The organism is Rhodococcus sp. ZPP, from assembly GCF_017656075.1.
GTDB classification, from domain to species: Bacteria; Actinomycetota; Actinomycetes; order Mycobacteriales; family Mycobacteriaceae; genus Rhodococcus_F; species Rhodococcus_F oxybenzonivorans.
Genome location: NZ_CP058639.1, coordinates 746,346 through 804,016, shown reverse-complemented (window position 1 = coordinate 804,016; position 57,671 = coordinate 746,346). Strand labels below are relative to the sequence as shown.

General features: G+C 67.0%; 49 protein-coding genes and 2 pseudogenes (2 of these 51 cut by a window edge). 16 read left to right on the top strand and 35 right to left on the bottom strand.

Annotation, left to right across the window (positions count from 1 at the left end; genetic code table 11):
- From HYG77_RS34975 to HYG77_RS34890, 18 genes are all read right to left on the bottom strand, one after another.
- Window positions 1–336, bottom strand: the start of a protein-coding gene (locus tag HYG77_RS34975) for an SDR family oxidoreductase (protein WP_208964135.1). Its footprint begins 429 nt before the window's first position; the window shows 336 of its 765 coding nt (coding positions 1–336); its start codon is at window positions 334–336; the stop codon falls past the left edge of the window.
- 116 nt (window positions 337–452) lie between these two features.
- Complete coding sequence (locus HYG77_RS34970; RefSeq protein WP_208964134.1) at window positions 453–1,364, bottom strand: alpha/beta hydrolase; 912 nt, start codon at window positions 1,362–1,364, stop codon at window positions 453–455.
- A 472-nt stretch (window positions 1,365–1,836) separates the two neighbouring features.
- Window positions 1,837–2,805 carry a zinc-binding dehydrogenase gene (locus HYG77_RS34965; protein ID WP_208964133.1) on the bottom strand — a complete coding sequence of 323 codons (969 nt, stop codon included), beginning with the start codon at window positions 2,803–2,805 and terminating at the stop codon, window positions 1,837–1,839.
- 85 nt (window positions 2,806–2,890) lie between these two features.
- The gene (locus HYG77_RS34960; protein ID WP_208964132.1) at window positions 2,891–4,546 is read right to left on the bottom strand and encodes an NAD(P)/FAD-dependent oxidoreductase; all 1,656 of its coding nucleotides are present in this window, start codon (window positions 4,544–4,546) and stop codon (window positions 2,891–2,893) included.
- Between the two features lie 249 nt (window positions 4,547–4,795).
- Window positions 4,796–5,641 (bottom strand): TIGR03084 family metal-binding protein, encoded by an 846-nt coding sequence (locus tag HYG77_RS34955; RefSeq protein ID WP_244461506.1) that lies wholly within the window; start codon window positions 5,639–5,641, stop codon window positions 4,796–4,798.
- Window positions 5,638–6,483: an SDR family oxidoreductase gene (locus tag HYG77_RS34950; RefSeq protein ID WP_208964130.1), complete on the bottom strand. Its 846-nt coding sequence runs from the start codon at window positions 6,481–6,483 to the stop codon at window positions 5,638–5,640. Before HYG77_RS34950 ends, HYG77_RS34955 begins: the two co-directional genes overlap by 4 nt.
- A gap of 156 nt (window positions 6,484–6,639) precedes the next feature.
- On the bottom strand, window positions 6,640–7,560 hold the full coding sequence (locus HYG77_RS34945) for a LysR family transcriptional regulator (protein ID WP_208964129.1): 921 nt from the start codon (window positions 7,558–7,560) through the stop codon (window positions 6,640–6,642).
- Window positions 7,561–7,635: 75 nt separating this feature from the next.
- Entirely contained in the window at window positions 7,636–8,334 is a 699-nt protein-coding gene (locus HYG77_RS34940; protein WP_208964128.1) for a TetR/AcrR family transcriptional regulator, read from the bottom strand.
- A 102-nt stretch (window positions 8,335–8,436) separates the two neighbouring features.
- On the bottom strand, window positions 8,437–9,996 hold the full coding sequence (locus HYG77_RS34935) for a long-chain fatty acid--CoA ligase (protein ID WP_208964127.1): 1,560 nt from the start codon (window positions 9,994–9,996) through the stop codon (window positions 8,437–8,439).
- A gap of 53 nt (window positions 9,997–10,049) precedes the next feature.
- Window positions 10,050–10,835, bottom strand: coding sequence for an enoyl-CoA hydratase-related protein (locus tag HYG77_RS34930; protein WP_208964126.1), 786 nt, complete (start codon window positions 10,833–10,835; stop codon window positions 10,050–10,052).
- Window positions 10,832–11,998, bottom strand: coding sequence for an acyl-CoA dehydrogenase family protein (locus tag HYG77_RS34925; protein WP_208964125.1), 1,167 nt, complete (start codon window positions 11,996–11,998; stop codon window positions 10,832–10,834). The genes HYG77_RS34930 and HYG77_RS34925 overlap by 4 nt, the downstream gene beginning before the upstream one ends.
- 372 nt (window positions 11,999–12,370) lie before the next feature.
- Entirely contained in the window at window positions 12,371–13,588 is a 1,218-nt protein-coding gene (locus tag HYG77_RS34920; protein WP_208964124.1) for an acetyl-CoA C-acetyltransferase, read from the bottom strand.
- 144 nt (window positions 13,589–13,732) lie between these two features.
- Window positions 13,733–14,470 carry an SDR family oxidoreductase gene (locus HYG77_RS34915; RefSeq protein ID WP_208964123.1) on the bottom strand — a complete coding sequence of 246 codons (738 nt, stop codon included), beginning with the start codon at window positions 14,468–14,470 and terminating at the stop codon, window positions 13,733–13,735.
- 5 nt (window positions 14,471–14,475) lie between these two features.
- On the bottom strand, window positions 14,476–15,498 hold the full coding sequence (locus HYG77_RS34910; protein WP_208964122.1) for a phosphotransferase family protein: 1,023 nt from the start codon (window positions 15,496–15,498) through the stop codon (window positions 14,476–14,478).
- The gene (locus tag HYG77_RS34905) at window positions 15,495–16,706 is read right to left on the bottom strand and encodes an acyl-CoA dehydrogenase family protein (RefSeq protein WP_159928515.1); all 1,212 of its coding nucleotides are present in this window, start codon (window positions 16,704–16,706) and stop codon (window positions 15,495–15,497) included. Before HYG77_RS34905 ends, HYG77_RS34910 begins: the two co-directional genes overlap by 4 nt.
- Window positions 16,707–16,818: 112 nt before the next feature.
- Window positions 16,819–18,630 (bottom strand): acyclic terpene utilization AtuA family protein, encoded by a 1,812-nt coding sequence (locus HYG77_RS34900; protein ID WP_159928517.1) that lies wholly within the window; start codon window positions 18,628–18,630, stop codon window positions 16,819–16,821.
- Window positions 18,627–20,639 (bottom strand): biotin carboxylase N-terminal domain-containing protein, encoded by a 2,013-nt coding sequence (locus HYG77_RS34895; RefSeq protein WP_208964121.1) that lies wholly within the window; start codon window positions 20,637–20,639, stop codon window positions 18,627–18,629. The genes HYG77_RS34900 and HYG77_RS34895 overlap by 4 nt, the downstream gene beginning before the upstream one ends.
- Window positions 20,640–20,646: 7 nt before the next feature.
- The gene (locus HYG77_RS34890) at window positions 20,647–22,245 is read right to left on the bottom strand and encodes a carboxyl transferase domain-containing protein (protein WP_208964120.1); all 1,599 of its coding nucleotides are present in this window, start codon (window positions 22,243–22,245) and stop codon (window positions 20,647–20,649) included.
- Between the two features lie 1,053 nt (window positions 22,246–23,298).
- Here HYG77_RS34890 and HYG77_RS34885 point away from each other — a divergent pair.
- The 4 genes from HYG77_RS34885 to HYG77_RS34870 all read left to right on the top strand — a co-directional run bounded on the left by HYG77_RS34885 (window position 23,299) and on the right by HYG77_RS34870 (window position 28,645).
- A complete protein-coding gene (locus HYG77_RS34885) occupies window positions 23,299–24,333 on the top strand; it encodes a porin PorA family protein (protein ID WP_244461505.1) in 1,035 nt (344 codons plus the stop codon).
- 77 nt (window positions 24,334–24,410) lie between these two features.
- Window positions 24,411–24,656: a DUF3263 domain-containing protein gene (locus HYG77_RS34880; protein WP_208964119.1), complete on the top strand. Its 246-nt coding sequence runs from the start codon at window positions 24,411–24,413 to the stop codon at window positions 24,654–24,656.
- A gap of 838 nt (window positions 24,657–25,494) precedes the next feature.
- A complete protein-coding gene (locus tag HYG77_RS34875) occupies window positions 25,495–26,625 on the top strand; it encodes a citrate synthase 2 (RefSeq protein WP_208964286.1) in 1,131 nt (376 codons plus the stop codon).
- Window positions 26,626–27,472: 847 nt separating this feature from the next.
- Window positions 27,473–28,645 (top strand): ATP-binding protein, encoded by a 1,173-nt coding sequence (locus tag HYG77_RS34870; protein WP_208964118.1) that lies wholly within the window; start codon window positions 27,473–27,475, stop codon window positions 28,643–28,645.
- Between the two features lie 196 nt (window positions 28,646–28,841).
- On the opposite strand, the pseudogene HYG77_RS34865 reads toward HYG77_RS34870, so the two are convergent.
- The 5 genes and pseudogenes from HYG77_RS34865 to HYG77_RS34845 form a co-directional block, all read right to left on the bottom strand.
- Window positions 28,842–29,640, bottom strand: a pseudogene (locus tag HYG77_RS34865) (hypothetical protein).
- A complete protein-coding gene (locus tag HYG77_RS34860; protein ID WP_208964117.1) occupies window positions 29,640–31,592 on the bottom strand; it encodes a hypothetical protein in 1,953 nt (650 codons plus the stop codon). Before HYG77_RS34860 ends, HYG77_RS34865 begins: the two are co-directional and overlap by 1 nt.
- Window positions 31,589–31,933 (bottom strand): hypothetical protein, encoded by a 345-nt coding sequence (locus tag HYG77_RS34855; protein ID WP_208964116.1) that lies wholly within the window; start codon window positions 31,931–31,933, stop codon window positions 31,589–31,591. Before HYG77_RS34855 ends, HYG77_RS34860 begins: the two co-directional genes overlap by 4 nt.
- 238 nt (window positions 31,934–32,171) lie before the next feature.
- Window positions 32,172–32,357: a hypothetical protein gene (locus HYG77_RS34850; RefSeq protein WP_159927832.1), complete on the bottom strand. Its 186-nt coding sequence runs from the start codon at window positions 32,355–32,357 to the stop codon at window positions 32,172–32,174.
- A gap of 108 nt (window positions 32,358–32,465) precedes the next feature.
- Window positions 32,466–32,693, bottom strand: a complete 228-nt coding sequence (locus HYG77_RS34845; protein ID WP_208964115.1) for a hypothetical protein — start codon at window positions 32,691–32,693, stop codon at window positions 32,466–32,468.
- 267 nt (window positions 32,694–32,960) lie between these two features.
- Between HYG77_RS34845 and HYG77_RS34840 the strand changes: the two genes are divergently transcribed.
- Window positions 32,961–33,905 (top strand): phospholipase D family protein, encoded by a 945-nt coding sequence (locus HYG77_RS34840; protein ID WP_208964114.1) that lies wholly within the window; start codon window positions 32,961–32,963, stop codon window positions 33,903–33,905.
- 696 nt (window positions 33,906–34,601) lie between these two features.
- On the opposite strand, the gene HYG77_RS34835 is transcribed toward HYG77_RS34840, so the two are convergent.
- The 7 genes and pseudogenes from HYG77_RS34835 to HYG77_RS34805 form a co-directional block, all read right to left on the bottom strand.
- The gene (locus tag HYG77_RS34835; protein WP_208964113.1) at window positions 34,602–35,279 is read right to left on the bottom strand and encodes a response regulator; all 678 of its coding nucleotides are present in this window, start codon (window positions 35,277–35,279) and stop codon (window positions 34,602–34,604) included.
- On the bottom strand, window positions 35,276–37,804 hold the full coding sequence (locus tag HYG77_RS34830) for a sensor histidine kinase KdpD (protein ID WP_244461535.1): 2,529 nt from the start codon (window positions 37,802–37,804) through the stop codon (window positions 35,276–35,278). The genes HYG77_RS34835 and HYG77_RS34830 overlap by 4 nt, the downstream gene beginning before the upstream one ends.
- 40 nt (window positions 37,805–37,844) lie before the next feature.
- Complete coding sequence (locus HYG77_RS34825) at window positions 37,845–38,495, bottom strand: potassium-transporting ATPase subunit C (RefSeq protein WP_208964111.1); 651 nt, start codon at window positions 38,493–38,495, stop codon at window positions 37,845–37,847.
- A 5-nt stretch (window positions 38,496–38,500) separates the two neighbouring features.
- Window positions 38,501–40,597: a potassium-transporting ATPase subunit KdpB gene (gene kdpB / locus HYG77_RS34820; RefSeq protein WP_208964110.1), complete on the bottom strand. Its 2,097-nt coding sequence runs from the start codon at window positions 40,595–40,597 to the stop codon at window positions 38,501–38,503.
- On the bottom strand, window positions 40,594–42,279 hold the full coding sequence (kdpA, locus tag HYG77_RS34815; RefSeq protein ID WP_208964109.1) for a potassium-transporting ATPase subunit KdpA: 1,686 nt from the start codon (window positions 42,277–42,279) through the stop codon (window positions 40,594–40,596). Before kdpA ends, kdpB begins: the two co-directional genes overlap by 4 nt.
- Complete coding sequence (gene kdpF, locus HYG77_RS34810; RefSeq protein WP_208964108.1) at window positions 42,279–42,377, bottom strand: K(+)-transporting ATPase subunit F; 99 nt, start codon at window positions 42,375–42,377, stop codon at window positions 42,279–42,281. Before kdpF ends, kdpA begins: the two co-directional genes overlap by 1 nt.
- A 368-nt stretch (window positions 42,378–42,745) precedes the next feature.
- Window positions 42,746–42,998, bottom strand: a pseudogene (locus HYG77_RS34805) (MerR family transcriptional regulator); the annotation flags it as partial.
- 57 nt (window positions 42,999–43,055) lie between these two features.
- Between HYG77_RS34805 and HYG77_RS34800 the strand changes: the two are divergent.
- The gene (locus tag HYG77_RS34800) at window positions 43,056–43,337 is read left to right on the top strand and encodes a hypothetical protein (protein WP_208964107.1); all 282 of its coding nucleotides are present in this window, start codon (window positions 43,056–43,058) and stop codon (window positions 43,335–43,337) included.
- A 149-nt stretch (window positions 43,338–43,486) separates the two neighbouring features.
- On the opposite strand, the gene HYG77_RS40800 is transcribed toward HYG77_RS34800, so the two are convergent.
- A complete protein-coding gene (locus HYG77_RS40800; RefSeq protein ID WP_280123337.1) occupies window positions 43,487–43,618 on the bottom strand; it encodes a hypothetical protein in 132 nt (43 codons plus the stop codon).
- Between HYG77_RS40800 and HYG77_RS34795 the strand changes: the two genes are divergently transcribed.
- The gene (locus tag HYG77_RS34795; protein WP_208964106.1) at window positions 43,617–44,051 is read left to right on the top strand and encodes a DUF6653 family protein; all 435 of its coding nucleotides are present in this window, start codon (window positions 43,617–43,619) and stop codon (window positions 44,049–44,051) included. The genes HYG77_RS40800 and HYG77_RS34795 overlap by 2 nt on opposite strands.
- Window positions 44,052–44,346: 295 nt before the next feature.
- Here the strand turns inward: HYG77_RS34795 and HYG77_RS34790 are convergent, their stop codons facing one another.
- A complete protein-coding gene (locus HYG77_RS34790) occupies window positions 44,347–44,550 on the bottom strand; it encodes a cold-shock protein (protein WP_073365012.1) in 204 nt (67 codons plus the stop codon).
- Window positions 44,551–44,959: 409 nt separating this feature from the next.
- Here HYG77_RS34790 and HYG77_RS34785 point away from each other — a divergent pair, with 409 nt between their 5' ends.
- From HYG77_RS34785 to HYG77_RS34765, 5 genes are all read left to right on the top strand, one after another.
- On the top strand, window positions 44,960–46,336 hold the full coding sequence (locus HYG77_RS34785) for a potassium transporter TrkG (RefSeq protein WP_208964105.1): 1,377 nt from the start codon (window positions 44,960–44,962) through the stop codon (window positions 46,334–46,336).
- Window positions 46,329–46,994 (top strand): TrkA family potassium uptake protein, encoded by a 666-nt coding sequence (locus tag HYG77_RS34780; protein WP_244461504.1) that lies wholly within the window; start codon window positions 46,329–46,331, stop codon window positions 46,992–46,994. Before HYG77_RS34785 ends, HYG77_RS34780 begins: the two co-directional genes overlap by 8 nt.
- Window positions 46,995–47,150: 156 nt before the next feature.
- A complete protein-coding gene (locus HYG77_RS34775) occupies window positions 47,151–48,218 on the top strand; it encodes a potassium channel family protein (RefSeq protein ID WP_208964104.1) in 1,068 nt (355 codons plus the stop codon).
- Window positions 48,219–48,410: 192 nt separating this feature from the next.
- Entirely contained in the window at window positions 48,411–49,427 is a 1,017-nt protein-coding gene (locus HYG77_RS34770) for a magnesium and cobalt transport protein CorA (protein WP_208964103.1), read from the top strand.
- 9 nt (window positions 49,428–49,436) lie between these two features.
- Window positions 49,437–49,655, top strand: a complete 219-nt coding sequence (locus tag HYG77_RS34765) for a DUF2182 domain-containing protein (protein ID WP_208964102.1) — start codon at window positions 49,437–49,439, stop codon at window positions 49,653–49,655.
- 349 nt (window positions 49,656–50,004) lie between these two features.
- Here the strand turns inward: HYG77_RS34765 and HYG77_RS34760 are convergent, their stop codons facing one another.
- Window positions 50,005–50,712 (bottom strand): anti-sigma factor, encoded by a 708-nt coding sequence (locus HYG77_RS34760; protein WP_208964101.1) that lies wholly within the window; start codon window positions 50,710–50,712, stop codon window positions 50,005–50,007.
- 338 nt (window positions 50,713–51,050) lie between these two features.
- Window positions 51,051–51,725 (bottom strand): fasciclin domain-containing protein, encoded by a 675-nt coding sequence (locus HYG77_RS34755; RefSeq protein WP_208964284.1) that lies wholly within the window; start codon window positions 51,723–51,725, stop codon window positions 51,051–51,053.
- A gap of 270 nt (window positions 51,726–51,995) precedes the next feature.
- On the opposite strand from HYG77_RS34755, the gene HYG77_RS34750 reads away from it, so the two are divergent.
- Window positions 51,996–53,576: a molybdopterin-dependent oxidoreductase gene (locus HYG77_RS34750; RefSeq protein WP_208964100.1), complete on the top strand. Its 1,581-nt coding sequence runs from the start codon at window positions 51,996–51,998 to the stop codon at window positions 53,574–53,576.
- Window positions 53,577–53,650: 74 nt separating this feature from the next.
- On the opposite strand, the gene HYG77_RS34745 is transcribed toward HYG77_RS34750, so the two are convergent.
- Window positions 53,651–55,078, bottom strand: coding sequence for an MFS transporter (locus tag HYG77_RS34745; protein ID WP_208964099.1), 1,428 nt, complete (start codon window positions 55,076–55,078; stop codon window positions 53,651–53,653).
- A gap of 579 nt (window positions 55,079–55,657) precedes the next feature.
- On the opposite strand from HYG77_RS34745, the gene HYG77_RS34740 reads away from it, so the two are divergent.
- The 3 genes in view from HYG77_RS34740 to HYG77_RS34730 are tightly spaced (at most 38 nt apart) and all read left to right on the top strand, a layout consistent with a single transcriptional unit that may run on beyond the window.
- On the top strand, window positions 55,658–55,864 hold the full coding sequence (locus HYG77_RS34740) for a heavy metal-associated domain-containing protein (protein ID WP_159924667.1): 207 nt from the start codon (window positions 55,658–55,660) through the stop codon (window positions 55,862–55,864).
- A gap of 38 nt (window positions 55,865–55,902) precedes the next feature.
- Complete coding sequence (locus HYG77_RS34735; RefSeq protein ID WP_208964098.1) at window positions 55,903–56,850, top strand: hypothetical protein; 948 nt, start codon at window positions 55,903–55,905, stop codon at window positions 56,848–56,850.
- Between the two features lie 28 nt (window positions 56,851–56,878).
- Window positions 56,879–57,671: the start of a heavy metal translocating P-type ATPase gene (locus HYG77_RS34730; RefSeq protein WP_208964097.1), read on the top strand. 1,466 nt of this gene lie beyond the right edge of the window; only the first 793 of its 2,259 coding nucleotides appear in the window; it begins with the start codon at window positions 56,879–56,881; its stop codon lies off the right edge, out of view.

The following is a 57,671-nucleotide window of genomic DNA, read 5'->3' as shown; positions in this document are numbered from 1 at the left end:
ATCGAATGTCTTCGAGAATCGCCCGTGGTCCTGTTCTGCCAGCCTGCCATGGGCAGGATTCGTGCCGGCGTTGTTCACCAGAATGTCGAGACCACCGAATTGATCGACGACGTTGTCGATGCACCGCCGGGCACCGTCTTCGTCGAGGGCATGCACGCCTACTCCGATTGCCGTCCCCCCGACCTGTGTGGCAGCCGCCTCAGCGGATTGCGCCGAGCGGGAGGTGAGGATGACGTCGGCACCGGCGGCAGCGAAAGCCTGCGCGGTGGCCAAGCCGATGCCGCGGGAGGCGCCGACAACGAGCGCAGTGCGCCCCTTCAGATCGCAATTACTCATCGGACGAGCTCCTGTTTCAACTGTTGACCCATGAGGTGGACTGCGCGGGACGAGGGTCCGGAATGTTTCCGGACCCTCGCCGACGTGGCCAGTTGTTCACCCGGGAAGTGAGGCGGTCACAGACCGAGGTGCTTGCGCAGGAAGGCGCCGGCGGCAGAGATTGCGGCGTCGGCTTCCGGCGATCGTCCGGCCATGAACGGGAAGACGTGCTGCATTCCCGGCGTGGTCTCGAGGGTCACGTCGACGCCTGCTGTGCGTGCCAGCTCCGCGAAGCGCTCGGCGTTGTCCTGGAGAGTTTCATAGGTGCTCGCGGTCAGGTACATAGGCGGCAGCCCGGTGGGGTCGGCGTAGAGGGGGTTGGTCAGCGGATCAGTCGGTGAGCCGGTTTCGCCGAGGAACATCTGAGACATCATTTCTACGACCGGCCGCTGGACGAGCGCGTCGGTTTCCGCGTTCGTCTCGAGGGTCTTTCCGTTGTGTTCCATGTCGTACCAGGGCGAGAAGCCGACGATCGCCGCCGGAACTTGTTCGCCGGTATCGCGCAGCACCAGCGCAAGGGTGGTGGCGAGATTGCCGCCCGCAGAGTCTCCCGCTGTGGCGATGCGTTTCGGGTCGATGCCCTGGTCGCGCAGCCAGCGGTGGGCTGCCTGCGCGTCGTCGAGTTGCGCGGGGTACGGGTGCTCGGGGGCGAGGCGATAGTTCAGGTTCAGCACCTTCACGCCGGCGGCCTTGGCGAGGTGACCGGCGAGTTTGCGATGGCTGTGCATCGACATGACGGAACATCCGCCGCCGTGGGTGTAGATGATCGCAGCATCGTCGGGTGCGCCCTCGGGAATGATCCACATCGCCTCGACACCGTTGGCGTCGACATCGCGATACGTGACACCTTCGGGTTCGGTCGCCAGGAGGTGTGCCTGTTCGTACATATCCCGCATGGTGGCCAGGTCCATGGCGGGATTGGCGGCGGCCCGATTGCCCCAGCTTTCGTAGAGTTCACGCAGTGCGTCGGTGCGCGCGTCGTTCGTCATCGTGTTTCTCCTGATGTATTGACGGGTTGATCGGTGCGCCGGTGTGGCGTAGAGCGAAGGTGGTGAGGGTGCGGCCGTCGTCGTTGTGAGGTGGACACCGGATCCCTATATGGCGGTGCCCGGACGAGGGCGAGCACGGTGTCATGCTGCGAAATTCGGTGTCGGCGAACCTCCGGTGCAGCTTCTTGCCAGCGGTGAGCAGGGTGTGTTCGGCGGGCCGTGATCTGCTCGGTCCGGGCTTGCTCGTCTCGGTGGCCTCGATCCGCCGCCACCCGCGCGGCGGGTGCGGGCGACGCGTCGATCCGTGCGGCGGTGTTCTCACTGCACGCACCCCGTTTATGGGGGTTGCCCGCGGTGGAGGGGCAGGCATTGTGCGCGTGAGCCCTCCTCCGCGTGGGGCGGATCGTCGATCCCGGGAGCACTGCGGCCTCCGGAACCGCTACAGATCAGGGGTCCCCCGATCTGCCGAGATTCAATCGCCGATGGTGGCTACCAGACGGTGGCCCTTCACGCCGCGGGCGACTTCGTCCAAACCGGCGGGGATGTCGTCGAATCCGATCGTCCTGGTGGCGATCGTGAGACCACCGGATGCGATGTACTTGATCACCTCGACGGTGTCCGCGGGCGTGCCACCCACCGAGCCGACGAGTTGCAGGTCTTTCATTGCCAGCAGATAGGTGTTGATCGTCGACTCCTGCTGTCCGACACCGACCTGGACGATGCGGCCACCGTGCCGGACTGCCTCGATGGCACCGGCCGTGGTCGTTCCGAATCCGGCGAAGTCCACGATCAGATCGAGTTCGAACGGGGCGAGTTCGGTGACGTCGTTGACGACGTGCTTGACTCCGCGTTCGAGGCCCGCGGCGTGCACGTCGGTGTTGATCTCGGCAGCGTAGACCTCGGCGCCGGCGAGAACGGCCATGCGCGCCCCGGTCAGGCCGAGTCCACCGAGGCCGATGATGCCGACCTTCATGCCCGGTTGCAGACCGCCGCGGACGAAGACGCCGTGGTAGGAGGTCATGCCCGCATCGGTCGCTGCGGCAGCCTGGACGAAGGGGACTTCGTCGGGGATCGGGATGAGCTCGCTCGCCGGAGCGAGGTGCTTCTGTGCGTACGCGCCGTGGCGGCCGATGCCGATGGTCTTCTGGCCGATGACGCCGCTCGTGCCGTCTCCCATCGCGCTGATCGCTACGCGGTCGCCGATCGCAGCCGTTGTCACCCCCTCGCCGATCGCGGACACGACACCGGACGCCTCGTGCCCCAGGATGATCGGGGTGAATCCGAGGACTTCGGTCAGGGTGCCGTCGGTGATGCCGACATCGCTGTGGCACAGGCCGGCGGCTTTGAGATCGACGACGACTTCACCGGGTGCAGGGGTGGGGTCCGGCACGTCGACGAGTTCGAGCTGAGTGCCGGGACCGTGGAACATCCATGCTTTCATGGCGGTCTTCCTTCATGTGTTGAGGCGTGCGGTCGAGTACTCGGGATGGACGATTTCTGGTGCAGCCATTCCCGGCCACTGTGGGTTATCGAGTGGCGACGGCGGGGGTGTGGATTTCGAATCCGGAGTAGCCGTCCGCGGCGGCCTGTTCGCACATGTCCATGTACTTGTCGGCGCCACCGAAAAAGACGTTGATGACGGGGGCCTTGCCTTCGACGTTGGTGCCGGTGAACCAGGAGTGCACGTCCTTGCCGGCGACGAGCAGGGTCTGTTCGGCGATCGCCGTGATCTGTTCGGTCCAGGCGTCCTCGGCCTGTTCGGTCGCTTCCATCAGTGCACCGCCTGTGGCGTTGATGTGGGTGATGGCCTCGGCGATCCAGTCGGCGGTGTTCTGTGCGCACGGGGGGATGTTGGTGAACGGGCTCTGGGGGCCGGTGATCATGAACATGTTCGGGAAGCCGTGGGTTCCGATACCCAGATGTGTCCGCGGGCCAGGGGCCCACTTGTCGGCGAGGGTTTCCCCGTTGCGGCCGACGATGTTCATCCGGGTCAGCGCGCCGGTGGAGGCGTCGAAGCCGGTGGCGAAGACGAGTACGTCGACCTCGTATTCGGTGCCGTCGGCCAACCGGACACCGTGTGCGGTGATCTCGGCGATCTCGTTGCCGGACGCGTCGATCAGGTCGACATCCTCACGGTTGAACGTCTCGTAGTAGCCCGAGCCTGACGGTGGTCGCTTGGCGCCGAAGGGGTAGCGCGGAGTCAGCTTTTCGGCGACGGCCGGATCGGTCACGGCGGCGCGGATCTTGTCGCGCACGAACTCGGCGGCCGAATCGTTGGCGGCGGTGTCGAACAGCAGATCGTCGAAGCTGAACAGGAACGGGAATCCGCCGTACTCCCACGCCTTTTCGTAGATTCGGGTGCGCTCCTGCTCGTCCATTGAGCCGGCGAGCAGGTTTGCATTCTCGAACGGGAACGAGAACCAGTGCCGGCGCACCTTGGCCCACACCTCGTCGTAGCGCGCCTTGATCTCGTCCATCTCCTGCTGGGAGACCTCCCGGTTGCGGGCCGGGATAACGTAGTTCGGGGTGCGCTGGAACACGGTCAGGTGCTCGGACTGTTCTGCGAGCAGGGGAATGGCCTGCACGCCGGTCGAACCGGTACCGATGATCCCGACCCGCTTGCCGGCCAGGTCCACGCCCTCCGCGGGCCAGTACGCGGTGTGCAACCACTGGCCCTCGAACGATTCGATACCGCGGAAGTCCGGCAGATTCGGGGCCGACAGGATCCCCACGGCAGTGACCAGGTACGTCGCCGAGGCGCGCTCACCAGTGTCGGTGCGCACCTGCCAGCGACCGGAGGCTTCGTCGAATTCCGCCGTCTCGACCCGAGTTGCGAACCGGTAGTGGCGGCGCAGATCGAACTTGTCGGCCACGTACCCGAAGTAGGACTGCATTTCCGGTTGGGTGGGGTAACGCTCCTTCCAGGTCCACTCCTGCAGCATCTGGGGGTCGAACGAGTAGCAGTAGTAGTAGCCCTCGCAGTCGGTGCGCGCCCCGGGGTAATGGTTCCAGTACCAGGTTCCTCCCACATCCGGGGCGGCCTCGTACGCCTGCACCGTCAATCCCATCTCCTGCAGCCGGTGCACCATGTACAGGCCGCCGAATCCGGCGCCGACCACCACCGCGTCGACTTCCCGAACGGACTGCGGTGCGGTGGTCCCGCTCGCTGCTGATGTGGACATCATTCCTCCAAATGGCCTCGAATGTGATTGCCATCACCGTCGCAGTTTTATGACATCTATGTCAACGAAATAGGTGCGGTCTCGTGATACTTATCCGATATCACAGCAGCTCATTAGCAGGAATAGAAACATGACATGGCCATCAAACTCGCGGAATCGTCGTGGACGCACGACAGATACGCCGTCCGGGGCTCTTCCTCCGACGGCACTACACCAGGAGGGTGCCCGTGGCTGCACCCGGGGAGCAGGTCAGTCCTGCGGGTTCTGCGGGTTCTGCGCTGCGCTCGAGACCAGTGGTGTCCGCCGGGTGAACTGACCGGACGCCCGGCCAGGTCCGGGCGGACCGGCGTAGGCCTGCCCGACCGTCATCCACTCCCCCGCGATCGGGCCGGAGGTGACCAGGGTGGTGTCGGCTACGTGACGGCGGCGGGTGAGCACCAGGCAGAAGTCCTCGATCGGCCCACTGACCGAGTCCTCGAGGCCGTCGTCGCCGAACTCCCATGTCCCTCCTGAGGGCAGGGACAGGCGTACCCGTACACCGGTGTCGGGCACCGGCATTGCACGATTGACGAAACTGAACGGGAACGCCAGGCACGCGATCCGTGCGATGTGCTCCATCCGGGACGTCACCGGGCGGATGGCCCCGACGGTGTCGGCGACGTCCTGACCGTGCGCCCAGGTCTCCATCAGCCGGGCGGTGACCATGGACGCCACGCTCATCGAAGGCCCATACCAGGGGTGGCGGGTGCCGGCCGGAGTGGAGCGGAACGCGTTCAGGAGCGAGCGGCGACCTTGCCGCCACGTGTCGAGGAGTTGTGCCGAGGTCAGCGCCAGCAGGGGTTCGAGGACCGCGATGCTGTACGCGTCCGGATCCCGATCGGCGCGGCGGCGCTGTTGGGCGAATGCCTCCGGGTCGGTCAGTGACATCTGCGCGGCGGCGTCGAAGAAGGCGAGGTGGGCGATCTGATGGCGGCTGGTCCATCCCTCCGCGGGGGTGGGCCGGTTCCAGTCGTCGTTGTCGAAGACTGTCACGATGTGGTCGAGAGCGGTCTGCTCGTCGTGGAGGTCGGTGATGAGGCTCGCGAGTTGGTTCACGATCGGGGTCCTGTCGTTTCGTTGATCTTCGGTGCGATTGGTCGGGCGGCGCCGGAGAGCGCCGCGTTGTCGATCTTGTGCTGCAGGCGGCGCATGCCCTTCAGCCATCGATCGGGTTCGGTGGCCCGTGTGGCGAAGTACTGCGCCACTTGCGGGTGCGGGAGGATGTAGAAGCGGTCGTCGCCGAGGGCGTCGATCACTTCGTCGGCAACCTGTTCGGCTTCGAGTACGCCCTGGCTGAACACGACGTCCCCGACCTCGTTGGTGGGGAGCATGCGGGTTCGAACACCTTGCGGGCACAGGCATTGGACCGTGATTCCGCGGTCGCCGTAGGTGGCCGAGACCCATTCCGCGTGAGCGACGGCTGCGTGTTTGGTCACCGAGTACGGTCCGGAACCGAGCATGGTGAGCAGACCCGCTGCCGAGGCGGTGACGACGAGTCGCCCTTGTCCCCGTTCCAACCAGTCGGGCAGCAGTTCTCGCATGGCGCGCACGTGGGCCATCACGTTGACGTTCCACGAGCGTTCCCAGTCCGCTTCTGCGTCGTGCGCACCGGTCTCGATGCCCGCGTTGGCGAAGTAGATGTCGATCGAACCGATCGCCTGCCGTGCCTGCGAGATCAGTTCGTGCACGGCGTCCTCGGCTGCCGCGTCGCCCGGAAGGGCATATCCGCCGATCTCGTCGGCGACGGCCGTACACGCGGTGGCATCGCGGTCGTTGACGGCGACCCGCGCGCCCGCGCGGGCCAGTCGGTGTGCCAGGGCGCGGCCGATGCCGTTGCCGGCGCCGGTGACGACGACCCCCGCTCCGTGAAGCCAGGACGGGTCGTTGCTCGGATTCATCGGTTTCGGAACCTCTCGATTGGTGAAGTCACGCGCGCAGAGGGGCGCGCGGGCTATGGTCGGACGGGAGCCGACCTTTCAATTTGACAGGTTTGTCAAGTAGATCGTCAAGGGGAGGGCTGCACGTGGGTCACGTGGTCCGGTGGGACCGGGATGTCAGACGCTGCTGGCGTTCGGCAGCAGGGCGATGTTCTCTGCGGCCGCTGCGAGTGCGGTGTCGAGGAAGGCCCGGATCTCAGGTCGGGTGTTCCCGCGCCGGTACGCGACCCCGATGATCGACGGGCTGGCGTCGGGTAGCTCGATGGCACGAATCAACGGTGAGGGCGCCAACCGGGCCATCGCGGCACAGCCGGTGACGACGACCTGGGCGGTTTCCAATGCCAGTTGGATGCCCTGCACGGTCGACACCGGCGGGATTGCCTGGTCGACCAGGGAGCGCCCGCGCTCGGGGTCGAGCTGCCAGAAGCTCGCGAACGAATCGGGCGCGTCGAGGGCCAGCATCGGATAGTCGGTGATGTCGTCGACGGACAGGTGCTGCTCGGCCGCGAGTTCGTGCGTACTCGGCACGAAGAGTGCACGCGGCTCCGCCGCGATGGGCACGACATCGACGTCGTCGTGCTCGATCGGGCAACGCACGAGTGCCAGGTCGATGACTCCGCTCGTGACCAGGTCGACTTGGTCGGCGAAGCTGGTGTCGCGCAGTTTTACGGTGATCTCGGGGTGCTGGGTGCGGAATGCATCGAGGATGGGGCGGGTGAGCTCGCCGGCCGACAACGGGCCTGCCACGGCCCCGATCCGCAGGTCCGGGCCGGTGTCTCGATCCCTGACCTGCATGGCGGTTTTCGCGTCCTCGACCTGGGAGATGATCTCGCGGGAACGGCCGACCAGTTCCCGGCCCGCGTCGGTGAGGACCACTCCCCGGCTGGACCGGGTGAAGAGCGCGACTCCCAGCTCGCGTTCGAGCCGAAGCAATGCTTGTGAGAGAGGTGGCTGCGCCATGTAGAGCCGGCGGGCGGCGCCGCGCACGCTGCCTTCTTCCGCGACGGCGACCAGATACTGCAGCTGTCGCAGGTCCATCGCGCCTCCGTCTGCACCTCGGTCATGCGGGGTAGAGCACTACTTGGGCAATTCCGCGGTTGGCCTCGAGCCAGGTCACTCGTCGGCGAGGGTTCCTACCGCGTTGGACCACAGGGTGGTCAGGGTGTGAACGGCGACGTCCTCGTCGTAGGACTCGCCCTGCAGGAACGACCCTCGGGCGACCTGCTCGATCATTCCGCCGAGAATTTGCGCGACGACGTGCGGATCGAGATCGGGGTCGAGGCGACCCTCCTTCTGCTGGTGGCGGACGCCGTGTTCGATCCGACCGCGGAACAGGGCGCGGATCCCCCTCAGCAACTCCTGCGTGTAGGAGTCGTAGGGGGCGACCTCCTCGATCACTCCCATGATCCGGGCGTTGCGCGAATAGGCCTGCAGGTAGCGGCGGTTGGCGGCCTCCAGGCGAGCCCTCGGGCTGGATCCGGCGTCGCCCCCCACTGCGGAGGCTTCGAACATCTCCCCGGTGACCTGCTTGAGTACCTCCCGGAAGAGTTCCTCTTTGGATTCGAAGTACGTGTAGAAGCTGCCGTAGGCGACCTCGGCCTTGCGGGTGATGTCGGCGACCCGGGCCTCGTTGAGACCGACCTCCTCGAAGACGTCCCGACCTGCTTGGACGAGCGCGGACCTGGTCCTCTTGCCGCGAGCAGACAGGGACTGCACCGACCCCACCGCCTTGGGGGCGGCGCCGTTGCTCTTGGTGCCGGCCGGCGCGGCACCCTCGGCACCCGAAGGTGTCGCTCGTGTGGGTTGTGCCATTGCCTGCCTCCTTTCGAGACCGTACTGACGTTCCTCGATGATATGACATCTCAGTCAACTATGACTTCGGTGTCCGGACCCGGTCGCCGATGTTCTGATCGATCAGCGGTGCACGCTGGCGGCCACTCCCGTGATGCGTTCCCTCAGCTTGCGCTTGAGGATCTTTCCGGTCGCGGTGTAGGGCAGCTCCTCGACGAACACCACCCGCCGCGGGCACTTGAAATGTGCGATCCGGGCACGCGCGTAGTCGATCAGTTCGGTTTCGTCGATGCTGTCACCCTCGGACACCACCACCGCGACGACCGTCTCCCCCCACTTCTCATCCGGGACACCGATCACGGCGACCTCCGACACCGCGGGGTGACGGTAGAGGACCTGTTCCACCTCGATCGGGTAGACATTCTCTCCCCCGGAGATGATCATGTCCTTCTTCCGGTCCACCAAGGTGATGAAACCCTCGGCATCGGCTCGTCCGAGGTCACCGGTGTGGAACCAGCCGCCCCGGGTGGCTTCGGCCGTCTCCGCGGGTCTGCCCCAGTACCCGGCGAAGATGTTCGGTCCGCGCAGCACCAGTTCGCCGACCTCACCGACCTCGACATCGTGATCGTCGTAATCGACGATTCGGACGTCGACGTGCATGAACGGTCTGCCCACCGAGCCGGCGTGCGAGACCACTGATTCCTCGTCGAGCAACAAGGTGTTCGGTGATGCCTCGGTCATCCCGAAGCCTTCCAGGAACATCCAGCCGCGCTGCTGATAGAACTCGATCACCGGAAGCGGGCAGGGGGCGCCGCCGCACAGCACATACTGCATCGACGAGACGTCATAGGAGTCGAAGTCCGGCACCTTCGACAGCGCCGCCCACATCGCCGGAACCATGAACTGGGTGGTGGTGCGGTACCGCTGGATCAGTGCCAGGGTCCGGTCGGGATCGAACGCGCGCACCGTGATCACGGTGCCACCGGCGTAGAGGATGGGCAGCACGGACAATCCGAGCGCACCGATGTGGAACATCGGCGCCACCGCGATGGTGACGGTCCCGTTCGTCAGCCCGCTCCCGACGGTCGCCATGTTGAACGCATTCCACTGCATGTTCGCGTGGGTGAGCATCGCCCCCTTGGGGGTGCCGGTGGTACCGGAGGTGTACATGATCACGCAGGTGTCGTCCTCGCGGACGAGCGGGTCGGGGCCTCGCCGTCCCGCCGCGGTGAGCAAGTCGTCGAACGTCGAGACGGGCAGGCCGCCGACCGGGGCGCCGGCGGTTTCGACCACGATCCGTCGGACGCCGTGCCCGCCCCGCTCCACCGCGCCGGTGGCGAGGTCACGGAATCTGTTCGACACCGCGAGCACGGTGGCGCCCGAGTCGGCGAGGATGTAGCGAACCTCCTCTGCGCCGAGCCGGAAATTGACCGGGACCACGATCGCGCCGAGATTCGCCGCGCCGAAGAGCACGCGAACGAACTCGATGGAGTTCTCCATCAGGATCGCGACACGGTCCCCGCGGCGGACACCGAGTTCGTGCAGTGCGGCCGCCGTGGCCGACACGTCACGCTCGAGATCCGTATAGGACACCGCCCGGCCGCTGTCGCCGTCGATCAATGCCGTCGCGTTCGGTCGGCGATGCGCGCGTCGAACGATCCAATCCCCGATTCCGCCTTGCATGTGTTCTCTCCTAGCGTCTTGGTTTCGTTGCCCGATCGCGGCGAGGTGCCGACTCAGCAGTGGGGTACCCATGCCGGTCGACGTCGTTCGGCGAATGACCGAATACCTTCTCTGCCTTCCTCGGAGTTGAAGTATTGCGCCGAAAGATCTTGCATTGCAGAGAGTTCCACGGCGATCGAGGGGGCCTCGGAGCGAAGCAGTCGCTTGGTTCCGGCCCACGCCTTCGGTCCGCTCAGTACCAGGGTCTCGACGAGGTGACCGATCTCGTCGTCGAGATCGTCGACCGGGACCACTGCGCTGAGCAAGCCGATGCTTGCCGCGTGATGTGCATCGAATGTCTCGGCGGACAGGAACAGACGGTAGAGCGCATGGGGCACAACTCGATGTCGGAGCGGGACCGAGATGACCGCGGGAACGACGCCGATCCGCACCTCGGTGAAGGCGAAGCTGACGGTGTCCACCGCCACCGCGAAATCGCAGGCAGCGACCAGTCCGGTGCCGCCGGCGCGGGCCGGGCCGGCAAGACGGGCGACCACCGGTTTCGGTGAGGTCCACAACAACTCCAGCACCGCGGAGAAGTCGCGTGCAGCCGCATCGCGGCGCTCGGGTGCTTCCTTCAGATCCGCACCGGCGCAGAAGACCGGTCCGGTGTGGGTCAACACCACCGCCCGGACGTTGTCGTCGCGCACCGCGGTGGTCAGCTCGGCGAGCAGGTGGGCGCACAGGTTCGCGGACAACGCGTTGCGGTTGCCCGGGGAATCGAGGGTCACGGTGGCCACCCCACCGGCCACGTCGCTGATCACCAGTGGCCGCTGGCCGACCGTCTCCGCCGCCGTCATCGACTTGCCCGGGGTACGTCGAGCAACCGCTTGGCGATGATCTCGTTCATGATCTCGTTCGTTCCACCACCGATACCGAGGATGCGGGAATCGCGGTAGTGGCGTTCTACCTCGCTCTCGCGCATGTAACCCATACCGCCGTGGATCTGCACCGCTTCATTGACCACGAAGTCGCAGGCTGCGACGGCGGTGTTCTTGGCCATCGCGACCTCGGCGTCAACCTTCTCCCCGGCCGCCCAACGAGCGGTTACATCACGCACGTAGGTGCGTGCCACCAGCGTCTGCCGCTGCATCTCCGCGAGCTTGTGACGGATCACCTGCCGCTGCGCGAGAGGCACACCGAAGGTCGTGCGGACCGTCGCGTACTCCTTACCCAGGGCGAGAGAGCGTTCGGCGGTCGCGACGGCCTGCACCGCGAGGGTGAGCCGCTCGGACTCGAAACGTTGCATGATTTGCCGGAATCCGGTGTTCTCCTCGCCGATGAGGTTGCGGACGGGCACCCGCACCTCGTCGAAATGCAACTCGGCGGTGTCCGAGCACAACCAGCCCATCTTCTTCAGCCTCGACGCGACGGTGAATCCGGGACGGTTGGACTCGACGACCAACAGGGAGACCCCGCGATGGCCGGCTCCGCCGGTCCGCGCAGCGACGGTGACGAAGTCGGCGCGGGTCCCCGAGGTGATGAACGTCTTTCCACCCGTGATCACGTACTCGTCACCATCGCGCACCGCGCGGGTGGTGATGGACCCGACATCCGAGCCGGTCCCGGGCTCGGTCACACCCAGGGACGCGATCTTGGTGCCGGTGACGGCGGGACGGACGAACTCGTCGAGTTGCCACGGATCTCCGGCGGCGGCGATGTGAGATGCGCCGATGGTGTGGGAAAACAGCGCGGAGGTGACTCCGGTGCTGCCACCGGCGAGGATGATCTCCTCGTTGGCGACCATCAAATCGATGAAGTCACCTTCACCGCCGGCCTTCTCGGGGAAGTCGAGGCCGAGAAGCCCGAGTGCACCGGCCTTCTCGTGCAGCGATCGGGGCATCTCGCCCGCGTCTTCCCACGCCGGCAGGTTCGGCACTACTTCGCGAAGGGTGAAGCCGCGCACGGCCTCACGGAGGGCTCGACGCTCGTCGGTGTTCCAAAGGTCGTTCGCGGAGGTCATCGGGGTCTCCAGGGGGTCGGTAGGACTGTCAGGATTTCAAGATGCGCGGCGCCGGTACCGGCCCGGATCCATCCATTACCGGGGGCTGGCCACGCTGCACCGCGCGGTGAGCCATCGGCGGTAGTAAAGCTGCGCCGTTCCGGTGCGCGTCGTCGGGGAAGTCGGCTCCGCACTAGTGGAATCTCTTCCATTACAGCTCGTGCTTGACATATTTGTCAAGTAAATATGGGCGCTATTTCAGCAGATCGATCGGCATTTTGCCCACAATATGAGCCTCGGCAGCGACCGATAGTTGACATACCGATCTGTAAGACACGGGTTTGCGGCGCGGATATCGGCGCTATCGGTCGGCGCCGGCGCCGACTGTGCGCGTCAGCTCAGCCGTTCGAGGACCATGGCCATGCCCATACCGCCGCCGACGCACATGGTTTCGACGCCGAACTGCTTGTCGCTGGACTGCAGGTTGTTGAGCAGGGTCGCGGTGATCCGGGCACCGGTCATGCCGAACGGGTGACCGAGAGCGATCGCACCGCCGGAGACGTTCAGCTTGTCCTCGTCGATGCCGAGTTCGCGCGCCGACCCGAGGACCTGCACCGCGAACGCCTCGTTGATCTCGAACAGGTCGATGTCGGAGATACCCATCCCGGCGATGGCCAGGGCCCGCTTGGTGGCCTCGATCGGGCCCAGCCCCATGATCTCCGGCGAAAGCCCGGACACCCCGGTGGACACGATCCGGGCCAGCGGGGTCAGCCCCAGCTCCTTGGCCTTGGTGTCGGACATGATCACCAGGGCGGCGGCGCCGTCGTTGAGCGGGCACGCGTTACCGGCGGTCACGGTGCCGTCCGGCCGGAACACCGGCTTCAGCTGCGACACGGCCTCGTAGGTGGTGCCGGCGCGGGGGCCGTCGTCCTTCGACACCACGGTGCCATCGGGCAGCGTCACCGGGGTGATCTCCCGCTCGAAGAAACCACTGTTGATGGCTTCCTCGGCCCGGTTCTGCGAGCGCACCGCCCACCGGTCCTGCTCCTCGCGGGTGATGCCGGTGATCTGGGCGACGTTCTCGGCGGTCTGGCCCATCGCGATGTAGGTGTCCGGAACCAGGCCCTCCTCGCGGGGGTCGACCCACTGCTGCCCGCCCTGGGCGAGCTTCTCGGTGCGGGCCTGGGCGTCGGCGTAGAGCGGATTCTGGGTATCGGGCAGCGAGTCGGAGCTGCCCGCGGTGAACCGGGACACCGTCTCGACACCGGCGGAAATGAACACCTCACCCTCACCGGCCTTGATCGCGTGCAGCGCCATCCGGGTGGTCTGCAAAGACGAGGAACAGTAGCGGGTGATGGTGGTGCCGGGAATGAAGTCGTAGCCCAACTGCACGGCGACGTTGCGGCCCATGTTGAAGCCCTGCTCACCGCCGGGCAGCCCGCAACCCAAAATCAGGTCGTTGATGTCGGTGGGATCGAGGGCGGGCACCTTGTCCAGTGCCGCCTGCACCATCTGCGCGGCCAGGTCGTCCGGGCGCATGCTCTTGAGCGATCCCTTCATGGCGCGACCGATCGGGGAACGGGCGATGGAAACGATGACGGCTTCAACCATGGTTTACTCCTGCGTCGGTAGAGCCGAGACGGCTCTGGGATCCGGGGATGGCCCGTATGGTGTGCTCTGTAGCGGCACATTTCTTTCGCACTTCGTATCGCCGGGCCGGCTCGCACCGGCCGTGCCCGTGTTGCCGCGGCCGTGTCAGGCGCAGTAGCCGGTCGTCGCGGCGCGGCCGACGACGAGCTTGGAGACCATCGCACGCGAGGACAGCCGCAACAGCGCGTCGACGAGTTCGACGAGGTCGTCGACCTGGATCATCGATTCGGGCGGTATCTTGTCGTGAATCCAGGTGGTCATGTCGGTGTCGACAAACGCCGGTGCGATGGCCGTGGCGGTGATTCCGTTGCCCGCCTCTTCGGCGTTGAGGGTTTCGATCATGGAGATCAGGGCGGCTTTCGTTGCCCCGTACATCGCCAGGCCCGCCTCGGCGTAGACCCCGGTGATCGACGCCAGCGCAACTACCTTGGCGCCGCGCTCGGGATCGGCGGTTGCCGCGGCGCGCAGCAGTGGCAGCGCCCGCTGCACCAGGGTCAACGGTGCCCGCAGGTTGATGTCGATGGTCTTGTCGAACCGTCGCATCGAGTACTCGGCGATTGTTCCGCTGGCCCCGAATCCTGCATTGAGTACCAATGCGTTGAGGGTGCCGAATTGGTCGGCGTGCAGGTCGATCATTTTGTGCACGGTGTGTTGGTCTGCCATGTCGCCGGCAACGACGACCACGTCCTCGGCGCCCAGTCGCAGGAGATCTTCGGCGACGGCGGCGAGTCGGTGGGAATCCCGCGCGCTGATCGTGAGTGCGTATCCCTGCTCGGCGAGCCGGGTGGCGATGCCCAATCCGATGCCGCGGGTGGCGCCGGTGACCAGGGCGGTTTTGCTCATCGGTTTCATCCTTTCAACGCTCGCAGCCCTGCCGTGATGAAGTCCGGGACCGACTCGCCGGCTCTGTCGAAGCCGTCTCCGACGGTCGCGCCGACGAGGTAGCGGTGATTGATACCTTCGGCGATGACGGCGAGTTTGAAGTTCGCCAGGGCCAGGTAGAAGTTCCAGTTCTTCAGTTCCCGGCCCGAGGTGGTCGTGTACCAGTGTGCGAGGTCGTCGACCGAGGGCAGGCGTTCGCTGGTCCATGCCGCGGGTTCGCCGATGACCAGGTCGAACGCCGGATTGCGGTAGACGCACATCAAGGCGACGTCGGTGAGCGGATCACCGAGTGCGGACATTTCCCAGTCGACGACGGCGGCCACCCGGCTCGTCTGGCCGGGCGCCAGGATGGTGTTGTCGATCCGGTAGTCGCCGTGCACGATCGACGCCTCCGAGTGCGCGGGAATCGACTCGGCGAGTGCGGCGTGCAGTCGGTCGAGATCGGCGGAGTCTGCGGTCTTGACTCGGGCCCATTGCTTGGCCCACAGGGCGACTTGACGGGTCACGTACCCGTCCGGCCGGCCGAACGAGGCGAGTCCGGCGGCCTGGTAGTCCACGTTGTGCAGGGCGCCGAGGACGCGGACCAGTTCCCGGGTGCAGTCGTGAATGTCCTGGTCGGTGAGGTCGGCCAGGTCGGTTTTGGTCCGGATGACGCGTCCGCTGACGTGTTCGACGACGGTGAACGACGCGCCCATCACGGAGTCGTCTTCACAGAGGGCGACGGTGCGCGCGACGGGGACTGCGGTGTCTTGCAGGGCGGAGGTGATCCGGTACTCCCGGGCCACATCGTGGGCGGTGGGGGTCAGTCCCGCGGTGGGCGGTCGGCGCAGCACCCATCGGGAGGTGTGGTCGGAGATGGCGTAGGTGAGGTTGGATTTTCCGCCGGAGATCAGCTCGGCCCGCAGCGGGCCGTCCAGTTCCACGCCGGAATCGGCCAGAAACCTTTCAAGCGCAATCAGATCCAGGCCTCGATGCTCGGTCACGGTCATGGGCGGGCCTCCCGTGCTGCCTTCTTCGCCGCACCGATGACCCGTTTGGCGAGGGACCACCGGTGCACCTCGGAGGCTCCGTCGTAGATGCGGAAGCCGCGTACCTCGCGGGAGAGCCGGGCGAGGGGAAGGTCCCCGGACACGCCCAGTCCCCCGCACATCTGCACGGACCTGTCGACGATGCGGAAGACAGCCTCCGCGGCAAACGTTTTGGCGATCGACGTCGCGTTGCTCGCGTGCCCGCCCTGGTCGAGTTCCCAGCACGCCTGGGTCAGCAGCGCCCGGGTGGCGGCGATGTCGATTTCGTTGTCGGCGACCATCTGCTGGATCATGCCGAGGTCGCCGAGTTTGCCACCGAAACCGTCCCGTTGCGCGACGTGCGCCACGGCGACATCATGGGCCCGGCGGGCGGCGCCCAGCCAGCGCATCACGTGGGTCATGCGGGCGGGGCCGAGTCGGACCTGGGCGTAGGCGAAGCCCTGGTCGGCCTCGCCGAGTACGGCGCTGTCGGGGAGGAACAGGTCCTCGAAGAACATCTCGCAGTGGCCGCCGATCAGGGCCCGGTCGAGGGTGTCGATGTGTCGACCGACCTTCAGCCCGGGCACATCGGCCGGGGTGATGAACATCGTGGCGCCGCCGCGGTCGCCCGGCTGCCCGGACGTGCGCGCGAAGATGATGAAGATGCCCGCTCCGTCGGCTCCGGTGATGAAGTATTTGTGGCCGTTGATCTTCCAGCCGCCCGGAACCTTCTCGGCGCGGGTGGTCAGCGCCGTCGGGTCCGAGCCGGCACCGGGCGACGGTTCGGTCATCGCGAATGCCGACCGCATGTCTCCGTGGGCGAGCGGGGCGAGGAACTGTTCCTTCTGCTCGTCGTTGGCGATGTGCGCGAGCATGTGGACGTTGCCCTCGTCCGGGGCGGCGATGTTGGTCGCGACCGGACCGAACAGTGAGTAACCGGTCTCCTCGAACACCGGTGCCCGGTCGGTCATGTTCAGCCCCAGGCCGCCGAACTCGACCGGCGCGTGCGGGGCGAAGATTCCTGCTTCTTTCGCCGCTCGCTGCAGTTCCACCCGAAGACCGTCACCGCCCGCCGACATGATGTCCCCGCCGTGCTCATCCTCGATGGGCAGCACCACCTCACGGGTGAATGCGCGGGTCTTCTCGACCAGGGCGGTCACCTCGGGCGTATACGTTAGATCGATCGCCACAACTACCTCTCTCGGTGGTCGTTTGCCCGCCGCGGAGCGGGCCGACCAGCACTGTCTTGATTCGTTTGGTCTGCCGCGGGCAGGTTCTCGGTGCCGGTGATCGTGGTCTCGATCATCTGCGGGGTTCTTCGGCTGTGACGAGTTCGGCGGGTGCATGCCCGTCTGTGTGCAGGAGGGCGGTGGGGATGTCGAGGTGTTTCGCTCGCACATACTCCCCCAACCCTTTCCCCTGGGAGTCGAGGTCGAGGTTTGCTGCCACCCCGCGCCCGAGCAGTCCGACGATGGTCACTCCGCATGCGCGCAGATGGGGAAGCTCCCACATCCGCACTGGGCAGTGCGTGGCCTCGGGGATCAGTGCGCGCACAGCGTCTTCGGTCCACCACGAGCGCAGCCAGCGGTGCTCGGCGTCGGTGCGCGCCCAGACGCCCAAGGTGGCGTTGCCGGCCTTGTCGCCCGAGCGTGTTCCGAACACCGTGCCCAACGGTTGCCGGACTGTCGGGCCCTGCGCCGGCTCCGGGGCGGGGGGTGTCGGTTCGGCAATGGCCGGTGCGGCGGCGGCCTGGGGTGCGGGAGGAACGCTGACCGAGGTTCCGTCGAGGGTGATGCGCTGGGGGAAGGAGTGGGCGGGCATCAGTGTCGGCCAGAACACGCTGATCTCGCTGCCGGGCGTGGGCGGGGAGGTGAAGTACAGCCCGGGGTAGCTCGCCAGCCCGGTTTCGATGGCCACGCGGGGAAACGCCGCGGTCTTTTCCCGGGAGGGATCGGTGACCGCGATGGTCAGCAAGGCGACCGCCTCGTTCATCGTCGCGGGATCGGATCGGTCGGCGCGGAGCAGGCGGACGGTGACGTGCTGGAAGGAGTCCTTTCCGCCGGGAATCGCCGTCCACAGGGCCTGCTGGGCGAGGTCGGCCTTCGCCTGAATGTTCGTTCCGGTCAGGACGAAGGTCATCTCGTTGCGCCAGCCACCGGAGACGAGGGCACCGACCTTGACGTTCGGCGGTGCCGGCTCACCGCGCACCGCCGAGATCCGGACGCGGTCGGTGTCGAGCTGGTCGAGGCGGACGGTGTCGAGGCGGGCGATCACGTCCGGATTCGCATACCGGGGTCCGTCGATCTCGTAGAGCAACTGGGCGGTGACCGTTTCCACGGTGACCGCCCCACCGGTGCCCGGGTGCTTGGTGATGACCGACGAGCCGTCGGCGTCGATCTCCGCGATGGGGAATCCGAGACGGTCCATGCCCGGTATTTCGGAGAAGAACGAGAAGTTCCCTCCGGTCGCCTGGGCTCCGCATTCGATCACGTGTCCGGCGACGACGGCCCCGGCCAGTGCGTCCCAGTCGGTTCGGGGCCAGCCGAAGTGCCAGGCCGCCGGGCCGAGGATGATCGCGGCGTCGGTGACGCGACCGGTGATGACGACATCGGCACCGCCATCGAGGGCTTCCTTGATTCCCCACCCACCGAGGTAGGCGCTGACGACGTCGGGGTCCTGTCCGGCTTCCGAGAACGGCTGGCCGGTGTCGAGGTGGGGCGCGTCCCATCCGGTGCGGCGGGCGGCGGCGAAGGCTTGGGTGGCGTCGTCACCGTCGACGACGGCCACCCGTACCGTCCGGCCGAGGCGTTCGGCGATGTCGACGATCTGCGCGGCGCAGCCGTGCGGGTTGAGGCCACCGGCGTTCGAGACGATTTTGATTTTCCGGTCGAGGCAGGTTTCGAGCACCTCGTCGAGCTGTTGGACGAAGGTGCGGGCGAAACCGGTGTCGGCGTTGCGTTTGCGCTGTTTGACCAGCACTCCCATGGTCAGCTCCGCGAGCCAGTCCCCGGTGAGGACGTCGATGGAGCCTCCGTGGACCATCTCTCGTGCCGCCGACAGGCGGTCGCCGAAAAATCCCGAACAGTTCGCTATCCGAAGCGGTGCGGTGCTCATGAGGGGTCTCCTGCCGCGAGGGTGATCAGGACGGTGTGCGCGTCGACGTATTGACCGACCGAGACGTGGATCTCCTCGACCGTTCCGTCGACCGCGGCGGTGGCCGGGTGTTCCATCTTCATCGCCTCGATCACGGCGAGCTTTTGGCCTGCGGTGACCGTGTCACCGACCTCGACGGCGATGTTGACCACGGTGCCGGGGATCTCGTTGACCGGGCCGAGGGCGGCGGCGGTGAGATCGCCGGGGTCGGGCAGCCGCGGCTGCGGTTGCCAGCCGGACTGGCTGCTGGCGTCGTTGACCCAGACGGACCCGTCGGAATACGTCCGGACCGTGCAGGGGTAGTCGACGCCGTCGTAGTGCACCCGCACGCTGTCGGTGCCGAGGTCGCGGAGGGTGAAGTCGTGGACCGCGCCGTCGATGGTCAGGGCGAGGTCGGTCTCTCCCGACCAGCCGCCGAGCCGGTAGTCGACCTGCAACGCCATCTCGTCGCCGGCCCGGTGCCAGGTGGCGTGGGTCATCAGGCGGGTGGCCAGCGGCCGGAACCCGGGCCGGGCGTGTCCGCGCATCGGGTCGGTGTCTCTGCGCCGGGCGGTCGAGACCGCGATGGCGGCGGCCAGGTGCACCGGCCAGGCCGTGGCCATCGGTGGATCGAGCAGGTCCGGGTGGTGGTCGAGGAAGTCGGTGCGGGTGGCGCCGGCGAGGTAGTCCGGGTCCCGCAGCAGGGCCGCGAGGAACGCGCGGTTGGTTCGCACGCCGTGCACCTGCGTACCGTCGAGTGCGGCGGCCAGGGCGAACGCCGCCTCCGAGCGGGTGTCGGCGTGGGAGATGATTTTGGCGATCATCGGGTCGTAGAACGGTGAGATGGTCGCCGGGGTGGCGATGCCGTCCTCGTAGCGGATCCCGGTCCGCTCTGGGTGCGTGTAGTGATGCAGGTCGCCGGGGGTGGGTAGATAGTCGGCCGCGGGATCCTCGGCGTAGAGCCGGACCTCGATCGCGTGGCCGCTGATGGTCACGTCGTTCTGATCGAACCCGAGGCGCTCACCGCGTGCCACCCGCAGCTGCAAAGCGACCAGGTCCAACCCTGTGACCTCTTCGGTGACGGGATGTTCGACCTGCAAGCGGGTGTTCATTTCCAGGAAGTAGAAGCCGCCGGTGGTGTCGTCGAAGAGGTATTCCACGGTGCCGGCGCCGAGGTAGCCGAGCTCGCGGACCAGGGACACCGCGGTCGCGCCCATTCTCTCGCGCACCTCAGGTGTGATCACCGGCGAGGGTGCCTCTTCGAGGACCTTCTGGTGCCGGCGCTGGACCGAACACTCACGCTCGCCGAGATGCACCGCGTTGCCGTGCTTGTCGCCGAACACCTGGATCTCGATGTGCCGGGAGGAGGTCAGGTAACGCTCGAGGAACACCGTGGAGTTGCCGAAGAGATTCGCCCCCTCACGGCGAGCGGCTGCGACCGCGTCCACCAGCTCGTCGGGGTGCTCGACCAGGCGCATGCCCTTGCCGCCGCCGCCGGCGACGGCCTTGACCAGCAACGGGAACCCGACCTCGGCCGCGGCGGTTTTCCAGGTATCGGTGTCGTCGCCGGTGATGACCGCGTCCGGCAGGACCGGCACGTCGGCCTTACGGGCCCACTCCTTGGCCCGGTCCTTCAGACCCATCTCCCGGATCGAGTCCGGGCTCGGTCCGACGAAGACGATCCCGGCGGCCTCGCAGGCCTCAGCGAATTCGGCGTTCTCGGAAAGGAATCCGTAGCCGGGATGGATGGCGTCGGCGCCGGTGCGGCGGGCGGCATCGAGGATCTTCTCCCACACCAGATACGACTCGGCGCTGCTCGCACCGCCGATCGGGACGGCGAAGTCGGCGTCGGTGACGTGCGGGGACCGGGCGTCGGGGACGGAATACACCGCCACCGTGCGGATTCCCAGGGCGCGGGCGGTGCGGATCACCCGTCGCGCGATCTCGCCGCGGTTGGCGATGAGCAGGGTGCTGATCGAAGTGTTGTTCACCAGGTTCTCACAATCGGAAGGTAGCGAACCGGGAGGTGCCGGTCACCGGTGCGGAATGGGTGGCGGAGAGGGCGAGGCTGAGCACGGCCCGGGTGTCACGAGGATCGATCACACCGTCGTCCCATACCCGCCCGGTGGCGTAGATCGCCCCGGACTGGCTGTCGATCATGTCCTCGATCTCGCGGCGGACCCGGGCATCGTCGGTATCACTGAACGCCGTGCCGGACCGCTGCGCCGCGGACTTGCGGATGATCGACATGACCCCGCCGAGCTGGGCGCCCCCCATGACGGCGATGCGGTGATTGGGCCAGGTGAAGACGAACCGTGGATCGTAGGCGCGCCCGGACATCGCATAATTGCCCGCACCGTACGACGCGCCGATCATCAAAGTCAGATGCGGGACAGTGGAATTGGAGACCGCATTGATCAGCTTCGCACCGTCCTTGATGATTCCGCCGCGCTCGGCCGCGGAGCCCACCATGAAGCCGGTGATGTTCTGGACGAACACCAGCGGAATGTTCCGGGCGTTGGCGAGTTGGATGAAGTGCGCCCCCTTGTTCGCCTCGTCGGAGAACAGGATGCCGTTGTTGGCGAGAATGCCGATCGGATATCCGGCGATCGAACCCCATCCGGTCACCAGCTGGGTGCCGTACAGCGGTTTGAACTCGTCGAAGCGCGAGCCGTCGAGCACGCGGGCGAGAATCTCCCGCACCTCGACGGGCCGCTTGGCGTCGGCGGCCGCGCACGCGAGCAAATCGTCCGGATCGTGGACTGGGGGGTCGGCCGGAAGCGACGGCCCCGGTCCGGCCTTGGTCCACTGCAGGTCCGAGACGATCTGCCGGCCCAGACGCAGCGCGTCCCGTTCATCTTCGGCCAGGTAGTCCGCCAAGCCCGACACCCGAGCGTGCATCTCCGCACCGCCGAGCGATTCGTCGTCGATGTCCTCGTTGATCGCCATCTTCACCAGCGGCGGGCCGCCGAGATACACCGACGCGGCCTGCTTGACCAACACCGTGTACTGGCTCATTCCCGGCAGATACGCGCCACCGGCGGTGGAACTACCGAATACCAGGGAGATCGTCGGGATCCCCGCGGCAGTGAGGCGGGTGAGTTCACGGAAGGTCCGCCCGCCGGGCACGAAGATATCGGCCTGCCGGGGAAGGTCCGCCCCGCCGGATTCGACGAGGGTGACCACGGGCAACCGGTTGCGCTCGGCGATGTCGAGGGCCCGCAACTGTTTCGCCACGGCGTCGGGGTTGAGCGAACCGCCCTTCACCGTCGACTGGTTGGCGATGATCATGCACTCCACACCGCTGACCGGGCCGATACCGGTAATCAGTCGGCCACCCGGCTGCTCGGCCGGGTCGTGCGCGCCCGCGTAGCAGGACAATTCGAGGAACGGGGCGTCCTCGTCGAGGAGCAGATCGACGCGCTCGCGCGCCAGCAGCTTGCCGCGTGAGCGGTGGCGCTCGACGGCCTTGTCTCCACCCGCATCGAGCACCCGGTCCGCGAGGGACTCGAGTGGTTCGAGAGCGTCGAGCATCGCCCGGCGATCGAGCCCGAACTGCTCGGACCCGGTATCGAATCGTGTGGACAGGACAGTCATAGGTACACCTCGATCAGCTTTGTGGAATTCGTGCGGTGAGGCAGTCACGGCGACACATGCGCGGCAACGAAGGCGACACTCCGCCACCCGTACCGCTGCCGGTGGCCAGGGCGCGGGTGAACGCATCCAGGGCACGCCTTGGCGTGACATCGTGCATCGGGTCGAGCCGTCGGTGTGAGACAAGGCTGTGAAGAACCCGACCCTGCCGCATGTGACCTTCACCATGTAACGCTCAGGTGATTGACTTGTCAAGTTCTCGATTGGGGCCCTGGGCAGGCAAGAGAGTGTATATATAGGCCGCAGTTTCCCATATCCCTTGACACAAGTTGACACAAATATCGATACCTGGCTCCGGCCTCGGAGTGGCCCGGAGGGCCCTGCGTTCGCAGCCCGCGCCGAGTGCCGCTCCGCCTCGGGTGGCGCCGAACCCAACTGGGGGATCGCGCAGATCGGGAGCATTTGACCTGCGGCGGAACCCGAATCCATGGAATCCGTCGCCGCGCCCGGAGGCATGCACGGGGTGCCGGCAGCGGGACTGGTCGAACACACCTCGCCGAACGTGACAGCGCCGCGATCGAGACCGTTATCGCTCCACACAACGGGCGCGCCGCGGACGGGGTACGGACCCTCGCCCGTAACACCCGGCGTCTCGCGCCCAGTGAGACGAATTCTGTCTCACCAGAAGACCCATCCCGCGTTGACTTCGAAAAGGAATGCATGCGATCGTGATCGGCGTCACAAACCAATGCACTGCCAGCGGCTGGAGCAACGGTTGGCGCTGAGCGGCACTCCGCTTTTCGCGACCGCAGAGGCAAGAGCCCACCACATCGAACGCTTCCCGGCCAACGCGCAGACGGCGCATTTACCCTTCGTAAGCTCGGCCGCGCCCATTGCGGCCGAGTACGGGGAGGTTTCTCACTGAACCAGCTCAGTGCGCCTCATACCTGCGGTCACGCCGGGCATTCAGCCACGAAATCAATTCGGGCTGGACTGAGCACCTACAGACATAACCCAGTCTTCCCAACATCCACCGAGCCCCTGCAAGGAGACACAGTGGTAATTCGACGCTCCTCGAAAACACTCATCGCGATAGGGGTGCTGTTACTTCTAGCGGCGGCCGCAATTCGGTTCGTCGTTGTTCCCATCGCGACGAAGCTTCCCGGCGATCTCGACAGCACGGCCCACTACGAAGGCACCGCCGATCTGCTCAACCCTGAAGCACTTCAGGTCGGTGACCTCGCCAACGCGATCGCAACCGGAGTGCCCATCACCATCGATCGGCATGTGTATGTGTCGAGCACATCCGGCGATACCGCGATCACGCACGACGACACGACGGTGCACACCCCCGCCGGGTCCATTCCCAACAACCACACGTACGCCCTGAACAGGTCGACATTGGACAGTGCGCCGTCTACCGACCCGTCCGTGGAATCGCATTCGGGTCTGACGATCTCGCTTCCACTGCACCCCTCCCCCTCGTCCGACTATCGGTACTACGACTCCGCCACCCGAACGACGGTACCGATGGTGTTCGTCGACAACGGAGAGGTCGCCGGACGGACCACCTACAACTACACCGTCTCGGCCCGGGGGGCGCTGCAAGACCCCGCCGTAGCCGAAACACTCCCGAAATCCCTTCCGAAATCGCTGCTCAGCTCCCTGACGCCCCTGTTGCCTGAGCAGACTCGTGCCAGCGTGACCAGCGCACTCGAGCAGCTTTCAGATCCGGTACCGCTGACATACGACGCCGACACTCAGGCAACCCTCGCTGCGGACACGGTCACCGGTGCACCGGTCGACGGCTCTCTCGAACAGAAGATCATTGCCAACATCGATCTCAACGGTCGCTCCGTCCCGCTGATGCCGGTGATGTCGATCGACGCCACGCTCACCCAGGGCTCGGTTGCAGATGCGGCCGCTGCAGCGGCCTCCGCGAGCACGATGCTGTCGCTTTTCGAAATGTACATTCCCCTCGGTCTGCTCGTCATCGGCACAGCGTGCATTGTGTTGGGCGTTGTTCGCCGACGGCCGACACCGGTGGCAGATGTGGAACCCGCCGAGGAGGAAGTAGCCGCTCGTACGTGAGCTCGACGACGCAGCAGCGGAGAGCGGACGGATCGGCGTGATGTCTGTACGGATGTCACTTCGCGCATGAGGACGAGATGAACGACCAAGAACAACGCATGATCGAGTACGCAAGCCAGTGGATGAGCTACGGCGGCGGCGATGATGAGATCCTGGCGGAGTTCGGGCTCACTCCCGAACAGTTCTACCGCCGATTACTCCACCTGGTGTCCACTCCACGGGTCGGCGGCCCGAACGCAAAGGCCCGTGGGCAGTTGGGCCGATTTTCCTCGAAGAAGGTAGCTGCGTACGCGGCCTTGCGTACCGCGCCGATCCGGCGGTAAGGAGCCGCGCCAGTCGAAATCGAGGGGAATCCCGCATCATTCGCGATCTGGTCACCTCACCGAAGCCCCCGCGATCCGGGGACGTCGGCGGCAACCCCTCGCTGAGGACGAGCACGGCGCTTGGGCGTTGCAGGAAGCTCACCGAACACCCTGCTAACCGGACGTTCCGCCGGCAAGCTTCCGTTCTGCCAGTGCGACTCGGTCCCGGTGCATTGAGAAGCACCGGGACCGAGTGCTACATCGACCGAGCGCCGCCACACCCGGTCCGTCCCTTGCAAGTTCCTCCAGGTGCAACGACACGCGTATGCGCGACATCCCTGTGCCGCCGGCTCGGTCAATGGCGGTAGTTACCACCGGCCGGCCACCGCAACCTGTTCTTCCAACTTGCTAGAGGTCGAGGGAACCGCCCCCGATTTCCCGAGCTCGTGCTTCGGAGCGCCACAATGAACGCCCAGTTCTCTACACCTAAAATACGTTCGCTGAGTGAACGCTTGGATGTGCGGTGTCCCGAACCGCGAGCACTGTGACTTAGTCTCTTGAATTGCGCGAACACATCCTTTTTAGTGGAGCAAAGACCGTCCGAGAGTTCCGTTCACTGTATGGACGAGCCTTCGCGGCAGCCACAACCGTGCCGTGGAGGAGAGCAGGAGGGACCCCCGAGGGCTTTCGGCCCCCACACGAACGGGACACGGGGCGAACCGTAGGGCATCTTGCACCCCGCCTGGAAGACGACGTGGGAGGACCGCCGACCCTGATTCTCACATGAACGGCTCCAGACCGTCCGCCGAAAACTTCCGACACCACACACATTCGAGGAACAGCGATGACTACCGCAGAGATCACCCACAGCGCGGCAATACCGGACGATTTCGTCAGCGGTCTGGAGGGCGTGGTCGCGTTCACCAGCGATATCGCTGAACCCGACAAGGACGGCGGCGCCCTGCGCTACCGCGGCGTCGACATCGAAGACCTCGTCGGCAAGCACGTCACCTTCGGCAACGTGTGGGCACTGCTCGTCGACGGCCGCTACGGCCCCGGCCTGCCCCCGGCCGAACCCTTCCCCCTGCCCGTGCACACCGGCGACGTCCGCGTCGACGTCCAGGCCGGCCTCGCGATGCTCGCCCCGATCTGGGGATACCAGCCCCTCCTCGACATCGACGACGACACCGCCCGCGAACAACTCGCCCGCGCCTCCGTGATGGCCCTGTCCTACGTCGCCCAGTCCGCCCGCGGCATCTACCAGCCCGCCGTCCCGCAGAAACGGATCGACGAGGCCAAGACCGTCACCGAACGATTCATGGTCCGCTGGAAGGGCGAACCCGACCCCGCCCACGTCGAAGCGATCGACGCCTACTGGGTCTCCGCCGCCGAACACGGCATGAACGCCTCCACCTTCACCGCCCGCGTCATCGCCTCCACCGGCGCCGACGTCGCCGCCTCCCTCTCCGGCGCAATCGGCGCCATGTCCGGCCCCCTGCACGGCGGCGCCCCCGCCCGCGTCCTGCCGATGATCGAGGACACCGAGAAGTCCGGCGACGCCCGCGCCCTGGTCAAGGGCATCCTCGACCGCAAAGACAAACTGATGGGCTTCGGTCACCGCGTCTACCGCGCCGAAGACCCCCGCGCCCGCGTGCTGCGCGCCACCGCGAAACGGCTGAACGCCCCCCGCTACGAAGCGGCCGCCGCCCTCGAGCAGGCCGCCCTCGCCGAACTGCGCGAGCGCCGCCCCGACCGGGCCATCGAAACCAACGTCGAGTTCTGGGCCGCGGTCATCCTCGACTTCGCCGAGGTTCCCGCGCACATGATGCCCGCGATGTTCACCTGCGGCCGCACCGCCGGCTGGTGCGCCCACATCCTCGAGCAGAAACGTCTGGGCAAGCTCGTCCGCCCCGCCGCCATCTACACCGGCCCCGCACCCCGCACCCCCGAGTCCGTCGAGGGCTGGGACCAGATCGCCCACACCAACTGATCATTCGACATCTTGGAGTGCCTCGACGGTGTCCGTGATCCTGACCCGGCCGGGTCCGGTCGCCCGCTGAGGGATCGTTGACCGGTCGGCGACCCCCCGGCGGCCACCTCATCGAGTTGCTGCTTGACCTGCGGATCGAAGCGGAGCGGGATCGGGATCGCCGACAGGGACGCGGCCCATGCTGCTGGCGGTCTCGGTCATCGCTGCCCTTCTCCGTGAGGGATTGTTCGAAAGCTGGTTCGGGGATGGGAGACCAAGCGTCGGAGGTTGCTGGTCGAGGGAACGCAATGCGCCCCAGCACCGGGGGGGCGGATCTGGGGCGCGGGTGTCCAGGTCGGGGGGACGCTGGACACGGGGGGCGTTCAACAGTGCAAAATTTGGGGGGATGCTCTGCGAACGTCGTTGAGTGTACTTCCCACGAAACGGTCGCGCACACGGCCTCGGCCCGTCGCTGCTGCCCTTCCCCCCTCCCCACCAATGATCGACGAGTAGTGAAGACGAGTGTCCCGGTTCGGCGACGGATACGGAACGGGAGCCGGTGTGTGAAGAAATGGCCCGGCTCGACACAGGTGAGCGGGCGTGACCGGTGGTTTCCTTTTACGAGATCGAACCTCGACATCGAGCGGCCATCACCCACCGCTGTACCACCAGGCTTGAGAGCATTCCTCGAACGAATTTCGGAATCCAGGTGCGCGCCCCTCTCCGCCGAAGAATGAGGGACCCTCGACACCACCCGTGAGAGAGGCCACCACCCACACCGCGAGGGCGCGAAACCAGACCTCTCGGCACCTATCGCAACTTATCGGATTTTATGGACCTTTTGCCATAAACACCTATAGTTGTCGATATGGATCCCGCGTTGAACCCGTTCAAACCCGGCTCGGGTCTGCGGCCCCCTGCTCTGGAGGGCCGAGATCGGGAGCGCGAGGAGTTCGATCTGCTCGTCGCCCGCAGCAAGCGAGGCAACTATGACCGTGGGATGATGCTCTCCGGCCTGCGTGGGGTCGGCAAGACCACCCTGCTCAATACCCTGGCCGAGCACGCCGAGCGGCAGGGATGGTTGGCGATCAACATCGAGGCCCGGCCGAACGAGGCCGGGATCGCCGCGGTCCGCGCCCGACTGGGCTACGAACTCGCCGTCGGTCTGCGCCGCTTCAGCCGCAAACATCAGCTCCACAAGGTCATCGACGATCTCGTCTCCCTCGCCCGCGGGTTCACCCTCGGTGTCGGCCTGGGCCCGGCCAAGATCGAACTCGCCCTCGGCGGACGCGCCGCCAGCGGAGACATCGACCTCGACCTCGAGGAGTTGGTCGAAGCGATCAGCGACGTCATGCGCAAAAAGGGTGCGGCGTTCGGACTGTTCATCGACGAAATGCAGGACCTCGACCCCGATCTGCTCGGCGCCCTGCTCGCGGTGCAGCACCGTGCCAGCCAACGCGAATGGCCGTTTTTCGTCATCGGTGCGGGGCTGCCCAGCCTGCCCGCGGTGCTCGCCGACAGCCGCTCCTACGCCGAACGGCAATTCTCCTACCGGACCATCGGACCGCTGTCCCCGGCCGATGCCGCCGACGCGCTCCGGGTTCCGGTCGAGGCGCACGGTGGTGCGTTCACCCCGGACGCGCTCGAGATCCTTGTCGAAGCCAGCGGCGGTTACCCGTACTTCCTGCAAGAGTTCGGCAAGGCGATCTGGCACACCGCCCCCGCTTCCCCCTTCGATGCCGAGGATGCCCACCTCGCGGTCGAGGAGGGCCGTCGAGCGTTGGACGACGGGTTCTTCCCGTCCCGGTGGACCCGGGCCACCGACCGGGAGCGCCGGTACCTGCGCGCCATCGCCGGAACCGGGGAACCCACGCCCCGGTCCGGGAAGGTCGCCGCGGCCATGGGTGTGGCGACGACCGCGGTCAGCGACGTCCGGGATTCCGCCATCAAAAAGGGCCTCATCTGGTCCCCCGAACACGGCCGCATCGCGTTCACCGTCCCGGGAATGGCCGACTTCATTCGTCGCCAGCCCACCGCCTGAAACCCCCTGTACTCACGCGCCGACTCGGATATCGCACTCGCTGAGCACTCTTATCAGCACCCCGCAGAGTCAAGGTCCCGCTGGGTGGGCAGACCGCTGTCCCGCCACGCCCACATCGAGGTGAGGGACACAGCGTCCTGAAATATTTAGCAGCCCTGCACTATTCCGGCGCCCAGCCGCGGCAAGTAGAGAACTGTTAGATCCAGTCGATGTGGACGGAGTCGATGTGGTCGAAGTGGAATCCGAATTGGTCGCTGTACCTGTCGAAGCCCTTGTTCTCCGGGTAGTCGAGGGTGGCGTGCCGTTAGAGTAAGGCGACGACCCGGGCATGATCATCGTTCGCGAGGGCGGCGGCGAGCTCACGGGACTCCTCAGGACTGAACGGGGTGTCGGAGTTCGCGAAATCCAGGGTCCGGACCCGGTAGTCGTAGCCCTCGTCGGCGCCGTTGCGGACCATCACCCCGCCCCTGACCCGGATGACCGCGGTCTTCGGAGTCCCATCCGGCCGCAACACCCCGGCACGGGCCATGATGTCCTCGGCCCGCACAGTTCTGAGTTTCTTGCTCGCGTCGGCACGCAGTTCGTTAGTCTCCCCTGACCGGTACCGGGACACCGCCGAACGGGACCGTCCGATCTTCGCAGCCACGGCATCGATACCGCCGAGGCGCTCGATCGCCGCACGCCGTTGCGCCCGCTCGAGCACATCCGAGTGCGGGATGCGGCCCTGCTGCGCCCACCGGCGCAACGTGCGGTCCGACGGCGGGATGCGGCCGGCATCGAGCGCCGCCTGACGCAAACCCTCGTTGCCGAGCTCCTTCCGTAACTGTGTGACCCGTCACCTTGCTGGTCAGCCCGGCCAGTCCCCCGGTTTTGACCTGCTTCGACTTCTCCACCCCACTGGTCGCGGCATTCGCCACCGAGACCTTGAGACCGTCGAGACCGACCGCCTGCTGCGCCGGTTTCTTGGTGCGCGGCTTCGGCAGATGCAAAGCCATCAGTCCACCCCCTCCCCGTCATCGTCGGCGTCCTCGTGGTCGGCGGTGTCCTCGTGGTCGGTGAAGGCGGCCTTGATCGCCAGATTCACCTCGTGCACATCCGCAGCCGACGCCATGGAGGCTAGGAGGGTGTCGGTGAGGGCCACGTCTTTTTCCACCGTCATCTTCCCAAGCGCGCCGCTCGGGTCGGCAATGTCCTCACCACCGGACAGGAGATACACCCAGGAGTCGGTGACGGTGCGGACCGGCCAACGATGGTGTTCGCGGGCGATGCGCATCGCGACGCGGCGGCCCCGCCACCGGCAATGCGCGATGATCGACGCCCGCCACAACGGTTGGTGGTGATGCACCATGCGGGTCGCGGTCCACATGTCCGGGTTGACCATCCGCCCGATGTACCCCTTGTAGCAGGAACCGATGAATCCCTTCATCGCCGCATCCTGGGTGTCGACGGCGGTTTTGCGGGCCTCGCGCAGGATTTTCGCCCACTTGTCCAGCACACGGCCCTGCTGCGGGTACACCCACGCCTCGGTGATGTCGAGGTCGTCGAGATCGGCACCGATCCCGCCATCGGCCACCGGTGCACACAACCCGTCGATACTGACCGAGGTGACCCAGGTCTGCACCGGCTGATCGGCCAGCATGTGCGGATGCGGCAACGGCAGTTTCTCGGGCAGCGACAAGGTCTGCCCGGCAGGCAGGGTGATCCGCCACAACCCGAACGGGGTGCCCTTGCCCCCCACCGCCGCGGCGGCCGCCGCCCCACCGGTCACATGTGTGGGTTGCCCGTAGCCGAGTTCGAGCATGCCCGCGGAGGCCAGATAGGCGGCGCGTTGGTCGATCGACACCAACCGGCACGCATCCTCGAGGTCACTTGCCTCCGGTACCCGGGTCCAGCCGACCGCGGGCTCGAGGTCCCCGCGTGGCGCCCCGTCGAGCGGCGGCACCGGTCCGGCGGTGGTGACGACGATGCCTTTACCGCTGCGGGTGCGTTCGCGTTTGATTTTGTCGATGACCGCGGCGCCGGTGCGGGCCGGTGTCGGCCCGGGGAGCACCCCGAGATGCTGGGCGCACCAGGCCAGCCGGCGGCCCAGCTCCCGCGCGGCCGGCAGGTCGTCGTCCGGGAGATAGGTTCCCGCTGTGGGTGAGCCGAGGACACCCATATCGCCGACCCGGTTGTGCCAGCCGAAGTCCTTGTTCCAGTACGTCCACACATAGGGTTCGATCACCACATCGACCATCGAGGTGAAGTTCCCGATCGTGCGGGACAAATGCACCACATGACCGGGTTCGCCGCGCAGTTCCCACCCGGCACCGAGCAACGGGGGCAGGGTGGCATGCAGGGTGGCGGTCAACTCGGCGCCGGCGCGGGTCCGCAACGCTTCCATGTCGTCGACGTCGTCCTCACTGCCCGGATCGATGACCCACCCCAGTTGCTCACACGCCGCCAACCCGACGACCCAGATTTGTGCGGGTGCACCCAACGGGGTCAACGACGCCCACCGAATCAGCTTGTCCAGCTTCTCGAGTGAATCGACCGGACCGGTCAGCTCCTTTCCCGAAGGGGTGTACGTCCCGGCGGCGGTCACGATCACCGCATGCCCATCCGCGGCCTCCCCCGCCGGCAGCGCCTCCCACACCGGCGGATCGGCCGCGTCGCCATCGGCCTCGGCCTCGGCGCTGACCAGCTCGGGAGACCCCATATCCGTGGGAGCTTCGGCAACATCCCCCTGCTCGTCCGTCTCAGCGTCCCCCTGCTCGTCCGACTCAGCGTCCCCCTGCTCGTGGAAGTCAGGGCGTGTGGCAACGGTGGGTTCCAGACCCGCCCCGTCGGTGACCTCCGCCTGATCGGTTGCGTTGGGGGAACCGGCTTTTTCGGCGGATTCGGGGGACGTCGCCGGGGTGGTGCCGGGCAGGGTGAAGAGGGGGATTTGCTCCCACGGGGAGCTCATGACTCCGGCTCAGCGATCCGGCCGTCGAGATCGGCCGGTGGGACGCGGTAGCGGTCGAAGAATTCCTGCAGGGCCACGTCCACGACGTTGGTCACCGTGGATTGACGGTGGTTCACCAGCCAGTTCAACCGGGCCTCCGTCGAGGCCAGTACCCGGGTGTTCAGCGGAACCTTTGCCGGCCCCTTCCGCGGTTCCAGCTTCGCCGTCAATTCCGGACTCGGTGTTCCCGCACCACCGAAGTCTCCCGCACCGGAAGCGCGTTTCCCCGACCCCGCGGCGCCTCGTCCGGCCCCGGTCGGGCGGCGGCGGGAGCCGCCTTGAGAATTTCCTACCTTCGCCATCCCCACCCACTCGTGTTCGGTGTGCCCCGTATACGTGCGCGAACATCACCCTACCCACTACGTGCCTTGTTGCCGGTATTTTCGCTGGCATGTTTGCGCGCAGAGTTGCGCCCAGGATCTGACCGGGGTGCTACCACCGCGCCGGGGGCATCGACGGGCGCTGGTGGCGACGACGCCGGAGACACTGCCCGGGCACATCAGCGCAGGAAACCGTCGTGACTCGACCACCGCGGAGTCGTCATTCCACCAGCGTGATCGGTACCCCGGGGGTAATGAACAGGTGGTGCCGGGCGCCGTCATGGGTGAGCGACATCGTCACTCCCAGGGTGTGTCCCTCGGCGAACCGTGCGAGCAGCTCCCGGGTGGCCTCGAATCGGGTCTGGCTGATGCCGTACGTAACGCCGTTGAAGATGAGGCTGGGCACCGTACCCTCCTTCTACTTGGCAGTCGATGCCGAAAGTCTCGCTGACAACCCCTCGTCCATAGGGCGGACACACCGGCGCGGCCGACGGAGGTATCTGCTGGGGCGGGGTTACCAGCGGTGGACGACGGTCGGGTTCGGCTCGTCGCTGCCCCGAATCGCGATCGGAGTCGCCGGCGTGATCAGCAGGCGAACCGTCGAGTTCTGGCTGACGAAACCGACGAATCCCCCGTTACCGTTGTCTGCGAAGATGCCCCGGATGTCGTCCTCGAGGCCGTGAGCGGCGGCCGCATCGGCGAGCGGATAGCGGACCCCGTCGTAGATCGCTTCGTAACTCATGATCCTTCTCCCGCCGGTCGCATCTCGTGGTGCCCATAGCGTACGAGCGCCGGTCCGCCGGTCGGAGCCGACGCCGACGCCGACGCGTTGTCCGCAACCGAGATTCGACCGGATCGCTGCACCCCGGGCGACCGCCGTCAGCCCCTCACCCGCGCCGCCGTCGACCTCGCCGAGGAGCGCCGACCGACGGCGCCCCCTTTTAGGCTTCTTTTAGCGTTGCCCGGGACCGGCACCACACGCAAGGCGGGCCGGTTACCGTCTGTCGGTATGGGGACCACCTTCCACGGGCCGAGCCCGTGGCCGCACATCACCCGCGCCGTCCGCACCCGCGGCGCCCGATACGCCGCGATCGGCTACCTCGGCCAGGACGCACCCGAGCTGCTCCCGCTGCGCGCCGGGGACCTGTTGGTCGTCAACGCCTCCAAGGCCGCTATCCGGGCGCACGCCACCTCCCCCGCCGCCCTCACCTACTACCTGAACAAGGGGGTGCGGGTGCTGTCGTCACCGACCCTGCACGCCAAGGTGATCGCCACCGATACCCGGGCGGTGATCGGGTCGGCGAACGCGTCCGAGAACTCCATCCTCGCCGACGACGCCGTGGTCATCACCGACGACCCCGACATCGTCGCCGGTGTCCGCAAGTTCATTAACAGCCTCGACGAGATCACCGAGGTCGATCAGGTGTTCCTCGACGACGCGATCCTCGAGTGGGAGATCGGCCGCGCCGTCCCACTGCCCGGGGTCACCGGCCGCGTCCGCACCGACACAGATTTCCTGCCCACACCGGTGACCCGGATGTTCGTCACACACGCCGTCGATTACGAACCCACCGACACCGAACAACACGTCCTCGACAACCAGCGGGGCCGGCACTCCACGGCGGGCGGGCCGGCGGTGAAGTACCAACTCGAGTCGCTCCGCCTCGACACACCCGGCACCCTTCGGCGCGGTGACGTGATTGTCTTCGTCTCCACCGGCGACGAGTGGATTCACCCGCCGGCCGTGGTGATCTCCGATCCGATGCGGATCCCGCGGTCGGGCGGTGCGGTGTTGTTCTTCCTGCGCACCCGCACCGACCTGCCACCCGTTCCTCTCACCGACGCCGAGAAGGCGCTCACCGACCTCGGGCACCCCGGGTCACGGCTACGGACCGATCACTACGTCCGCTCCCCCAGCTTGCGGACGGCGCTACTCGGACTATGGGACCTCTGAGCGGACACGCACACGAAATGAGCTGCGCACCACCACTGACCGCCCGGCCCCGCGAACGCGCCGAGGTCTGCACGGAAGTCGACAACGTTCTCGTCCGCGAACTCTCGTACTCGACAATGCCTGGCGGGTAACTGCTGCTTTCTCCCTCAACGGCGAACACAGTCTCTGTCGATGCCGTCGACCGGTTCCACCCCTACCCACCCCCCACGAGAAGTGACTGCCGGGGTGGTCAAAACCCATAAGCGACGGGCGCCGTGCGTTGCCCACCATGCAACCCTCAAAGGCGTTGCTAGCTAGCGTAGCTGGGTTAGCTAGCCTCGCCTTGCCATTACGGCCGCGGGGCGTCTGAGCACACGTGCGATACCAATTCTGCTGCACGCCATCCGGTTCAGTCGGAGAAGTTGGGGAACCCGGGTCGCTCGAGCACTTATCACTGTGATGAAGTTTTTCCCTTGCCACCAGGGGCGGAAGCGAGCCGCCAACTGGCTCGGCCTCTTTGGTTCGGTGAGCGCTTAAGCTCTGCCGCCGCTGCTCTCGGAGAAAGACGCGTGCCAGATGTCGAGGTGAAAGCGACGAGTAGGGGCGACGGCGTCGCCCGATCATGGATGGGTTTGCGCCCGATCTGGATCCGGCCGGCCGTTCCGGCGACGTCGACGAGCGGGTGCTGGGAGTTTGTCGAGTGCTCGTGAGCGGCGCTCATGCTTGGAACCTGTATCCCATCCCTGCCTCGGTGATGAGGTGCCGGGGTTTGGAGGGGTCGTCCTCGAGTTTGCGGCGAAGCTGGGCGAGGTAGACACGTAGGTAATGGGTTTCGGTGGCGTACGCCGGACCCCAAACCTCGCGGAGCAGTTCCTTCTGTCCGACCAGTTTGCCCTTGTTGCGGACCAGCATTTCGAGCATCCCCCATTCGGTGGGGGTCAGGTGCACCTCGGCGTCGCCGCGCCGGACGGTTTTGGCGGTGAGGTCGACGTTGAACGAGTCCGTCTGCACCACAGGCTCACTCGTGTCCACCGCCGTGGCACGGCGGGCGGCTGCCCGGACCCTGGCAAGGAATTCGTCCATGCCGAAGGGTTTGGTGACGTAGTCGTCGGCGCCGGCATCGAGGGCGTCGACCTTGTCGGCGGAGTCGGTGCGTGCGGACAGGACAATGACGGGCGCCGGACACCATCCCCGCAATCCGGCGAGCACTTCGGTGCCGTCCAGGTCCGGAAGGCCGAGGTCGAGGACGATCACGTCCGGCGGCTTCTCGGCTGCGGCGCGCAGCGCATCCGCCCCGGTGGCGGCGGTCACCACGTCGTACCCGCGCACGGTGAGGTTGATGCGCAGCGCACGCAGGATCTGTGGCTCGTCGTCGACGACGAGGATGCGTGTCATGCCTTTCCTTCCGCGCCGGCCAGGTCGACGACCATGGTGAGTCCACCTCCCGGTGTGTCCGTGGCGGAGATGCTGCCACCCATCGCCTCGACGAATCCCCGCACCACCGACAGGCCGAGTCCGACACCGCTGGTCGTGTCGCGGTCCCCCGACCGCTGGAACGGCTCGAACAACTGGTCCGCTTGTCCGCGTGGCACACCCGGGCCGGTGTCGGCGACGGTGAGGAGGGTGCGATCCCCGACGGTGGCGGCACCGACCCGGATCACCGAGTCCCCGCCGTAGCGCACGGCGTTGTCCACCAAATTCGCCACCACACGCTCGAGCAGGCCGGGGTCGGCGAGGGCCGTCACCGCTCCGACGTCGACCTGCACGCGTTCACGCACCCGAGTTCCGGTCCGCCCGCCGATGCCGAGGCCGACGAGGGCGCGGTGCACCACCTCGTCGAGGTATACCGGACGCAGTGTCGGTGTGACCACGCCGGCGGCGAGTCTCGAGGAGTCGAGCAGGTTGCCCACCAGGGCAGTGAGCGCGTCGGCCGATTCCTCGATGGTGGCGAGGAGTTCGGCGGTGTCCTCGGGGGAGAAGGCGACGTCCTCGCTGCGCAGGCTCGACACCGCGGCCTTGACGGCGGCGAGTGGGGTGCGCAGGTCGTGGCTGACGGCCGACAGCAGTGACCGTCGCAGCCGGTCCGCCTCGGCCAGTGCTCGCGCCGCGCTGGCCTCGCGTGCGAGTTCGTCCTGCCGGAGGAGCCCGACGGCCTGGTTGGCGACGGCGAGGAGGACCCGGCGATCACGGGCGCGGACTTCGGGGCCGCGCAGGAGGAGTGCGTATTCGCCGTCGTGCACCTCGCACACGGTGTCGGCGTCGTCGATGCTCGAGGGCGGGTTCGGCCCCACCGCGCTGACCAGGGTCCCCGACCGGGACAGCAAGCCGGCCGACTCCTGTCCGTACGTTTCCCGGACCTTCCCGAGCAGCGTGTCGAGATCGGCGCCGCGCAGCACGGAACCGGCGAACAGGGCGAGCAGTTCGGCTTCCCGCGAGGCGCGGCGGGCCTCGCGTGCCCGTGTGGCGGCGGCGTCGACGAGTGCCGCGACGGCCACGGCGACGACGAGCAGGACCACCGTGATGATGAAGTTGTCCGGCTCGGCGATCGTGAAACTGTGCAGCGGTGGGGTGAAGAAATAGTTCAGGAGCAGGCCGGAGATCAGTGCGGACAGCGCGGCGGGCGCGACACCACCGAGCAGCGAGACGAGCAGGACGACGATGAAGAGCAGGGCGCCTTCCCCGCCGATGTGGAACCAATGGTCGACGAAGCTCATGACCAGCGACGCGACTGCGGGGACGAGAACGGCGGCAAGCCACGCCGTCAACCGCCGCGGGCGGGAGCCCACCGGCGCGAGCCGCCACCGACGGTGCGCCTCTTCGTGGGTGACCAGGTGCACGTCGATCGACCCCGACTGCTGCACCACGGTGGCCCCGATGCCCTCGTCGAGGATCCGTGCCCACCGCGACCGCCGTGAAGTGCCCAGCACCAATTGGGTGGCGTTCGCGGCACGCGCGAAGTCGAGGAGGGTGGTGGGTACGTCGTCGCCGACCACGCTGTGCAGGCTCGCACCGATGCTCGCGGCGAGGGTGCGTACCTTGCCCATCTCCGACGCCGACACCCCGGCGAGTCCGTCGCCGCGGACGACGTGCACGACGACGAGTTCGGCGCTCGACCGCGATGCGATCCGGCTCGCGCGGCGCACCAGGGTCTCCGATTCGGGGCCGCCGGTGACGGCCACGATTACTCGTTCCCGGGCCTCCCAGGTGTCGGTGATCTGATTCTCCGCCCGGTATTTCGCCAGGGCGGCGTCGACCTGGTCGGCCACCCACAGCAACGCCAACTCGCGCAACGCGGTGAGGTTGCCGGTCCGGAAGTAGTTACCCAGGGCGACGTCGACCTTCTCGGGGGCGTAGACGTTTCCGTGGGACAGCCTGCGCCGCAGTGCTTCCGGTGTAATGTCGACCAGCTCGACCTGGGCCGCCGCGCGGACGATCTCGTCGGGCACGGTTTCCTGCTGCGCCACCCCGGTGATCTGCTGCACCACGTCGTTGAGGCTTTCCAGGTGCGCGATGTTGAGTGTCGAGAGCACGTCGATGCCGGCGGCGAGGAGTTGTTCCACGTCCTGCCAGCGTTTGGCGTTGACGCTGCCCGGGGTGTTGGTGTGGGCGAGCTCGTCGACGAGCACGAGGGCCGGCCGCCTCCGGAGCACTGCGTCGACGTCGAGTTCGCGGCCGATGGTTCCCCGGTACTCGAGGAGCTTCGGCGGGGTCACTTCGAGGTCGGCTAGCTGGGCGGCGGTGCGGGTGCGGCCGTGGGTCTCCACCACCGCCGCCACCACGTCGCAACCCCGCTCACGTCGGCGGTGCGCCTCACCGAGCATCGCGTAGGTCTTACCGACACCGGGCGCCGCGCCGAGGTAGATGCGCAGCTGACCGCGTCCACTGGCGTTGCTCTGCTGCGCGAGTCCGCGGTCGCTCACCCGCGGCCCGACGACCCGCTCACTGCCCGTCACGTCGTCATCATCCACCAGCGGCGGGGGTGGTGCAGGAAGGTGCCGTCAACCCGAGCGCAAGGTTGAGGGTCAGGACGTTCACCCGCTCCTCACCCAGCACCCCGAGTTGGCGTCCCTCGGTGTGGTCGGCGACCAGGTGACGGACACGCTCCTCCCCGAGACTGGTCACCGCGGCCACCCGCCGCACCTGTAGCTCCGCGTACGCCGGGCTGATGTGCGGGTCGATGCCCGACCCGGAACCGGTGACCGCGTCGACGGGCACGGCATCCGGGCTCACGCCTTCCCGGGCGGCGATCGCGGTTCGCCGCTGCGCGACGAACGTCGCCAGCGTGGGACTACTCGGGCCCTGGTTGGTGGGCAACGCGGCGGCCGGATCCCCGGGTGCGAACGGGGCGTTCTCGGCTACGGAACCGGTGACCCGATTGTGGAAGAAGGGGTCCGGCCGACCGGCCGGCACTTGTGGGTCGACGCCCACCCACCGGCTGCCGACGACGCATCCGGCGCTGTCGTGAACGGGCGAGCCCTCGGCGGATCCGGCGCTGAGCCGGCTGACCCCCCACACGACCGCCGGGTAGAGAACGCCGAGCACGGCGGTCAGGGCGAGCAGGACCAGCAGGCCCGCCCAGGTCTGACGGAGGAGACCGAGAACGAATCGCATGACATTCACCCGATTCCGGGAACGAGGCGGACAAGAAGATCGATCAGCCAGATCCCGGCGAACGGGGTGAGCACGCCGCCGATGCCGTAGATCGCGAGATTGCGGCCCAGCAGCCGGGCCGCCGACGACGGCCGATACCGGACACCTTTGAGCGACAACGGGATCAGCGCGACAATCACCAGGGCGTTGAAAATCACCGCGGAGAGGATCGCGGACTCCGGGGTGGCGAGCCGCATGATGTTCAGCGTGCTGAGCTGCGGATAGATCCCGGAGAACAATGCGGGCAGGATCGCGAAGTACTTGGCGAGATCGTTGGCGAGGGAGAACGTGGTCAGTGCCCCGCGCGTGATGAGGAGCTGCTTGCCGATCTCGACGACCTCGATCAGCTTGGTGGGGTCCGAGTCGAGGTCGACCATGTTCCCGGCTTCTTTCGCCGCGGAGGTTCCGGTGTTCATCGCGACCCCGACGTCGGCCTGCGCGAGGGCGGGAGCGTCGTTGGTGCCGTCCCCGGTCATCGCCACCAGGCGCCCGCCCTGTTGTTCGCGGCGGATCAGGTCGAGCTTGTCCTCGGGTGTGGCCTCGGCCAGGAAGTCGTCGACCCCGGCCTCGGCCGCGATCGCCTTGGCGGTGAGTGGGTTGTCGCCGGTGATCATCACCGTGCGGATGCCCATCGCGCGTAGTTCCGCGAAGCGTGCGGCGATGCCGGGTTTGACGACGTCGGACAGGGCGATCGCGCCGAGTACCCGCGCCCCGCCGGCGTCCACGGCTGCGACGACCAGAGGGGTTCCGCCGCCCTGCGCGATCTGGTCGACGGAAACACCGACCTCGGCGGGCACGGTCCCGCCGTGGGTGTGCACCCAGGTGCGGACCGCGTCGCCGGCGCCCTTGCGAATCCGGGTGCCGGCGACGTCCAGACCGCTCATCCGGGTCTGCGCCGTGAACGCGACGAATTCGGAATCCATCTCGCCCGCAGTAGGTGTGGGCGGAAGATCGAACCGCTGCACGCACAAGTCGACGATGCTGCGGCCCTCGGGCGTGCCGTCGGCCAGGCTCGACAGCCGCGCGGCCTGCCCGAGTTCGTGGGCCGATACCCCTGGCGCGGGATACAGCTCGGTGGCCTGCCGGTTACCGAACGTGATGGTGCCCGTCTTGTCCATCAGCAGCGTGTCGATGTCGCCCGCCGCCTCGACGGCACGCCCGGACATCGCCAGCACGTTGCGTTGCACCAACCGGTCCATGCCGGCGATCCCGATGGCCGACAGCAGCGCCCCGATCGTGGTGGGGATCAGGCACACCAGCAGCGCGATCAGCTGCACAGGGTCCGGGGCCTGCCCGCCGTAGCCGCCCATCGGCGCCAGGGCGACGACCGCGAGCAGGAACACGATGGTCAGCGACGCCAGCAGAATGTTCAGGGCGATCTCGTTCGGCGTCTTCTGCCGGGCCGCCCCCTCGACGAGGGCGATCATCCGGTCGACGAATGACTGCCCGGGGGCGGCGCTGATCTGCACAACGATGCGGTCGGACAACACTGTGGTGCCGCCGGTGACGGCGCAGCGGTCACCGCCCGATTCGCGGACGACCGGCGCGGATTCGCCGGTGATGGCGGATTCGTCGACCGTCGCGATGCCCTCGACGACGTCGCCGTCCCCGGGGATCACCTGACCGGCCTCGACGACCACGCGGTCCCCGACCGCCAGCGCGGTGCCGGGCACCGTCGCGACGGATCCGTCGACGGTGATCCGGTGGGCGATGGTGTCCTGCTTGACCTTCCGCAAGCTGGCGGCCTGCGCCTTGCCCCGGCCCTCGGCGACCGACTCGGCGAGGTTCGCGAACAGCACGGTGAACCACAGCCACGCCGTGATCAACCACGAGAACACCGATGGGTCGGCGAAGGCCATCGCGGTGGTGGCGACGGACCCGGTGAACACCACGAACATCACCGGATTCCGCGCCAGGTGGCGCGGATCGAGTTTGCGGACGGCGCCGGGCAGCGCCGCGAACATCTGGGCCGGGTCGAAGACCCCGGCCTGCACCCGGTGACGTGTGTCGGTTGTGTCCGGAGCCGGATCGACATTCGGACGACTGGTCACGTCGATACTCACTGCAGAGCCTCCGCGATCGGTCCCAGCGCGAGGGCCGGGAAGAAGGTCAGGGCCGCCACCAACACGGCGGTGCCGGTGAGGAGCCCGGTGAACATGGGGCCGGCGGTGGGGAGAGTGCCCGCGCCCGGCGGCGTCGTGCGTTGAGTGGCGAGCGAGCCGGCGAGGGCGAGGACGAAGATGATCGGCAGGAACCGCCCGAAGAGCATGCACAGGCCCAGCGCGGACTGGAACCAGTCGCTGGTGACGGTGAGGCCGCCGAACGCGCTGCCGTTGTTGTTCGCGGCCGACGCGAACGCGTAGAGGACCTCGGAGAAGCCGTGGATCGACTGCGGGGTTCCGGGGTCGCCGCTGTTGCCCTGGAAACCCGTCGTGGAGGAGAGAGCGACGGTGATTCCGGTGCCGATCAACACCAGTGTGGGCATGGCCAATACGGACAGCGCGGCCAGGGTGATCTCCCGGCGCCGCAGCTTCTTTCCGAGATACTCGGGGGTGCGGCCGACGAGTAGGCCTCCGACGAATACCGCGATCAGGGCGAGAACCAGGATGCTGTAGAGGCCTGTTCCGACGCCGCCCGGCGCGATCTCGCCGAGCAGCATGTTCAGCAGCACCGCCCCGCCGCCGAGCGGCGACAGGCTGTCGTGGGCGGCGTTCACCGCGCCCGTCGAGGTGCCCGTGGTACTCACCGCGAACAACGCACTGCCGGGGATACCGAATCGGACCTCTTTGCCCTCCATCATTGCGCCCGCCGCGGTCGCGGCGACACCACGGACATTCGATTCCGCGGCGAGCGTGACGGCGAGCAGGGCGCTCCACAGCAGTCCCATCACCGCCAGCAGCGTCAGGCCCTGCCTGCGGTCGCCGACCATCGTGCCGAACGTCCGGGTCAGCGCCACCGGGATGAGCAGGATGGCGATGATCTCGACGATGTTGCTTGCGGGTGTCGGGTTCTCGAACGGGTGCGCCGAGTTCGCGGCGAGGATGCCGCCGCCGTTGGTGCCGAGTTCCTTGATCGCCTCCTGCGAGGCGACCGGGGCGAGCGCGTTGGTCACGACCGTCCCGTCGAGGCCGGTGGAGGTGAACCCGCCGGAGAAGGACTGGATCACGCCCTGACTCAACAGAATCAGTGCGATGACGAACGAGAACGGCAGCAACACCCGCAGGCTGCCCCGGGTGAGGTCGACCCAGAAGTTCCCGATCGCCCCGCCACGCGAGACCCGCACGAACCCGCGGATCAACGCGACCGCCACCGCCATGCCCACCGCCGCGGACACGAAGTTCTGCACCGCGAGCCCGACCGGCTGGACGACGTTACTCATGGTGGTCTCGGGGGTGTACGACTGCCAGTTGGTGTTGGTCACGAAAGACACCGCCGTGTTGAACGCGACGGACGGGCTCACCCCGCCGAGGTCGCCGCCGAGCGGCAGCACTCCCTGCACCCGTTGGAGTAGGTACAGGAACAGCACGCTCGCAAGCGAGAAGCCGAGCACGCTGCCCGCATATCCCGACCAGGTCTGGTCGGTGCGCGGATCGATGCGGCAGATGCGGTACAGCGTCGCCTCGATCCGCAGGTCACGGTGCGACTGGTACGTGCGGGCCAGATAGTCGCCCACCGGAACGTACGCCACCGCGAGCACGCCGAAAACGACGGCGACCTGTAACCCGGCCGCGAACGCGGGGCTCATCAGAACCGCTCCGGGTCGAGCAGCGCCACCAGCAGATACACCACCAGCGTCGTCGCGACGGCGAGGAGGACGACGCTGACGATGCCCGCGCCGGTCATCGCGCTCCTCCCGCCTGCAGACCCCGCACAACCAGGGCACACGCGGCGAACCCGCCGAGGATAAGCAACACGAAGGCCAGATCGGCCATGAAAAGGTTCCTCTTCGAATCGGGCCTGCGATCCAACGCAGACGACAACCCCCGTCCGCCGGGGCGTCACGTCAGCATCACCCGCCGACCCGCCGAAATGGGTGTCGCTGACGGACCCTTTACGGCCCCGTCCGCCGTCTTGACGCTTTCCTTACGCCTCCCGGCCGGACACGGTCCTCCACTGCCACCCCAAGCCAAGTGCCACGATGACGCACCTTTCGCGGCGTGCGCTGACGGATGCACCGTTGTCCGTCGGGTCGAGTCACGGGTCCAGTTGTTGTCGTCGATCTCGCGCAGCGCCTGCTGGAACTTTTCCTCGGTCGCCGACCTCAGATCCCGGATACGGGCCAGGGGAACACCGGCTTCGGCGAGCGTTCGGATCTTGATCAGGTCGATGGCGTCCTTCGCGCCGTACCGCCGGTAGCCGGACGCATCGCGGTCGGGTTCAGATAGCAGCCCCTTGTCGTGATAGACGGCGGATGGTTTTGATCGACACTCCCACATATCTGGCCAGCTGCCCGATGGTGATCACCCGGCCAATCGTTTCCACTTGACCTTTCCCCAGGGGGAAGGGTTGCAGAATGGCCACATGGCGAACATCGATCGGGAGACCCTGCGCGCGCTGGCCGATGAGGGCAACGAGACCGCTCTGGACCGGTTGGCCGACCTCGCCGACGCGGCCGGCGACCTTATGGAGTTGAGCGAGTTGCTGGACGAGGGATCCATGCGCGCCGGGTTTCTGCTCACTCGGCGCGCAGTGTCGGCCGGCGACCTGCGCGAACTGCAACGGATCTCCGACGCCGGCTACGACGAGGCAAGCAGCGAACTGGACCGGCTACTGAAAGCACCGGGTGGCGCATATCGGGGTTGAGGAGCAGACGCCGCTGCAACCGTGCTCCGACCGCGGGCGCGAACGCTGATGGCGTATGCCACCACTTACGTGACGCCCGGTGAGGGACCATCACCTGGGCGGCCCCACGACGGGGAAACGACCTGGACCAACCCTGGTTTCATGTAGAGCTAGAACGTCGACGAACCGGTCCCGGACGGGGAAACGACCGTCCGCATGCGGAAGCGAGTGAACGAACTCATCAACGCGAACCTGCGTTCCACGTTCGGCCGGTAGTCGCCCCCGATCAAGGATCCTGACATGACCCACCCCTTCGCCGACCTCAAACACACTGTCTTCGCCCGCCACTCCAACCCGTGGAGTGCCTGGACTCGCTGGCTGAGTACACCGCTTGTGCTCGTTCCTCTATGGACACGCCGGTGGAGCCACGCCGCGATCGTCGGTGCCTGGATGGCCGCCAACCCCGTGATCTTCCCAAAACCGGCAGACGAGCAGGCCTGGTCCACCCGGGCGGTGCTCGGCGAAGAGCTCTGGATCACCGAGCGGCCCCGCGACACCGCGATGGCGGTGAACGCGGCAGCCACGCTGGCCGGCATCACCGCACTGATCACCGCCCGGCGACGCCGCGCCGCACCGGCGGCCGGTGCCACCGTGGTCATGATGGCGCTGCTTCTGGTCTACTGGCGGCTCATGGCCGGCTACTACAGCCAGCACCGGGGCACCGACACCGGCTGAGCGCCGAGTACGAGTCGGCTTCCGGTCGCCGTATCCGACATGGACCATCCGGACGAGTCCTGGATGTCCTGCTCGCGGCTGACACCCGGAGCTGAGTACGGAGAAGGGGCCCCGAACCTGACCGGTTCGGGGCCTTCTCGTTGATCGATTCCTTCAGGAAATGGTAGCTGCGTGGCACTCCAGCTGAACCGGCATTACGGGGCCCTGCCGTTGTCTATCGGCCACCGGTCTCGGTCCTCATCCGGCGATCGAATGAGGACCGCACCCACCGGGCGCGGTCCCGCAGTCTAGTTAGTTAGACAGCCCGCACATTCGTGGCCTGCGGACCCTTCTGTCCCTGACCCACCTCGAACTCCACACGCTGGTTCTCATCGAGCGACTTGAAGCCGCTGCCCGAGATTTCCGAGTAGTGCACGAAGACGTCCGGTGTTCCGTCGTCGGGTGCGATGAAACCGAAGCCCTTCTCGCCGTTGAACCACTTCACAATGCCTTGCGCCATGCCGATACTCCCTAAATGTCGATCCGGGCACTCACATCGAATTCCCGATCTCGATACCACTGATCCTGTCACCCGAAGAACGGCTCCGAACGACCGCACCTGATCCGAGGAAGACAGACATACTGCTCGATACCTACTTCGACTCCCACCATGACCGCCCGTCCTCGATCAACAAGAGTTTCGCCGTTCCCAGCACCCGATTGCCGCCGGGCATCGCAGCGCCGGGCTGAAGAAATGCCAGGTAAATCGAGACAGAACGTGGAGGCCATACCCTGAGACAACGATAAACACGAAGGTCGATGTGCCTTAACATGGCATCGGCCGCGAGAGACCCTACAGGCACTGCTGGGTCTCAAGAGCCTTGGACACGAACGCCAGGACGGCGCCGTCCGGGTCTACCCTGCTGTTCGTGACTTCTCGCACCGGCGCGTCGCCGAACACACCGCTGCGGCGGGCAGCGGCACGAGCGACCCTCACCCCGGTCCGGGTGGTTGCCCTGGGCTTCGCGGCCGCGATCGCGCTCGGAACCGGGCTGCTCCTGCTTCCGGCGGCGAGCCAACCGGGAGCGGAGACCGGGTTCGTGGATGCCCTGTTCACGGCGACGTCGGCGATGTGCCTGACCGGGCTGGTCGTGGTCGACACCCCCACCCACTGGTCGGGGTTCGGGCAGGGGGTCATCCTCGGGCTGATCCAGGTCGGTGGCTTCGGGATCATGACGATGGCCTCTGTGGTCGGGCTCATGCTCGCCAACCGGATCGGGCTGCGGGCCCGGCTCAACGCCGCCGCCGAGGTCCGCGCGTCCGGTCTCGGGGACGTACGGAGCGTGGTCGTCGGGGTGATCCGGATCAGCATCCTCATCGAAACGGTCACCGCCGTGTGCCTGGCGGCCCGGTTCGCCCTCGGCTACGACGAACCACCCGGTCGGGCTGTGTGGTTGGGGATATTCCATGCGATCTCGGCGTTCAACAACGCAGGCTTCGCGCTCTACAGCGACAACATCATCGGCTTCGCCGACGACCCCTTCATCTGTGTGCCGCTGCTGGCCGCGGTGATCCTCGGCGGCATCGGATTTCCGGTGCTGTTCGAGGTCGGCCGGCGGGTGCGCGGCACCTCCCGCCGGTGGAGCCTGCACACAAAGCTGACCGTCACGGTGACCGCCATCCTGTTGGTGATCGGCCCGGCACTGGTGCTGCTGTTCGAGTGGGGCCACACCCTCCGCGAGCACGATCTCGGGGCGAAACTGCTCGTCGCCGCGTTCCAGGGCATCATGCCCCGCACCGCAGGCTTCAACAGCGTCGACTACGCCCAGATGGATCCCGCGACCCTGCTGGTGACGGACGTGCTGATGTTCATCGGCGGTGGCAGCGGCGGCACCGCCGGCGGCATCAAGGTCACCACCTTCGCGTTGCTGCTGTTCGCGATCGTCGCCGAAGTCCGCGGCGATCGATCGGTGACCATCTTCGACCGGCGGATCGCACCGCGGGCGCAGCGCCAGGCCCTGTCGGTCGCGCTGATCGGCGTCGCGCTGGTCATGCTTCCGACCATTGTGCTGCTCGCCGGTACCGCCTTCGACCTCAACGTGCTGCTGTTCGAGGTGGTCTCCGCGTTCGCGACCGTAGGGCTGTCCACCGGCATCACCGCGCAACTGCCCGTCTGGGGCCAACTCATTCTGATCGGATTGATGTACCTCGGCCGGATCGGCTCGATCACCCTGGTCAGCGCGCTCGCCGCCCGACAACGCGACCGCCGCTACGAACTCCCCGAAGAAAGGCCCTTCATTGGCTAGGAAACCGTCCTCCGACGTCGTCGTGGTGCTGGGATTGGGCCGGTTCGGCAAGTCCCTCGCCCTCGAACTGATGGAGCAGGGCACCGAGGTGCTCGGCATCGACTCCAGCGAGGCGGTGGTGCAGAAGATCTCGCACCGCCTCACCCACGCCGCCGTCGCCGACACCACCGACGAGGAATCGCTCCGCCAACTGTCAGTACACGACTACGACCGGGCCGTGGTCGGGATCGGCTCCGACCTCGAGGCCAGCCTGCTCACCGCGTCGGCGCTAATCAACCTGGCGGTGCCGAATGTGTGGGCGAAGGCGATCAGCAACGCCCACGCCAAGATCCTCCACCAGATCGGTGTGCAGCACGTCGTCCGCCCCGAACACGACATGGGCAAGCGGGTAGCGCACCTGGTGCGGGGCCGGATGATGGACTACATCGAATTCGACGACGGCTTCGCCATGGTCAAAACCACCCCACCTGCCACAGTCATCGGGAAGCGCCTCGGCGAAACCACCGTCCGCTCCACCTACGGGGTCACGGTGGTGGCGATAAAACGTCCCGGCGAGGGTTTCACCTATGCCACCGCGGATACGGTCATCGAACCCGGTGACACCATCATCGTCTCCGGTCAGGTGCGTGACACCGAACGATTCAGCGAACTGACGTGACCTCGTGCCGCTTCTCGCCCGATCCGCGGTCTGGCCCAGGAACCGGGGCGGAGGATGTTGCGGTGGCGCCCCCGATAGTCCGGTGAGCGAGTCCCGGCGGCTGTCGGCGCGTAGGCTCCGCCCGGAGACCAGCGACGAGAACGGGGTGATCGAGCGATGCCCGGCAGGTTGCACGCACGGCTGCGTCGATCCGACGTGCTCACCGAACGCCCCGATTTCGCGCTGGTGGGGATTCTGCGGGTACCGCAGCTACACGGCAGTCCCGGGCGTGCCATCACCCGGCGGATCGGCTACGCACTCGCCGCCCTGGCTGCGGTGGTCCTGATCGTGTACCTCGACCGCGACGGCTACCGCGACGTGCAGGAGAACCCGCTCTCGTTATTGGATTGCGTGTACTACGCGACGGTGTCGTTGTCGACCACCGGCTACGGCGACATCACCCCGATCACCGCGCAGGCGCGGCTGGTCAACGTCCTGATCGTCACCCCGCTGCGGATCTTCTTCCTCATCGTGCTGGTCGGTACCACCCTCGCTGCGTTGACCGAGAACTCCCGGCAGAGCTTCAAGATTCAGCGGTGGCGGCGCCGTACCCGCCATCACACCGTCGTCGTCGGCTACGGCACCAAGGGCCGCGCCGCCGTCGACGCGATGCTCGGAGACGGCGCCGACCCCTCGAACATCGTGATCGTCGATACCGATCCGACGATCATCGAAACCGCCACCGAGCGGGGATTCGTCACGGTGCACGGGTCCGCGACGCAGTCGGACGTGCTGCGGCTGGCCGGTGTGCAGCACGCGTCGTCGATCATCGTGGCCACCAGCCGCGACGACACCGCGGTGCTGGTCACGCTCACCGCGCGCGAGATCGCACCCACCGTGAAGATCGTTGCCTCGGTACGCGAAGCCGACAACGCTCACCTGTTGCGCCGGTCCGGCGCCGACACCGTGGTCGTCTCCTCGGAGACCGCGGGCCGGCTGCTCGGCGCGGCCACCATCACCCCGACCGTGGTGGACATCATCGAGGATCTGCTCACCCCGGAGACCGGTTTCGCGATCGCCGAACGCCCCGTCGAACCCGGCGAGGTCGGCGAATCACCGCGGCAGCTACCGGACATCGTCCTCGGGGTGGTGCGCGGCGGACAGTTGCTGCGCAGCGGAACACCCGAGGTGGACACCGTAGCGGCAGGTGACACGCTGCTCTACATCCGGCAGGCTACCGACTGACCGACGAATGACTCCTCGGCGGGGGGACGGCGCGCCGGTGCCAGCGGCGAAGAATCGGCGGCGACACCCTGCACGGTTCCGTGCCCCTTCCCGCTACGCCGGATAGGGGCCAGTAGCCGCCAATTAGGCTCGATCTCGGCGCACGCGGGCATCGCCGGAGGGCGCGGACTCGGTGGGAGGCAGGGAGTGGACATGACGATCGTGGACAACGCGGTGTATGTGGACGGGGTCCGGGCCGCGACCCCGGACACCCTCGACAGCACCTACGAGATCCTCCGGGAGAAGGAAGGGTTGGCCTGGATCGGGCTGTACCGCCCGGACCGGACCGAAATCGACTCGGTGGCCGACGAGTTCGCGTTGCACCACCTGGCGGTCGAGGACGCCATCAAAGCTCACCAACGCGCCAAACTCGAACGCTACGACAACATCCTGTTCGTGGTGCTGCGGCCGACCCGCTACCTCGACGACATCGAGAAGGTCGAATTCGGGGAACTGCACGTCTTCGTCGGACCCGACTTCGTCGTCACCATCCGGCACGCGGAATCACCAGATCTGGCGAAGGTGCGCCGGCGGATGGAGCAGGCCCCGGACCTGCTGCGCCTGGGCCCGGAGGCGGTGCTGTACGCCATCTTGGACCAGGTGGTCGACGAGTACGAACCGGTCATCGCCGGCCTCGAGAACGACATCGACGAGATCGAGGATCAGCTGTTCACCGGCCAGGAATCCGTGGCCCGCCGGATCTACGACCTCTCCAGCGAGGTGATCGCCTTCCAACGCGCCACCCACCCGTTGGTGGGCATGCTCGAGGCGCTTCAACGCGGGTCGGAGAAGTATCACGTCGACCTGGAATTGCAGCGGCACCTGCGCGATGTGCACGACCACACCATCCGCATCTGTGAGCGGGCCGATTCGTTCCGGGCGCACCTGCAGACCGCGCTGACCGTGCACGCCACCCTGGTCGGGCAGCAGCAGAACGAGGAGATGCACCGGCTCACCGAGGCCAGCCTCGCCCAAAGCGAGGAGGTCAAGAAAATCTCCGCCTGGGCCGCGATCTTGTTCGCCCCCACCCTGGTCGGCACGATCTACGGGATGAACTTCGACCACATGCCGGAACTGCACTGGGCGAGCGGATACCCGCTAGCATTGTCCCTGATGCTGATCACCTCCATCGCCCTGTACACGGTGTTCAAACACCAACGCTGGCTCTGAAAGAAGAGCATGGCGGTCCTTCTCGTCGTCGGGTTGATGAACCTGACCTGGATGGCGGCGATCGCCGTAATCTTCCTGGCCGAAAAGAACTCCCGCCATTCGGTCGCGCTCACCCGGGTGGTCGGGACCGCGGTCGTCCTGCTCGGGGTCGCCGTCCTCGTCCACCCGGCGCTGCTGCAGTCGCTGTCCCCCATGCCGGATATGTCCTCGCCGATGTCGGGCATGTGACCGATGCACCGATCCCCGGCAGGATCGGTGCACCGGACGACTACGGTCATCAGTCGGAGTCCACATACGCACCGACCGGATATGCAGGTTTACCAGTAGTAGGTCGGTTGTTCGCATGGCCTGCGAATACGACCACCGACGGTAAGGCTCCGCCGCAGGCGCCGAGGTGGCCGGGACCGTCAGTGTGTTTCTTTCGGAAATTCCCGGCGCGAACGCGACGACCTTTTCGTCGATCTGTGTCATCGCACTGCCCGACTGCGGAGGAATGCTCTTGCACACCGTGATCGGATTGGACTGGCGCACAGGGGGTTGACGTGCAGCATGCAATCGAGGACGGGTGAGGTGAAGATCAGTTCACGTGCAGGGTCACGAAGGGCCGGGTGGTGGGCCCCGCGGAGCCACCGGGTGGCTCGACGGTCCACGCCAGCGCCGACATTGCTCCGACGTCGTCGACGGTCATGGTGGTGACCGGGTTGATCTGCTCACCGGTGAACAACCCGGCCGAGTGCGGTGTCCCGGCCTCGGAGATCAGCCACATCTGATAGACCGAGTCCGCGGCGGGTGGAGGCACATTCTGCAGGGTCACCACGACCGCGTCCGCGGACGGTGAGTAACCGATGGTCGCGGAACCGCCCTGGTCGGTGACGACGGTCGACACCTGCAGGTCGGCCGCCCGCAGGATCTGCTGCTCTGTGGCACCGGGCGCCGTGTCGGTGAGAGTGCCGGTGATGACCGCCCCACCGGCGAGCAACCCGACCGCGGCCGCTGCGGCGACCGTGATCCGCCAGCGACGCCGATACCGCTGATCCAGTGCCACCGGGTGCGGACGGGTTTCAATCCGTACCAGTAGTTCGGCGCGGATCCATGATGGGGGCTCGATGTCACCGACACAGCTGAGGGCGGCGAGGGTTTCCCGAATGTGCCGGACCTCGTCGGCGAAGGCGGTGCGGGTGTCCTCGTCGGCGGCACCGAGATCGCAGAGCAGGTTGCGGCGGTCGGTGTCGTCGAGAGCGTCGAGGGCGAAGGGGTACGCCATGGACACGAGTTCGGCGTTCATCGGCTACCACACCTTCAGAGGCCCCGGGCAGGTCCTCGGCGGGGCCGCCGGAGACCGACTGGTCGATACCCCGGAGCACCGCACCTGCCGCCCCTGTGACAACGAAACCTGCTCCAGGCCAGCTATTTCCTGGGTCTGTGAGGGCTGCGAGGACGCCGGGGTGATTCTGCCCGCTACCGCGAAGGGCAGCGGGCAGAATCGTGGTGCTGCCCCCGTCGGGGGGTCGAGGCAGCACCCGTTCGGTATTCGGCACCGCCCCACTGAGGCTGATGGCTGGCGCTCCTGACGAAGAGACCCGATAGTCAGGGACAGGCGCCGAATAGGTTGTGCGGGCGGGATTATTGCGCCGGCGGCATCATTACCGTGTCGATCAGGTACACGGTCGCGTTGGCCGTCTTCACCCCGCCGCAGATCACCGCTGCGTCGTTGACCTTCAGGTCGTCACCGGACCCGGTGACGGTGAGTGAGGCGCCCTGGGCGGTGGGATGCTGGCCGTCGACCTCGTCGGGGGCGAGCTGGCCCGGGACCACGTGGTAGGTGAGGATTTTCGTCAGGGTGTCCGAGTCGGTTTTGAGGGTCTCGATCGTGGCGGGGTCGATCTTCGCGAACGCCGAGTCGACCGGCGCGAAGACCGTGAACTGTCCACCGTTGAGGGTGTCGACCAGGTTGACCTGCGGGTTCAGCTGTCCCGAGACCGCCTGCGTCAGGGTGGTGAGCATCGGGTTGTTGGAGGCGGCCACGGCGACCGGATCCTGCGCCATCCCGGCCACCGATCCCGCCCCGGTGGGCACCTGCTCGGCGTATCCCGCGCATCCCGGGCCGACGAGGTTCGCGGCCGGATCCGCCGACATCGGCGCCGAGGACGTCATCTCCGGCGAGGTCTGCGCCGAGGTCTGCGCCGTGGTGCCACCGGATTCGGAGGCCGTGCCGGAATCGTCGGACGAGCAGGCCGACAGGCCGAGCACCGCGATCGCGGCCATGCTCGCCGCCGCTGTCATACGTGAGGTAATCATTGTTGCAGTCACCACTTCCCAGGCGTACGGCCCGGACAGGGCCGTCACGTTGTTTCCACCGTCATCGAGGATTCGGTGCGGCACCCCCGCCCGGATGGGTTGGCCACGAATAAATCTCGGCCGCCCCGCGCATCGGGCAGGTCCGCGGCCGAAATCGGACGAGCCGGAGCTGTGGCGACGGCCGCAGGTGCCGGTCGACCTCACCCACCCATCCGCACCACGGGGTGGCACCGAATACCGGGGTAACACGACGACAGAAGGACGACTGTCATGAGTATCAGCACCGGGGAACGGCCCTCCGTGGGCGAGCGGCCGAGCCGGCGACGGCATCTGTTCTCCCGGGCCCTGGCCGGTGTGATCGCCGCCGCCGTGGTGCTCGGGGCCGGGGAGCTGTTCGCGGTCCTCGTCGGCGCCGCCTCGTCACCGTTCTTCGCGGTGGGAGCGACCACGGTCGACCGCAGCCCCGCCTGGGCGCGGGAATTCGCGATCACCACCTTCGGCACCAACGACAAACCCGCACTGTTCATCGGCATGAGCATGCTGATCGCGCTGATCGCGGCGGTCGCCGGGATGGTCGAGCAACCCCGCGCCCCCTACGGCAGCGCCATCCTCGTGGCCCTGGGCGGTGTCGGAATCTATGCCGCCACCCACCGGCCCGGTGCCACCTGGATTTTCGCCGTACCGAGCCTGATCGGCCTGATCGCCGGGATCCTCGTCCTGCGGGTACTGACCACCCGCGCCCGCGTCCCCGAGAATTCCGACGCCGCGGACTCCCCGCTGCCGCGCCGCAGTTTCCTGTTGTGGGCCGCGGCAGCCGCGGCGGCGGCCGTCTCCGCCGCCGCGGCCGGACGGTATCTGGGTGCGCGGATCGTCGGGGCGGCCGCGGACCGGCGCAACTTCACGGTTCCGGTGGTCCCGGCCGCGCAGCGGGCACCGATGATTGTCGCCGGCACCGACATCGGTATTCGCGGCGCCACCCCGTTCGTCACCGCGAATCAGGACTTCTACCGCATCGACACCGCGCTGCAGGTCCCGCAGCTGACCACCGAGCAATGGCAGCTGCGTATCCACGGCATGGTGAACCGCGAAATCACCCTGGACTGGGGCGATCTGATCGCCCGGCAACCCATCGAACGGGTGATCACCCTGACGTGCGTGTCCAACGAGGTCGGCGGCAACCTCGCCGGGAACGCCACCTGGATCGGATACCCGATCGCCGAGATACTCGACGAGGTCGGCGTGGCCGCCGACGCCGACATGCTGCTCTCCCGCAGCTCCGACGGCTACACCGCCGGAACCCCACTCGAGGTGCTGCGGGACGGGCGCGACGCGATCCTCGCGGTGGCGATGAACGGCCAGCCGCTACCCTTCGAGCACGGATACCCGGTCCGGCAGGTCGTCCCGGGGCTGTACGGCTTCGTCTCGGCCACCAAATGGGTGGTGGACTGGGAGATCACCCGCTTCGACCGGGCCCAGGCCTACTGGACCCAACGCGGGTGGGCGGTACGGGCACCGATCAAGACCGCGTCCCGGATCGAGGTACCCGCCGCGTTCGCCCCCACCAGCCCCGGACCGGTCCTCGTCGCGGGGACCGCCTGGGCCCAGCACCGCGGTATCGCCACCGTCGAACTCCGGGTCGACAACGGTCCCTGGCAGAGCGCCACCCTCGCCCCGCAGTACTCCCTCGACACCTGGCGGCAATGGACCTGGCAGTGGCAGGCCACCCCGGGACTGCACACCCTGCAGGTCCGGGCCACCGACCTCGACGGCAACACCCAAACCGAACAACGCACCCCACCGATCCCCGACGGTGCCTCCGGCTGGCACACCCGCTCGATCACCGTGACCTGAGACGGTGCCGGCAGGGGTGGAAGCAGCATTGGGTGGGAGCGGGCCTTGCCGACTCCCACCCCTTGGTCGTGTGGTCAGTGCTGCTCGAGGACCGGTTCCGGGGCCGTGTCCGGTTGGGCCGTGCGCATCGATACGGCGGTGACGCCCGCCCCGGCCAGGGCGATGACGGCGGCGCCGAGGAACGCGGCGGAGAATCCGTTCGTCAGCTCCGGGAGGTTACCGATCTGGTTGGCACCGAACGAGGCGGCGACCGCGGTCATGGTTGCCAGGCCGAGTGCCGAGCCGACCTGGTAGCTGACGTTGACAATGCCCGACGCCAATCCGCCCTCTTCGGGCCGTGCGGCGGAGATCGCCGTGCCGAGGGAGGGAATGAAGGCGAGCGACATACCCGCTGCGGCAACGAGGGAAGCCGGTAGCACGTCGACCCAGAAGTTGCCGGTGGGCCGGACCAGTGCCATCCACCCCAGCCCGATCGCAAGAACGATCAAACCGGTCACGATCATCGGTTTCGCCCCGAACCGCTGCATCGCCCGCGGCGCGACGACGATCATGCCGAGCATGATCAGTGTCGTCATCGGAAGGAGCGCTGCGCCGGCGGGAAAGGCGCTGTACCCCAACACCTGCTGCAGGTACAGGTTCAGGAAGAACCACATCGGGATCCACGCCGCACCGAGCAGCAACTGGGCGATGTTCGCGGCGGCGAGGTTGGGGGCGGCGAAGATTCCCAAGCGCATGAGGGGGTCACGGCGCCGAGACTGGATCAGCACGAACGCGGCCAGCAGCACCGCGGACGCGGTGAGGTATCCCCATGTTTGACCGGAGCCCCAGCCGACCTCGGGAGCCCGGACGATGGAGTAGACGGCGAGCGCCAGTCCGGCGGTGACGGTCAGTGCGCCGAGAATGTCGATCGAACCGGATCGGGCGGGGGCGTTGGGCATCAGCAGCGGTGTCGCGGCGAGGGCGATCAGGGCGATGGGAATGTTGATGTAGAAAACCCACGGCCAGCTGAGATATTCGGTGATCACCCCGCCGAGGAACACACCGGCGGTACCGCCGGCGGGTGCGGCGGCACCGTAGACGGCGAGGGCCTTGGTCAATTCCTGTTGGTTGGAACCGAACAGCATCATCAGCAGCGTCAGTGCCGAGGGTGCGATCAGTGCGGCCCCGGCGCCCTGGATGGCGCGTCCGGCCAGTTCGGTGCCGACGTTCCCGGCGGCGCCGGCGGTGATCGATCCGGCGAGCAGAACCACCCAGCCGGAGGCGAAGATGCGTCTGGCGCCCCACAGGTCGGACAGGCGTCCGCCGAGCAGGAGCAGTCCACCGAAGGCGATGACGTAGGCGTTGAACACCCAGGTCAGGTTCTCCTGGGAGAAACCGAGGTCGGTCTGCATTTCCGGTAGCGCGATGCCGATGATGGAAGTGTCCATGATGACCATGAATTGGGCTGCGGCGATCAACGCCAGCGCCCACCACTTGCGTGTGGGTGAAACCTGAGTAGACATGACAATCATTCCTTACCGGTACGCGGTATTTGTGAGATGAACGATGACGAGTGCGGTGGCGCGCTTACCCGCAACATCGAAGCCACTGGCCCCAAACGGTCGCGGAAATCGCGGTTAGATCGGATCTTTCGGGCGGATTATCTTCTTCTGTGCACATCGCAATCCTCCTAGATGCCGCTCGGCAACCTCAGCGTATTCGGTACCATAGGGGGGTATAGTACGAAGCGCAAGAGGCGGTCGTCCCGAAGTCGCCGAGAGAGTTCCGTTCCCGAACAGACTGGGCCGTGACAACACCGCCGGCGAACGATCGACGGGGCTGTCTCGCCCCGCGATCGAATCCTGCGGCCCCCGCGAAGCGGTACCAGCGCTACCCCCCCCATTTCCTCACGCGAAAGACCCCACTCCCGGTTTTCTAGCTGCCCCACCACCGGGAGCCCGCAGGCACTCCCCGGGGGTATGGCTCCGATGAACACAGGCCCCGATCCCGTCGCTGTTGCATACGGTAGGGGGGTATGGTAAATCTATACATGGGTTGCGACGACCCCAATCCACTCCCGAGCCGACGAAAGAAGGACATAGATGAGCACCACCACCGTCACCGTCACCGGAATGACCTGCGGGCACTGCGTTTCCTCGGTCCGCGAAGAGATCGGCAACATCCCCGGCGTGACCGCCGTAGACGTCGACCTCGCCAGCGGCCGGGTCGTAATCGACTCCGACTCCCCGATCGAGAAGGCATCGCTCGCCCGGGCAGTCGACGAGGCCGGCTACCAGCTCGCCGGCTGACCGGACGACACCTAAGACCCGGACAGGAGATTCCCACGATGAACGCATCGTCGAAGTTCGCCGGATTCACCGTCGGCCTGGCCGCGGTCTTCGCACTCGCCCTCGGGGCCGGGGCCGCCTTCGGCCCCGAGGTGCCCGCACCGGCCGACACACACGACACCTCAACCCACGACGCCGAACCCGGTTCGATTACGGGCGCACCGGTCGCCGAACAAACACCTGGAGGACTGATGGTCACCGACAGCGGATACACCCTGGCATTGGACACGGCGCAGGTTCCCGCCGGCGCTGACGTGCCACTGCGGTTCCGCATCCTGGGCGCCGACGGAGCACCCGTCACCCGCTACGTGGAGAGCCACGACAAGCAACTACATCTGATCGCGGTGCGCCGCGACCTGACCGGATACCAGCACGTGCACCCGGAACTCGACGCCGCCGGAACCTGGTCCGTTCCGCTCGATCTGACCCGCGCCGGGGCGTACCGGGTGTTCGCCGACTTCACCCCCGCCGGCGGTGACGGCGTGACCCTGGGCGCCGACCTGCAGGTCGCCGGTGCCTACGATCCGCAGCCCCTGCCCCCGGTTGCCGCAGCCACCGTGGTCGACGGGTACACCGTCACCCTCGACGGCACCCTCACCCCGGGTCAGGCGTCGAAGGTCACCCTGTCGGTGGCCCGCGGCGGGCAGCCGGTGACGGATCTGCAGCCCTACCTCGGCGCGTACGGTCACCTGGTGGCCCTGCGGGCCGCCGACCTCGGCTACCTGCACGTGCACCCGGACGGCCATCCCGGTGATGGTGTCACCGCACCAGGTCCGGGCATCGACTTCTATGTCACCACCCCGAGCGCGGGCGACTACCGCCTGTTCCTGGACTTCCAGCACGATGGAGTGGTGCGGACCGCCGAATTCACCCTGACCGCCGGGCAGAGCTCCGGCGCCGCAGTGCCCTCCGCCCCGGAGCCGATGCCCGCCGGGCACGGACACTGACGAAAACCACCACCGGAGAGGAGGAACGATGAATTCCGTCACGCAGCACCCGACCGCCGACGGCCGGGTCGAGCTCGAAATTGGTGGCATGACCTGCGCCTCGTGCGCGAACCGGATCGAGAAGAAGCTCAACAAACTCGACGGCGTCACCGCCACGGTGAACTACGCCACCGAGAAGGCCCGCGTCAACTACGTCGGTGCTGTGTCGACCGAGGATCTCGTGGCCACCGTCGAGGAGGCCGGCTACACCGCCAAGGTCCCGGCGCCGCCCGCCGCCGATACCGCGGCCGGCCCCGCCGCGGAGCCGGATCCCACGGCGGCACTGCGTCAACGCCTGCTCGTCTCGCTGGTGCTCAGTGTGCCGGTGATCGCGATGGCCATGGTTCCGGCGCTGCAGTTCACCCACTGGCAGTGGCTTTCGCTCACCCTCGCCGCCCCGGTGGTGGTGTGGGGGGCGTGGCCGTTCCACAAGGCCGCCTTCACCAACCTGCGGCACGGCACCTCCACGATGGACACCCTCATCTCGATGGGCACCCTCGCCGCCCTGGGCTGGTCGCTGTATGCGCTGTTCTGGGGCACCGCCGGAATGCCGGGCATGACCCACCCGTTCGAGCTGACCATCTCCCGCTCCGACGGGTCCGGCAACATCTACCTCGAGGCCGCCGCCGGGGTGACCACCTTCATCCTCGCCGGCCGCTACTTCGAGGCCCGCTCCAAGCGGCGCGCCGGTGCCGCCCTGCGGGCGCTGCTCGAACTCGGCGCCAAAGAGGTGTCGGTGCTACGCGGCGGTGTCGAGCAGCGCATCCCTGTCGATCAACTGG

Coding starts and splice junctions, on each gene's coding strand:
- kdpF (WP_208964108.1), bottom strand. CDS start 42,377: ATGACCGGCGCGGGCATCGTCAGCGTCGTCCTCCTCGCCGTCGCGACG.
- HYG77_RS34755 (WP_208964284.1), bottom strand. CDS start 51,725: ATGATTACCTCACGTATGACAGCGGCGGCGAGCATGGCCGCGATCGCG.
- HYG77_RS34965 (WP_208964133.1), bottom strand. CDS start 2,805: ATGAAAGCATGGATGTTCCACGGTCCCGGCACTCAGCTCGAACTCGTC.
- HYG77_RS34760 (WP_208964101.1), bottom strand. CDS start 50,712: ATGAACGCCGAACTCGTGTCCATGGCGTACCCCTTCGCCCTCGACGCT.
- HYG77_RS34945 (WP_208964129.1), bottom strand. CDS start 7,560: ATGGACCTGCGACAGCTGCAGTATCTGGTCGCCGTCGCGGAAGAAGGC.
- HYG77_RS34845 (WP_208964115.1), bottom strand. CDS start 32,693: ATGAGTTACGAAGCGATCTACGACGGGGTCCGCTATCCGCTCGCCGAT.
- HYG77_RS34735 (WP_208964098.1), top strand. CDS start 55,903: ATGAACGCATCGTCGAAGTTCGCCGGATTCACCGTCGGCCTGGCCGCG.
- HYG77_RS34925 (WP_208964125.1), bottom strand. CDS start 11,998: ATGACCTCCGCGAACGACCTTTGGAACACCGACGAGCGTCGAGCCCTC.
- HYG77_RS34910 (WP_208964122.1), bottom strand. CDS start 15,498: ATGACCGTGACCGAGCATCGAGGCCTGGATCTGATTGCGCTTGAAAGG.
- HYG77_RS34930 (WP_208964126.1), bottom strand. CDS start 10,835: ATGACGGCGGCGGAGACGGTCGGCCAGCGGCCACTGGTGATCAGCGAC.
- HYG77_RS34825 (WP_208964111.1), bottom strand. CDS start 38,495: ATGCGATTCGTTCTCGGTCTCCTCCGTCAGACCTGGGCGGGCCTGCTG.
- HYG77_RS34800 (WP_208964107.1), top strand. CDS start 43,056: ATGGCGAACATCGATCGGGAGACCCTGCGCGCGCTGGCCGATGAGGGC.
- HYG77_RS34950 (WP_208964130.1), bottom strand. CDS start 6,483: ATGAATCCGAGCAACGACCCGTCCTGGCTTCACGGAGCGGGGGTCGTC.
- kdpA (WP_208964109.1), bottom strand. CDS start 42,279: ATGAGCCCCGCGTTCGCGGCCGGGTTACAGGTCGCCGTCGTTTTCGGC.
- HYG77_RS34775 (WP_208964104.1), top strand. CDS start 47,151: ATGCCCGGCAGGTTGCACGCACGGCTGCGTCGATCCGACGTGCTCACC.
- HYG77_RS40800 (WP_280123337.1), bottom strand. CDS start 43,618: ATGTCAGGATCCTTGATCGGGGGCGACTACCGGCCGAACGTGGAACGC.
- HYG77_RS34915 (WP_208964123.1), bottom strand. CDS start 14,470: ATGAGCAAAACCGCCCTGGTCACCGGCGCCACCCGCGGCATCGGATTG.
- HYG77_RS34765 (WP_208964102.1), top strand. CDS start 49,437: ATGGCGGTCCTTCTCGTCGTCGGGTTGATGAACCTGACCTGGATGGCG.
- HYG77_RS34790 (WP_073365012.1), bottom strand. CDS start 44,550: ATGGCGCAAGGCATTGTGAAGTGGTTCAACGGCGAGAAGGGCTTCGGT.
- HYG77_RS34745 (WP_208964099.1), bottom strand. CDS start 55,078: ATGTCTACTCAGGTTTCACCCACACGCAAGTGGTGGGCGCTGGCGTTG.
- HYG77_RS34870 (WP_208964118.1), top strand. CDS start 27,473: ATGGATCCCGCGTTGAACCCGTTCAAACCCGGCTCGGGTCTGCGGCCC.
- HYG77_RS34940 (WP_208964128.1), bottom strand. CDS start 8,334: ATGGCACAACCCACACGAGCGACACCTTCGGGTGCCGAGGGTGCCGCG.
- HYG77_RS34920 (WP_208964124.1), bottom strand. CDS start 13,588: ATGGTTGAAGCCGTCATCGTTTCCATCGCCCGTTCCCCGATCGGTCGC.
- HYG77_RS34855 (WP_208964116.1), bottom strand. CDS start 31,933: ATGGCGAAGGTAGGAAATTCTCAAGGCGGCTCCCGCCGCCGCCCGACC.
- HYG77_RS34960 (WP_208964132.1), bottom strand. CDS start 4,546: ATGTCCACATCAGCAGCGAGCGGGACCACCGCACCGCAGTCCGTTCGG.
- HYG77_RS34890 (WP_208964120.1), bottom strand. CDS start 22,245: ATGACTGTCCTGTCCACACGATTCGATACCGGGTCCGAGCAGTTCGGG.
- HYG77_RS34840 (WP_208964114.1), top strand. CDS start 32,961: ATGGGGACCACCTTCCACGGGCCGAGCCCGTGGCCGCACATCACCCGC.
- HYG77_RS34860 (WP_208964117.1), bottom strand. CDS start 31,592: ATGAGCTCCCCGTGGGAGCAAATCCCCCTCTTCACCCTGCCCGGCACC.
- HYG77_RS34750 (WP_208964100.1), top strand. CDS start 51,996: ATGAGTATCAGCACCGGGGAACGGCCCTCCGTGGGCGAGCGGCCGAGC.
- HYG77_RS34900 (WP_159928517.1), bottom strand. CDS start 18,630: ATGAGCACCGCACCGCTTCGGATAGCGAACTGTTCGGGATTTTTCGGC.
- HYG77_RS34770 (WP_208964103.1), top strand. CDS start 48,411: ATGACGATCGTGGACAACGCGGTGTATGTGGACGGGGTCCGGGCCGCG.
- HYG77_RS34970 (WP_208964134.1), bottom strand. CDS start 1,364: ATGACGAACGACGCGCGCACCGACGCACTGCGTGAACTCTACGAAAGC.
- HYG77_RS34740 (WP_159924667.1), top strand. CDS start 55,658: ATGAGCACCACCACCGTCACCGTCACCGGAATGACCTGCGGGCACTGC.
- HYG77_RS34795 (WP_208964106.1), top strand. CDS start 43,617: ATGACCCACCCCTTCGCCGACCTCAAACACACTGTCTTCGCCCGCCAC.
- HYG77_RS34880 (WP_208964119.1), top strand. CDS start 24,411: ATGAACGACCAAGAACAACGCATGATCGAGTACGCAAGCCAGTGGATG.
- HYG77_RS34835 (WP_208964113.1), bottom strand. CDS start 35,279: ATGACACGCATCCTCGTCGTCGACGACGAGCCACAGATCCTGCGTGCG.
- HYG77_RS34935 (WP_208964127.1), bottom strand. CDS start 9,996: ATGCAAGGCGGAATCGGGGATTGGATCGTTCGACGCGCGCATCGCCGA.